This is a genomic window from Pseudomonas sp. 20P_3.2_Bac5 (assembly GCF_025466035.1).
Classification (GTDB): domain Bacteria; phylum Pseudomonadota; class Gammaproteobacteria; order Pseudomonadales; family Pseudomonadaceae; genus Aquipseudomonas.
This window is the reverse complement of sequence record NZ_JANLOA010000133.1, coordinates 54,313-111,983: the sequence shown is the minus strand read 5'-3', so window position 1 is coordinate 111,983 and position 57,671 is coordinate 54,313. Positions and strand designations below refer to the sequence as shown.

Sequence of the window (57,671 nt, the reverse complement as noted above, 5' to 3'; positions counted from 1 at the left end):
AATTATCCGGAAGCAAGCCATGGGAGCTGACGGTGTTCTCTTCGATTCGCACAAGGACAGCCTTCACATAATCGGACAAACCAGGCTTACGGCTTTCCGTCGCAGCTGCGGTCGTAGGGTCATTGGCCACGACCTCTGCGTTCTCGGCATCCAACCCAATAGCTTCAACGAGCAAGCTCAGGGTTGGCCAGTAGTCGAGACCGTAGTTGTAACGCAGCGAATCCAGCTCTTCCTTAACGTGGAATTCGTGAAGGTGGTTATGCTCTGAAGCCTGGCTAATGAGGTCGAGCACATGATGGCTAGTCCCCGAGCTGAAAACCGCCCTTTCATCAAGCTCGGCGCGCCGCGCCAATAACCCCGCCAGATGCTCGGCTGCCACGACAATTTGGTCATTCAGCTCTACAAGCTCGTCACGATCCTGCCGCGCCGCCCGGATGCGCTCCGGACTCCAGGCCACAGGCGTGTGAACGAAGATGTCCCAGAACGCAGTCAAAGCCCGAGGTCGGCGAGCAAGCGAGGAATAAATCTCCTCGTAAGCATCCATCAGCTCAACACGACGAGCCAGCATCCGCTCGACAATGCGGTTCACGCTGGGCCAAATCTTGTGAGCGATGTTGTACTCCATCTCCTTTCGAAGGATGGCCTCACAGCCTTGAATTGCCTGGGCCCGGACATCAACAGAAACATCGACAGCAGAAGCATCAGCAGAAACGTTGGGCACTTGAACCTACCTGTATTGAGAAAGTGCGCGCAGGTTATCGACCCGTCGCAGCCCAGTCGGTACCTATCCGAAGATTTTTCGCCACGGCTTAGGTACCTGCCCAACTAGGTAACACCAACGACGCCTCACGACGCCTGCCAAGACCCTCCAGTGTCAGCGGCACTCCATCGCGAAGAGGCATTTCGCTCACGACTATGCCGGGCAGCTTCGGGGCCGAGCAGCAACAGCGTCTTGTGCTGGTTCTCCTCGCTAGGGCGCCGACCACTGTCTTCCTTCCAATAAATCCAGGCGTTGAAGTAAGGCTTCTCGCGCTCCTCAATAATATCGGGGCGTAGTCGGACAATTTCGGACGGTTTAGGGTTGGCCCGGATAGTGGCCTGAGTCGGGATAGCCTGGTTCAGTTGCGCCAAGAAATCCTTGGGTTTCAGATGTTCACCACTTGTTCCATCTGACCGGAGCACAGCGACCAAGTCGCCATACATGTCACCCAGGTAGTCCCGGATTCGGTAGCCGGGGAGCACATCAAATCGGAAAAAGCCCCTCGTTTCGCCACGGGCGGTGAGCGTCAGTACAAAGTCGCCACGGGTTGAGAAAAGGCAATCAAAGCTCGCGGCCCCGGTTGTCACCAGGAACTGCTGCATGTCGCTGCCGATTGAAATCATGCTGCGATGAAGCAGCCTGAGAGACGTCATTTCCATCCAGCTCTAACCTCGCAAAAAAACCAGCGAAAACAAGCGAAAAGCTTGAGCTAGAGATAATGGCGAGGTCGAACGGGGTGGACAAGCAAAGTGCCACCACCCCTCCCCTAGACCTTCGTAGTAGAGCGACCGCAACCCAGCCAAGTGAGGCCTATCGACTAACCGATTTTCACACTACCCCCAGTGCCCGCCTCACGAAGCTCTGGTCGACGAACCCCATGAACTCCCAGGCCTGCTCGTTCTGCCGCAGGTGATCAGCCAACTCATCCACACCGGCACCTTCCGGGAACTCCAGCAACTCAGAGATGCGGTGCAATGTCTGGATTGGGATACCGATCTCTTCTAGCGCATTCACCCCAGGCGGAAGATGAAGGTTCTCAAAGCCCATCCTGACGTAGCTGTAGTCAATCTTGTTGCGGATACCCTTCTTGGTCGCGTGCAAGCGAACCACGTCTTCCAGCAGTCCCAGCACCTTAGGAATGGTGTAGCCGAAGGTGTTGCTCACCAGCTTCAGGTCGTTGTTGAGCCCACTGGAAAGGGTCAGCTTCTCATCAGCTTTATTCCGTTTTTGCCCCGTCCTGACCCGTTTTTCATCATCCTTGATCCGTTGTTTGGTGTATTCGATCTGGCCTTTCAGGTATTCCGAGTAGCTCTCTGCTATCTGATAGTTCGTCAGCTTGGCCAATATGTTATCGGGGGTTTTGGTCTGCAGCCCATTTGTGGAAAACGCCCTAGGCACGAGCTTGCTGCAGATCGTGGCCAAGGTGGTCAGAAAGCCTGGCGCTGGCGACCAATGGAACACGAGGGACTCGAAGTCGTCCTCGCTGAGCATCTCTACCATGCTGTAGAGCTGCTCGAACTGTTCCATCCTGAAGTATGAGTGCTTCTTGACCAGGTCGATGGAAAAACGATCCTGCGCGAATGCAGCTTCAAACCTGTCCTGGGAGTATTCGAACAAATGATCAGGCTGTGCGCTGGCAAGCAGGTTGAGTGGAGTGTCCTCATCCTGAACTCCCAGAGGCACATCGACCTCCTGATTCAGGTTGTCCTCTGGAACATCTTCCAGGCAGAAGACCTTGCCTACGAAATGGATGCCCATCCGGCCCGCACGGCCCTTGATGTTGCCATGGGTAAATTTGTCGATCCCACGGGTGCCGTTACGGTTGTCGAAGATGACAACGTTCTTCGCAACTGTGTTCACCCCCTCAATGATGGTGGCGGTGCACAGTAAAAACCGAAGGTCGCCGGCATTGAAGCGGTCTGCCGTGTACTGCTGCAGCGCCCTAGGGAGACCGCCAAAATGCAGGCCAATGCCGTTCCTGAGGGCATAGGTGTAGTCCCACTCTGGATCAAACTCCTCGGCAACCCAGTCAATGTGCTCACTCTGGAATGGCTGACCATACCCAAGCCGGACGAGTTCGCGCGCGACCTTACCGGCCACGCTGGATGACTTGCAGTAGATGATCGTGGCACCTTTGCACTGGGGCGCAATAGTCGCCAGCATTTCCAGCTTGCCTTCCTCGTCATTGGCATCCACACCGAACGTCTGCACATCGACAGCCACGGTGTTGAAGTCGGCGGAAATGAACGTGTGTTCGTACCCCAGCTCCGTCAGACCCCGAATGCTGTTGATGAAGGGCCCGGTGAGGTAGAACTGCTTGGACACCTTCAGCAACTTGCTAAGTGCAATATTCAGCTCAATGACCCGCTCGTCCTTGTAGTCGGTGGTGCCATTTTTAAGCTGCTGGAAGGCCAGCTTGTAGAATTCGTCGATAACGAACAGGTCGATGTCCTTGATGTCATCCCGCTCGTTGACCCGCTCCTGGGTCAGTACGTACACGACCCTCTCGCTGCGGCACTCTTGCGAGCTATGGTGGATGATCTGATACACCTCACCGAAGCGCTCCTGAAGACGTCTTCGCGTTTCGTCAGCCAAAGCAACCGTGGGTACCACTAAGACGACCCGATTGAAGCGACCTAACCCTAGCAGTGAGTCGACGATGGCACTCTTGCCCATGCTGGTGGGCGCACTGAGCACTACGTTACGACCCGCCTTGAGCAGGTCGAAGATCCGGAACTGCATCGAATGGAAAACGAAATCATCCGAGAACGGCGTTCGGTACACATCGAGTGCAAACCGGTCACCTTGGGACAGCTCAGAAAACTCTTTCTTCAGGTAAGGGAAAAGCCCAGCCTTCCTGACCATGTTGCGCAGGATGCCAGCGTGGCCAGCAAATTTGTCTCGGGCATCGAGGGCCCGTATCGTCAGGTCTCTACCCAAAGAGGTGGAGACTGGGTTGGACAGGAGGGAGTTGACCGCTGACAGGTAGCGGAATGCTGAGAATCCATCACTGCCCAAGCTCAGCTTTGCTGCATCGTAAATTTCGGTCACACGGCCTCCCTGACCTTCTTGTCGACCAACTGGGTCAACGTCTCCAAACTCGGAGCTGGGTAGATAAACACATCGATTGTGAGCTCTGCGAACGTCGGGTCGTGTTCCAGGTCATCAACAAAAGCTTCGAAGAGGGCTGCCGTTTCTTGCTCCAGGTCATCCTCATGCCCCGATGTCTCGGGGTCAGTGAGTAGCGTCGAGTCGTACCCAATGAACAGCACGAACCGGAATCGATCCAAATGGGCGTCGAATGGGTTGCTCTCGTCCAGGATGGCATCAATGTCGTGGGACAGTAGGTAGTCGTCATCCTTGATGTCGAGGATTTTGCCCCGAGCATCGCCGAAACAATTGCCGATCTCCTCATAGAGCTGTGCGCGGATCTCAGTCAGCCGTTTGGTGATGTTGGATGCCGTCACAAGCTCACTGAAACCGACCCACAGCTGATCGCCCTCCGGGTCTCGCCGAACGATATGGACGTTTTCAAGGATCTTTTCTTCATCCTCGCCCTGGAGGTAAAGCAAGCATGGGATTGGCTGGCTGGCATGCATCTGCCGAATCGTGGCATGCAAAAGCACCCGCCCGAGGAAGGAACGGACGTCTGCCATGGAGGCGAACACCATTTTCTTAAGGCGCTGCCCCTGCTCGACCATGGACAGCTTGTGGATGTCTGCCAGCTCATTGGGACGGAGGAAGACTTCATCCAGCCATTTGCATACGTTGTCGACGATGTGCTTGTAGCGGTAACGCCTCAGACTGTACTGCTGGTGCAGGACGCGGCCATTGCGCTTGGCGCATGGAGTGGACAGCGGGTTTCGAAACGGAACCAGGATATGAGGCAGGGGCCGTTTGACGTAGACCTTACGACCCGCACGCTTCTGATCCTCCTCAACATACCCCAGGAACCAGGCGTTCAAGTCGGAACGAAGGTAAGATTTTCTATCCACGGAGTGAATTCTGCGGGACAGAGCACCTTTACGGGTGACCGTGTGCAGGATCCCGCACCAGATCTCTTCCGCCGATGCCTCGGTACTCAACATAACTCCGTGAAGCTCATAGGAAGCCAACCGAATATTCCGGATGCCCAGCAGCTCAATCTCGCGCATGGTTCGGAAGACTTCCCAGCACGCAGCGTCAACCCAGGTCGCCACGTCCACCCCACTGGCAGCAACGTAATTCGATGTTTTCGAGTTGAGGTAGTCGACCAGGTCATCGCGCCCGGATTTTCCGTCGCGCTCGTCACGGTTGATGAGCAGGTATTCGAGGGTGACATTGGTCGGGTGCTCCGTGACGATCCTGAATCTCCTCGGCACGGTGAGTACTGGCTCGCAATCCATGGACTTATGCAGGATCGAGCTGCAGGGGATCTTTTTGCTGCCACCACCTGTACCGAGGACGACGAGATCGCTCCTAGCCCAGTGGGCTTTCGTGGTGGTTTTGACCTGCACGAATTCGACGAAATCATCGCAAACGACATCGATGTCGTCGGTGACTTCACAGCGGACGCGTTGAATTGTCTTGTCACGAAGCATCTGTGTGACGTAATAGGCGGCAACGCAATCCTGAAAATTGAAGCCGTGTTTGGCAGCAACTCCGCCGGCATCGTTAGGTTCCATCTCGACATCCATGGCAGCTTTGGCCATGGAATTTATGGCAATCCCCCTCGTCAGTCCAGATTATTGATGGCATTTTGACGCATGCTGCGCGGGCCAGGCAGCCTACCGACGCGTCCACCCAAGCTCGCCGATCCTGCCAGCGGGCCCATCTAGCCCCTTGGATTCGACCATTCCAGAGCGAAGGCTACGCCGGCTGATCAGAGCTGGCGCATCAGCTCCCGCACCAACCGCTCGAACTCCTCTACTGACGAGGCTTTGGCGTCCAGAGGCCGGATGCGTATGAGCTTGGTATTGGCTGCGCGGAAGATGGCGTCCTTGAGCTGGTCATTGACCTGGGCCTGGGGATCATCATGGAAGCTGCTGTCCAACTCGATGAAGTACACCGGCACGTAGCCGGCACCCACATCAAATAGGACGTTGTCGACGATGCCTTTGAAGAAGTAGGACTTGGCTTGTTCCGACAACTGACCCTTGATGGCCTGGTAATCCAGGACGCAGCTCAAGGCGACGTTAGGATAAGGGTGGTGTGTGGGGAATACCCGCCGCACCGCCTCGTAAAAGTTTTCTTCCTGCTTGGACTTGAACAAGCGGATGGTCTTTGGCTTGCCGGGCATCACGTCGGTGGCCCGAACAGTCATGTTTCCCCGAAGGCTCGCTGCCACTGCTTCCGGCTTGGCCTGAAGGAAAGACTGGATGATGTCCTTGGCCAGCGGGCGATGCTGATGGGTTTGGGCATAGTTGAGCAGTGCGGAGTGGTTGGTCTCTTGCATCAGCTTCAATCGCTCATCAACGAAGCGATCCACAAAGCCCTGGCTGAAGCCGTGCTGGTTCAACTCGATGATCAAGTTGGTGTACTCAAACTGCCTGGAGCGCTCAGCGGCGGGGAGTGGCTCGGCGAAGGCGAAGAACTCGGACTCGAAGAAGCCAGTCATCTGAGTCAGATAGGGATCTTGTACCTTGGCCTTCTTCTTCTGGTAGATGATCTTACCAATGGCCTCCCAGTCTTTCTGCGCCAACAACGTAAACCAATGCTCTCTGTCTTCCATGGCCGCGCTCCACGCTTGATGCCGAACGTCGGGCTAGGATATGGCCGTGGCTGAAGCGCGAGCAAGGTCAGGTAAGGTGAAGGTTTCGAGTACCCTGGGCAACACGCTTAACGCTGGGCTGTAGGCCACCGGAGCGCCGTGCCAGTGGCTCCCAGCGTCAACAACCCCAGAGGACAGTGCTCAATCGCCTTCCTCCTCCTCGTCCTCGTCCTCTTCCGGCTGGGGCAAGATGAAGTACCCTCCTCCCCAAATCTTGCCAGCGTAGGCAGGGTCATCATTGGGCGAATACGACTCCCAGACACTGAAGTAAGTGCTCCGCAGCCCATACTTCTCTTCCAATTTCTTGGATAACGCCAACGCGATGTCCTGGCGATTACGAAGATCGCGAAGCTCAAGAAGATCGCGACGTTCATGAACCATGCTCAGCTCCCACAAAGAAGCAAGATAACGCCCTTTGAGGTTAGGTTTGACTCGCCCAGCCTTAATCAGGGCTCTGACATAGGGCTGGTCGTTGTCTTGGAACCAGAGCCAGCAGCCACCATGTTCTCGCTCCACCTGTTTAGGCGTCGAGGCGTCGAGCATTGCTAAACGATTGCGAAAGTCATCTTGAGCAGCCGCCGCCGCCTCGCTAGAGACCTCCATACAGGATTTGAAATCAAAGCATGCCTTTGAGAAAGCCATCTGCAACTGTTCCTCGCTCAGGCCCTCCAGGCTCACCGGCAGTTGATCGCAGACTAGGATGTGATCGAAGTGACTTTCGGAAACCAGTCCCTGATCGATCAAGGTCAAGATGTCGTACTGGAGCAACCGAGCCGTCGGCATGTCGGGAACCACAATGCCAATGCCCGACCATTTTGTGTCAGTCACATTAAGGCCCGGAATCACTCCGCCTTCGAAACCATCCTCTTCGATAATCCTGATGATTCGACGGTAGCTTCTGGGATAACGCCATCGCCATTCAGGATATCCGGTAGGCGGCCAGGATGTGCCTGGGTCATCGCTGACATACCGATATTGATTATCGGCGTCATCTTCGGCCATCCCTTCAAGTGAAGCCCCATCCAGCAGGCTGGCCTTCCCGCTTGACCATTGAATTACCGGTTGGATACCGCCCTCCAACGCAACCTTCAAGGGGAAGGTGATCGCGTATTGGGTGACCACACCATCTTGGGGGCTGAAACCATCGCGCACAGCAATCAGGTCGGCCAGGTTGAAGTTCGCGAAACAGACTGCTGGGTGTTCCCCTTGAATGGTTCTCCTGCCGTCGCGGATGCCGTATGTGGGCCAAAGATGTTTCATACGCAATGCGATCCTGAGCAGCAGCCCTGCCGACCATGACTCGTCATCAGGCTGGCAATAAGAGGGGAAGGACTCAGGCACGAACTCCGGACAAGCATTACCAAAGAGATCAACATCTCGAAAATAATGAACGATTCGAGGAGCGGTACGATCATTAAAATCTTTGTCCATATTCAGCTCCTCTAGTCCGCCCACCTGAAATCTGCACAACCTCCAACCTTCTCACCACAACAGATTAACTATAACGAAATACAAAAACCTTAGACAGGGGGAAACCATACCGCAAGCATGACCATGAAATTTTTTACGCACCCAATAAATAACAGTTATGCCATAAATTGACATTCAGTCAATTTTGAAAACACCCCTCAAACACTGACTAAAGCTTGAAAAATAATTACAACCTCCAATATACCCCTTACAAGACCATGAACCTCCGCATGGATAGGAGCAGCCTCCACCTGCTCAACCTCTCAACTATCGCCCCAACTCATACATCATGGCGTATCAGCGCGTAGGCAGCACAAACTCGCCACATGCACATAATTTCGCTATCAATCCGCCACAGTTACAGGAATATTGGATTTGAGTATGATGTCTACAACCGCCCAACACCCCCAAATGGGTATCCGGCACTTATCAAATCAGAGGACACAAATGCACTCAAAAACATGCGAGTGGTTCGGACACAAATACGTATTCATCAATAATTCAACAAATGAGGCAGGCATCTACCCTGAGGAGTGCGAGAGGTGCGGGCATGGACGAACCCGTTTCGATGGGCAAACGCCAGAAAATCTACGACGTATTACTCGTGTATTGATGGCAGTTGGTGTGGTTGCTGCGCTGATGGCGTGCGGCGCTTTCGTTTACGCACGGAGCATGTAGAATCGAGGGGCTTTGACGGACGGCACTGAACGAGCTCTAACTTGATGCCTGGCGGTAGGACGAGAAGCGAATGCTCCGCCGCCAGGCCGAGCAAGCACCAAGATAGGGATAGGCATTTGCCCATCCCGATTTGACCATCCATACAATGAGCCTGACCGCTTATGCATCTTTCCGACGCGATACTCATCCTGCTGCTTGCTGAGCGCATCCACGGAACTGATCTAGGCGTACGCAACGCTGACAAAAACGTAGTCAAACGATTGCCTAGGCTCTGTATGAAAAGCCTTGATACTCGGTGATGCTGCGTTGAAAACAGCCTCGGAATGCTCATTTACAACCCGTAAACGTCGAGCGCGACCCCGGCCGTTACTCGGCTGTTTTCGCCTTGCCTGACCTTCGTCTCAAGGCTTTTCATACAGAGCCTAGAGCCAAGCGGGACGTAATCTACAACATCATTGCACACCCCAAGCCAAGGGACTTGCTCCGGCACATTGCCCAGCACCTTGACGACTGAATGAAACCGAACGGCAGCATTCCGCACTAGGGTTACTGCTCGAAGGGATCAGGATAACTTAATTATTCGCAAGTTAACCTACTGCTTTTCCTCACCAAGACCTGTTTGCCCTCAACACTCCACGCTCACCGCCCAAATCAATTCATCAAATAATACTCGCACTCCAAAGCTAATTCACACCTATTGAAAATAGCCCAATTAACCAAATAATACTGCTTCAATCGACAACCCGAACCACCCAACTAAAAAAACACTTAGGGCACCTTGACATACCCAACCAACTGGACTTCATTTAATAGGCACCCAGCCATTCCATGGTACAACCATGATCTACTCACGAGTCCTTCAGGTAGAACACGAGCAGCCAAAGAACGAATATGGCCAGGGCTCCTATACCGTTTTCAACTTAATCCAGCCATACAAGATAGATCTCAAGAAAGCGCGGGACGTTCAAATTCAGACCATCGCAGTCCTGTGGAATGACCAAATCGATACGCGTATCATTGCAATGATTGAGCGTGGACTGATCGAAGGTGTACTTTCTCCCGTCATCCTTCTTCAAACCACCCAAGGGATTCTGAATGTTGTGCACAGCAGCCAAATGAACCCGGATGTTCAACCTCGCTTTGAGCAGGCGTGGAATGAAATCGCCGGAAGTGCTTGGCATGACGAATGGACTACGGATTTCATCCGAGACTCGGAAGCAAATTCTACTTATGAAGGTGGTCGAATATTCCGTGCTTATGCCCATGACATCTTGACCAACCATGAATTGGGCGTCCGCAAATTCACAAGTGAAATGTTTCTACACTATGAAGATTGGACACCTGAAAAAGTTTTTGGATCATTTCCGCAAGAGGCTGGGATCGGAGAGCGTAAAGATGGAGACTTAGACTTCTTTGATGATGACATTATTTTCTAGGAGCTCACATGAACACCTCTCCCTTTCACGCCTATGAAGACATTCTGATTCACGGCAAATATGGGACTGCTTATCGCCTGCAGGATGCTGTGATCTCGCTATACAACCCCCACAAGTACAGCTTCAACAGGGACAACCACTGGGGCGGTTTCGACACCCATCATCGCGAAATCTACGAAAAGCTGATCAGCTGGTTCCATGAGCATGGTCGTAGCGAGCCCACCGTCGAGGCCATTTGCAGCTCAATCATTGCTCAACGTGAGAAGGATGCCTCCAAGTGCTTAGCAGAGCTAAAGGCAATCCAGGCAATGAACCCCGAAAGCTACCCTGCGGAAGATGGCCTCTCCGGCGAGGATAATTATCGAGGCCAGCTCGCACTCCTTGAATACCACGTGGGCAAGTATCGCCACGAAGGCTTTCTTGGCTAAACAGTCACCCTAAGGGCAAGCGGAGACACTGTCATGACCGATAAATACAAGCCAACCCCCGCCGAGCTTGCAGCGTTGGAAAAAATGCTTGGCCACAAACCCACCAGTCACACCCTTCAATACATCAAAGGCCTCATCAAAGCTCCCGCCGAGAAGAAAGTGACCCTCCATTAGCGGCGGATCCTCACTGCGATCCGCCGGCATGCTCTTTTTGCCAAGGCCATCCAACCGCTGAATCAGCGATTTCTGACCTACATGAGGCACCTCCGTGGCACCGGTTTTGGCTGGGGTGGTGGCAACTACCTCCAGTTGAGTTGCGAGGCATAGGCTATTCGCTCGAAGCTTGAAGGCCATAGCACAGAATACGAACCGGGAAACACCGTAGCACACAGCGGCCTAGCAACAGTATTCGATGAGCAGCTGAGAACTTAGGAGATCGTAATGATCAAACATAGCTCGTATGTGACCGACGCTGTTTCTTTGCTAAATGAACTTGGCGTTTACAGAACGCCTGCAGGCACTTGGGCATTCACCGACGTTCAAACGGCAAGCTCATGCTACATACACCACTCTCAAACGCCCGTAGCCGTGGCCGCCTATGCATCTGTTGACCCCATCTTTGCGGCAGGTCGCATCCCGGACTACGCACTTGTTGACCTGGTCGATAAAACGCCATGCATGGATGGAGTTGAATACACTGCCCTAGCCATGATCTGTGGTGCTGAGCCTCCAATCCTCCCATCGGCAGACTTACGAGGCGAGATTTTTGGCAATACCGCGTGGCGGATCGTCGATGAGTACCAACTGGAAAGTTGCTTCATCCAGGTCACCCCCTATGGCTCCCAAGGCCGCCATTTCACCATGCGGCCACAGGGATACGATTATCAGCACTCACTACCAATACCCTCTCTGCTGAAGGCAATGCGCAAGTCCTACAGATCGATGGAGCCCGTTCAACAGATCATGGTTCTGACATTACTGCATCTGTATCTCTCAGGGCCGGACAAAATTTTCCTAACGGGCGGGTGTCCGACCCGAATCCTTGCTGCGAGGGCTTTTGAAGTCCTTCGTAGAGACGACCAGGCATTGAAGACCTGGGCACAACTCGTGTGCCATTACGCCGGCTGGTGATCTCCCTGGATTGGATAGTGAGGCGGGAACGCATGCTGCTTAGGGTATGTGAGATCCGGCTGTGAACGCTGACCAAAAACATCGACGGACTGTTGGTGCTCCACAATCCGTTTGCTCGCCATTCACTGCCCCATGAGCTGCTCAGCCACCCTCGACTGAATTACCAGTTAGCCTGATTCTCAACACCGCCCCTTGTTGCACTCAGGGGCGGGTGTGATCTCCGGACGCTTACGCTGATGCTCACTGCGATCCGCCGGCATGCTCTTTCTTGCCAAGACCACCCAACCGCTGAGTCAGCGATTTCTGACCTACATGAGGCACCTCCGTGGCACCGGTTTTGGCTGGGGGGGTAGCAACTACCTCCAGTTGAGTTGCGAGGCATAGGCCGTTCGCCGGAAGCTTGACGGTGTCTTGGGCTCCCGCCCAGGACACCCTCATTTCAGGAGCTTCTATGAGTCGTATTCGATCCACGTTCGCCCGGCTGTTTGCCTACCCGTCCAGGAACCAAGCATTGTTTGCGATCGCTGCATGGCCCGTGATGTATGCACTGGGTTGCTGGCAAACCCCACAAATCGCTGAATTCCTGAAGTCCCTGGGACTTGAGGTCAGCATGTGGCAGGTGTTCCAGGCGGGTTTCGGCGCTTACACGCTGCTTTTGATTCACCATCGCAAATTCAACCGTCGCCACTTCGAGCGTAACGCTGCTGACATCGATCGCTATCAACGGTTGAAGGTGCTCAAGCAGCGATTGGCGACTACGGGCCTGGCGGGTACAGGGATGCACGCCATGGTGCTCCACGAGATGTCCGCACTGAGTAAGCGATTGGGCTACTTGGTCGAGGCTGATGATTTCTATCGCAAGCTTCGAAACCTGAATGGCGTGTTTCGCCGCGTGCACAGCGAACTCAAGCAGCGCTGAGACCTAGGGTGAAGGGGGAAAGGACTCCCCCGCCACTTCACGCTGCGTCAGGGTCATTGACTCGCTCCAGCCTACCCTTGATTGCAACCACCAGGTCGACGCAACCTCTGGCCCTAGTCGCGCTAGAATCGTGGATTGATCCTCCGGTGGCAGAGCTTACGCCGGGGGATGCCAACTGCTTTGAACATCACAGGGTGAACAAATGGAAGCGGACAACTCGATGGTTGGATCAGTCGAAGCAGGCATCAGGGAAATCATAGATCGGCTGGAGAACGCCGAAGGCGATCACGAGTTGCGTAGCCTGCTGCAAACCGCTGGAAAGGATGATTTCGCCCTGATCGGTGAGCTCGTTCAGACGTATTGCGTTGCGGATGCTCTGTGTCGCGGGGTGACTGCCATGCTTCAAGAGCATCGGCTGGGCACCCCAAGCCCTACCGCGTATTCGCTCAACGATACTGATGTGCTGCGACACCTCAAAACAGAGGCCGAGCTTACAGGGGCCGCAGTCAACAAGGCTGGGATCATCTCAGCGGTTGAAACCATCGAACTGCACAGGGTGTTCCGGCATACCTTTTCTCATTGGGTCGTCCAACGGTACGTGGATGGGCGCCACTTCGTGGCACTCTCAAAGAGCGCACGGGATGCAAAGAAGCGCGACGATATCGCTCTGCAGTACGGCGAGGCAAAGCTGATGGTGTTCCCTATCGATGATCTCAAGAGCGAGCTGGCCAAGATCAAGCACCAGTGCAAATTTTTAACGGAAGTTCACGCCTACCTTGAAGGCACTTCAGCCACTTCCGCATGAACCTATGCTCGGTGAGGCTGAGTGACCTGGTTGCCCCGCCACCTCTGGACAGGGTCATCCCTTGGAGCTAGTCAGAGGTCGGACAGGAGCGCCTTGAATCGCCCTGGCACTCATGACGTGGCTCCCCTGGCAATTTGATTGGACGTCAATAATGTCTCACCAGCCCTCATTTTGCCTCAGCCGAGGTGTGAAGCAGTTTTGACTAGCAGCTTGAAGGACTTCACCCATGCCTATTGATCTTTTTGCTCACCAAATCGATGTCGATGCTCAGCATCCCATCTTCAAGATGATGAACGAAGCCCCCTATGCGCCCGAGCGCAATGTCTTGGCTCAATGGGCTGAGGGCTTCGAAGACCGTGACGGTAAGTTTGTGACAGAACTGCAAACGACCTTCGAGTCGTCATTCTGGGAGCTTTACCTGTTTGCCGCGCTCAAGGAATTGGGCTTACCAATCGACCTTAGTCATCATGCGCCCGACTTCGCGGTGGAGGGGGAAGTGCCCTTCTGCCTGGAAGCGACGATTGCAAAACCGCCGGCTGGCGGAGAGCCTGCATATGGCTTTCCTATGGCCGCGCCGCCTAAGGACTTTACCGATTTCAACATCGAGTCGACCCTGCGGATCTGCAACAGCTTCGATGCCAAGGTCAAAAAATATCGGAAAAGCTACCTCAGCCATGCCCACGTTGAAGACAAACCCTTCGTCATTGGCATCGCGTCGTTCGACAGACCGCATTCCCATTTCGCATCCGGACGTCCGATCCTTGCAGCGTTGTATGGGCTTTACCACGACGAGGCGGCGACCAAACCGGGCGATACCCACGTCGCGTCATACAACGTCACAGCAGCCCCTAAAAATGCCAACACCAACATCGAGGTTGGACTGTTTTGCGACGATTCATACGCGGAGGTATCAGCGGTTGTATATAGCTGCCTCGCCACCTGGGGGAAGCTGAGAGCTCTGGCTGATAATCCTGAAGCACCGTCCGTGTACACCACCTTGCACCCTAATCCTGGAAGCCTGATTCCAGTGGTGCGGACTACCCCGAAACGAGACTACACAGAGCACCTCATGGACGGACTGATGGTGCTCCACAATCCGTTTGCTCGCCACCCCCTGCCCCATGGGCTGCTCAGCCATCCTCGACTGTGCGAAGTAAGGGTTGCTGATGATGGAGAGCTCATCATGGATTCCCCAGATGACTTTCTGCTCTTGAGGATGTTGCAAAGCATCAAGCTCACTTAAGGGCTGACCAGCCACATACGGCTGGTCGCTTCAAGTGCCTGCCCTTCAGATCCCCGGTATCCTCCCAGACCAGATGAAGCGGGCTTCGATCCGCTGTTGTTAAAGGCAATCCAGATGTCCGTCAAATTCATTCTCTTCGACGCCTTCGGCACCTTGCTTTGAATTCCGCAGGGCAGGCACCCCTATCGCATGATTTTGAAAGAAGGCATCCGACAAGGGCGTAGACCTTAACCGAACGATTTACACCAGGCCATGACACGCAGCCTGAGCCTGGAGGAAGCGGCGGAGCTTTTCGGGATTAGGATTCGGCCTGATCTCATGACCGAAATCCAAGGTGCGCTGGACGCTGATCTAAATAGTATCGAGCCGTTTGATGATGGGTTGCGGGCAGTGGAAATGCTGTAGGCCGAAGGTATCAAGATCGCCGCTGCCTCCAATCTCGCTGCACCGTATGGAGAACCTGTACGGCGACTGCAGCCGACAAAACATAGGCGGAATATCAGGGCCAGACCAGCGCTGATTAAATCAGAATCATTACTCCTCAAATTGGAAATTCAACTTTTAGCTCGCCTATCAAGCCGCAGTGATAGTCGCGCCGCTTCATAGAAGCATACTTCCCTTTTTCCATCAGCAACTGATACCAACCATGGTTTGGTATCGCACTCAGGTGGATTACCAAACTTCTTTTGAGCCTCGCAAGCTCCACGATAAGGACAAGCCGACACTTCGAGATCTCCGGTATTTGCTAGCTGTCCGCTTTTACGGAAGTGCTGCTGGAGATAATGAATTGCCGCCTGCAATACTGCAAGTTGATGATGATCTCCAGGCTCAAGGTCAGCAACGCTTCCCAAGGCACCAATCCACTCGATGTTCGCACTCCCGTCAGACTTTTCTTGACAAATTTGGCGCTCTAGGAGATTCACCGTAACGTTTCTAAACTCTTCAGGTGATAAATGCTTCTGAGCAAACAAATGCTCCATCAAGGGTTTCGACAACCGAAGTTGCAGGCCTTTTTCTATCAGTCTTCCATAAAGCTCAACAGCAGGATACAAGTCAGCCGACCCCGCCAGAATTGACTTAATTTCATCTGCATGAGAGCCATTCGATCTGGTTGCGTTTTCACGAAACTTTTCTAGCACTCTCCCCGCAACACTTATAGTTTCAGCTATCTGAGCATCACCCTTTAGTTTGTCACTCTTCAGCGCAGAGCAGAGTTCAAAAAACGTGTCAGCAACATGATGACTCAACAAAGAGAAGTTACCCAATAAAACTCTTTCGTAAATCGTTGTCTCATGACCCACGAAATGCTCAATCAACGGCCTATAGGCCAAATAAGGGTAGCTAGGAGTATGTGCATCTAACACCTGTACAGGTATGCCAGCAAGTCGACGCTGTTCCCGTTCGATTTCGTAAGCTACACCTTCAGATATAAAGTCCAACCCTGGGCGAAGTGTCAGATCAAACTTAGAGCTCTTTGATTTTGCCGTTATCGATAAGGATTTGACATTCAAGGTACCTATATGTCCTTCGAACGCATGAGAGAGCGGAACGGTTTCTGACCGCAAATCACCAAAAGTCCACTCTTCAATAACTGGCCACTTGAAAGTTTCATCAGCAGGAATTCCGTCAACTGAACCCCGCGCATTGATCATGACCTTGAATGCTAACGCGAGATTCTCGCTTTCAGCAGTCTGAGAATCTAATGAAGCACTATACCACCCTCGCTCGTCAGTATTATTCACAAAAGGAACGACCAACCAAAAGCATGCCAGCATCGCCTCTAGGCCAGCAGTAGTCGAAAGATTGTGTAGGTAGTGAGTGTATTCGTGAGCATGAAGCGAAACGGCACCTGGAAAAGGATCTTCCCCGTCCGGCTCCATATCCCCATCGCTGCTTATACGTGTAAGGAGCGAATGAACTCGATAAGTACCCAACTTTCCTGCGTTCAGAACTTCTCTGTCATGATATTCGGACATCTACGCCTCCCGCGTTATCTGGGCTCAAATCCATGCGCGCCGAATATACATCAGCTTGATGCCACCTGATAAGCGAAAACTACAAAATGCTCTGCACTCAAAATTGATAATTATTTGCAAATAGCCAATAATCCCGGCGCAATTCCTTAGTTTTTTTTGTAAGGCATTAGAAACAAATGAGCCGCACTTCGGCGGCTCTAGAAACTATATGAAACCAACCTTCTGGATGCAGATCTAGGCCCCCGCCACGCCAGAAAAGATAGAGGGGCTTGAGCCAGGAGCGCTGCGATGAAACCCGCCCAAGGCGTGAGCCCCATCTCCCCATGCGCAACAAGTGCACTGCCCGAAACCTCACCCTGGGAATTCCCAAGGTTGAACACCGAAATGTTGAGCGCTGAGGCGAAGTCGACGGCGTTCGGTGTGAACCGCTCTGCAGTAGCAAGCATTCCGCTTTGCACAGCCGGCGAAATGCCCAATGCGAGCCCATCCCACACGAACAACAACAGGATGGTCGGGATCTGGATATGCATCACCTAGCCTAGAATCGCAAGCACCACCGCCAACGAGACCAAAAGTCAGCGCAGAGCCGCTCTCCATCCGAACCTTGAAGCGATCCGCCCACCCAGGAGATTACCAACTAGGGTTGCGCCACCGAACACGATCAATAGCAAACTCGCGGTTGGCCCCGAGAAAAACGCGTCGGAACTCCTCTTTGAAACCTCTGAGCGAGCAGGCGGGGCGCGTCACAATCGGTAGATCCCGCCTATCTCAACGCCGGTGATGGATACCCAGCATCTGACCAGCGTTCGAGCCGCAGCTACTTGCGCCCAAATGCAGGATCTGAAGAGTCAGGGATTCAAGCAAGTCGATGTCGCGAAAGAACTGGGCATTCCAAGGACTACAGTGCAACGGCACTGGCACTGAAGCCCCTCGACCTTCTGGATCACGTGTAGAAAGCCAACTGATCTAAGGTCAGGATGACTTGGAGCGCCTTGACCAGCGTGTAGCTTTCACTTCCTGCATCTCCGTGGCCCACCAGATGCCGAGAGACTGCGCCTTCTGTGAGGTTGTCCGGGTCGTAGTTGGCGAACATGTAATTGAGCAGGTAGCGGTTAAATTCCGTTGTGAGAAACAGGGTACCAGGGCCCCCGGTACGCTTTTCTGCGCTCTCAATTGCAAAGGCTAAAAGCGCCTTGGTCTTGCCGGCCTTGCCGGTGTGAGCACGATACGCCACGTTCAAAATCCCTTCGATCTCAGTCACTAGGATTTTGATGGCCGTGATCGGTCTGCCCTGAAGAAACGCATCGACACCTTCCTTCAGCAAAGCTTCTTTGACTGCGAAATGCGGTTTGGCCAACCAACGGGAGAGCATGTGATCAAGCCGCGCTCGGTCAAACTGGGCGACAATCGATAACTCGACTTCGTCCAGGCCAAGACCGCCAGCGTGGAGAACAAGGATGTCGGTAAATTCTCGATGGAGAATCTCTGCAAAGGGAAACCATCCCTGGGCCATCAGCCGATCCAAGCTGTCAGCATTGCCAACAGCTTGGTAGAGGTGCCGGAAACTGAGCTGCCTATAGAGCCGCCCCAATTCTCGGCCCAAGACCTCCATGTCTAACTCACCTGAGGGGTTCATATCGAAAACCAGTCCGAACCCCCAAGCCTCCCGCATTAAGCAAATCACCTTGTCCTGGCTACCAAACGCAACGCATGGAAATTCCAGCGCAAGCAGGTCAGCAATTTCATGCTGAAAGACAGCGGCACCAGCGACAACGTTACGCGAGACGATGCATTTCAATGCTACCGCTGCCGTATCAAGCCACAACTCGGCAGTCTGATCCGGTTTGAGCACGAGCAGGACGAACTTGAAAGCACTGATATCAGCAGTTGCGGGCGATCCAGCACCCCAGGCTCGGATCATGCCTGCAATCGACTCAGCTAGACGGTGAAAGCCAGGTTCATCGGAAGTGATGGCCAGGCGCGTGAAGATCTTGACCTCCTGCCCCTTACCTGCGGTTTCAGCAGAAAAACCACAGAGCTCTTCTACCCGTGCAAACCTGATAGGTTCGCCGACATTTTCAATGCTCACCTCTGGCAGAGGCTGGTCATCGTATCGCACGCCTGATGTCATCGTGACTTCCCCCGTCGGACATGGTCGGCTAGCAACCGAGTAGTTCAGAAAGGCGTCGCTGAGCGACCTTGGGCGCCTACTGAAGGTCAGAAGCGCCCCATGCCCTCACCGTCCACGCTACCTACTTCAACATGACCGTCGTAGTCATCGATCGCATTACGATTCTGTGCCGCCTGCTGCCCTGTAGCATCCGCACTGGACTGCTTGAAAGCGCCGGAGCTCGAAGCTGCACGCTTTAATGCCAGCTGCTCACGCATCCATTTACTTGATGAATCAAACTCTTTCATCATCGCTGCGAACTCATCATCACCACGAGCCAGGTCTATGCGGTCTTGCTTCATGGCACCTCCCCGGTGGCCTGGGTAGATCGGGTCTGCTGCTTCACTGCCCCAAATCTACCCCAAAAAGGGCATCACGCAGAATCGGCGGCGCGGCATGTTTAGTGACGAGCCGGCGCAGCAAGTACTGAATCAGGTGTGAACGAAGTCGAGAACGCATTTCGACGCACAGCTCCGACTGTCCGAAGTCGCCGTCAGGCCAGCATCTCAGCAACGCCTCCCGCAAAATCGGCAGCACCTGATGCCCAGCAGTGTTGGGATATAGGCGAGTCAAATCGTCGAAGCCAGAACTGCGCTTGTAGCCCGCCAACGCCAGGCTCAGAATCTCGCCCAGAGGATCTCCGTAGATCTGCCAGGCTATCTCCCACATCCGCTTCTCGACATCACTGTTCAAATCAAAACCCCACAACCACTTCGTCACCGCACCATGCTGCTTTCAACCGCAGCCCAACCATTATTCCAGTCCAAGGACGATCAATCATGCATGTGGAATTCGATCTTAACGGAAACGATCTAGAAGCCCTTCTACGGCACTGTGAAGCGTTTAGACCTGGCAGCGGCGACCCTCGGGAGGATCAACGATTGGCAGACGCCCTAGAGGCTCTGGAAGAAGCCCTGAGGGAGGCTAATGCATCACGATGATGCTCCGGGCTGACACAGCAGATCAATTTATCGATAACCAGGGCTAACGGTACAACCCCCTGGCTGAAAAGGCCGGGGGGATCTCAGCGAACATAGCCGGATTGGATGAGACGGGTGCAATTCCAGGCGCAGCGATTCACTCAAAAAAAATATGGAAATCTCGGTCGTTTGTATTCAAAGCGTAAGCAGAGCCTACGGCCCTAAAAACCGATCTCCCTGAACACCCCCACCTCGCCATGCGGCAAGGCAACCTAAAGGCGAAAAACCGAAGAGCAAAAGCCGGTGAGACAGGCCATTACATAGGCGTTGATCCTATATCGGGCAGTGGTGCCAACACCGTTAAAATTCTTTTGCTCTCAAATAATAAAGCTCCGTCTCGCAAAAAATTTTCAAGATGGGGTCATTTCAGGATTGTGATGGCCATCGTAAAAACCGAGAATTATTTGCGTTTTCCGGGCCGTTTCCGGCATCCGCCCGACCTAGGGGCCGCCTACACCTTTACCAATCGGAGTGCGGTTGTACGTCATCGATATGAGACGGTTGAATGGCCGCAGTCGCCCGGCTCGCTGCGCGTACCATCCACGATCAAAGTCATTCCAGCAGGCGTTCATTCGCGCCCCGGAGCCCATGTAGATGGACATGATGCGGTTCAACGATTTTTACCTTCGCCTGTACCAGGCCAACCTTGAGCAGGACGGCCAGGCCTTGTTGGAAGAGTTCTATGCACTGTGGCGCGAAGCGGAAAAATCTGGGGTCGACGCTGAGACGCTCCGCGACGAAGCAGACGGTTGCCTTCGCCGGATCGCCACCACCGACTTGTTTCTGCTGGCCGCCTGCGATTGGATCGGTAACAAGGGGTATTACAGGCTGAGCAGCGCTCTGGCCCATGAGGTCAGCGTTCATTACCTGCAACACCCCAAGCTGGTGCGATTCGCGCTAACCGGCGTAACTGAGCAATGCGCCACCACCGTTGCGCGCAGGCTGTGTGCTTTGGATGTTCCCGTAGCCGTGTCCTTGGGCTGGGTGCTGAGCTTGAACGAAGACCTCCCACCAAGTCCGCTGATTTCAAGCAACACGGCCACGGTCGTAGGGTTCCTTGCGGTCGAGCACCCGTCGACTTGCAAACGGCTTCTGGAAGAAGACTCTTCACCGCTGGCTGAATCGCCACTCGCCCAACACCTGGCCGAGATGCTTGCCTCCGAACTCCGTGAGCTGGAGGCCCTGCCCCAGTTGCCCGAGCTTCAGATGCCTTCGGAAATGCGCCGAAGCTTCCACTACCTACGCCGGAGTGAGAGTCGAGCGGTGGCCCAGCATGCCCGGGGGGACTCGTTCCTGGCCGATATGTTCATGACATCGAAGCATTTCAAGTACGCCAACCAGGTGGCCGTTGAGTACCAGAATGACCAGGAAAGCGTCGATGCGATGATCCCCATGTTCAGCCACGAGATGAGCGTGGAGCTTCCTCAGACCTGGACTGCTGATCCGCTCCTTTACGTACGTAAGGTGAACACCCTTTGGGAGGAAGCTGGCCAATGAGTATCCAGCTGGTTCTTTCGCATTACCTCACAGGACTGCGCGAACGCGACGAACTGGATGCACTCCTTCCGGATCTTCTCCAGGCAATGGGTCACTCGGTGCAGAGTCGTGCCCAGGTTGGTGTGAACCAGGGTGGCGTTGACGTCATGTCTACGAAAGCGAATGACCAAGGCGAAACCGAAGTTTTCCTGTTCGTTATCAAATTCGGGAATGTAAGCCGAAATGACTTTTACAGCAGTCAGCAAGCGATCCTACCCTCCGTACTCCAGGCTTCGACCGAGTACATCCGGAATCGGTTGCCCGAAGCTTTGCGCGGCCTGAAAAAGCGGATCGTCCTAGTTTCCAACGGCGTCTTGAAACAGGATGCCCAGTCGGACTATTCCTCACTGACGAGCCAGGTGAAGGAGATGGCTCCTCTGTGCTCGCTGGATTTCTGGGGCATGGATCAGTTGAGCCCGCTCATTGAGCAGTACCTGTTTGACGACGCGCTGCTGCTTGAAAAAGGGAAGTCTGACCTGAGGGCCGCACTCGCCGGCTTGGACGACACGCAAGCCTCATTCTCTCGATTCGTGCGTTTCGTCGACGACTGCTTGAGCGCAGTAGAGGACGCCCCGGACGCGTCCGACAACACGCGCCGGAACCGCTTTCATAAACGTGCTGCAGCGGCAGCAATGGGATGGGCGGTTCTGCTTGTTTGGGGTGAAAGCGAAGGCAACCAAAAGCCAGGCGTACTCGCAGGTGAATACCTCTTGCTGCGCCTTTGGGGCGAATCGATTACGCAGGGCCTTCAAGACGACGCTCAATTCCTCAAACGCTTCGAAACGCTTGCCCAGCTTCATTCCGATGCCCTGGGCCGGTACTACGATCGCGTGATGCCATCGCTTCTCAACCGTCGCAATGTCCTACGGTACCGCCCAGATCAGGTGCTCTACATCGACTTGATCTGCGATGAGCTTGGCCGCCTGGGCACCGCGCTTCTGCTGCTACTTGTCACAAAGTCTGATCAGGCAAAGGTGTCGGCCATGCACAGGAACCTGGTGTCTTTCATCAATGTCCACAACGGCTGCTTGTCCCCGGTATATGACGGTCAAACAATCGACATTTCGCTCGCCATGGCGGCGATTATGGCTATGGGAGATATCACTAGCACCCAGCTCATGGTGCGCGAGTGCATTGACCGTTTTGAGGCGGCGCTGGAGCAGAACAGGATCATGCCGGTGGACACCGATGATCTCGAAGACGCCATGGCCCTGCACTACGGAAAGGAAACCCGACGGGAAGGGTTCTTCCAAACCACCACGTTTGTGCCAATGCTGGGAACCATGGCCGCGCTGCTGGGGGATCAGGAAGCTCTTGATCAACTGTCAGATGGGATTGTGCCGAAGCTGGAGCGCGTGACTCTGGAGCGATGGTTTCCACAGCAAGCATTGCAGACGCTGACGAACTCTGGAGCCTATGTGAATGCCGTTGGTGTATCTCGCAGCGTGCCTAGCTTCAGGCAGACGCCGGCAGAGGAAGTCAAAGCTTCGCTGAAAATTCTGAGCCACGCCGCAGCCCCAGAGGACTTCGTTTGGCACAACACATCTTGGGAAGTGCTGATGGCCCTTTCGGCGAGGCTGCACCGCCACCCACTGCCCACGTGGTACCTCGCAAAGCTCGCAGGTGTGCAGCAGACTGCCGCAACTGCCTCCTGATCGACCTTGCCTGCCCTCGTTTCAGAGGACGAGAGCAGGCCCATCTTGGAGCTCCATGACATAGACAACGCGCAAGAAATTGGTACATTCCGGCTGGTGGTTTGTGTGTCTCAACCCCGCTCACGAAGAGCCTAACCTCACTTCCAAGGAATGATTCGGATGTCGGTCGATAAAAACGCTTTAAATACCCTTGCACAAAAGCTCCTCGCAAACATCGAAGCAGCTGACCGCAACCCCCACGCCCTCCCCACGCGTCTTGACTCAGAAGAGTTCATCGTCCGTGTTCAGCTCAGCCACGAACGTCACTACCCCCAAGTCCACCAGTTGCTGGAGGAGGCGAGGTTCACCCGGACACTCACGACTCAAGACGGTGTTCAGCGTGATCTTCCCCATGCGATGTTTTACCTACGTACTGATTCACAGGTCACCAGCAAAGCGGTGTTCAAAACCGTAGTACACATACTTCAGGAACACGCCGAGCTCCATCATTTGCACGACCTCAATCCGCAGATCATGGTGATGAATGCAAAGAATGTTTACCTGGATCTCGACCCGAGCAAGCGCCCATGATTGGTCATACCCATGGCTTTGCGGATTCTGACTGGGCTCAAGCCAAAACCGCTGCGCGAAACCTGCTGGTTAGGCGGGCACGCCTTAAGAACCGAGAACTGGTGACATATGGTGAGCTCGTTGCTCAGCTTCCGTTGGCCATCTCACATGACGATCATCGGCTCAGCTATCTGCTCGATGAGATATCGACCGAGGAGTACACCGAGGGTCGAGGCTTTCTGACTGCCCTCGTCGTTCACCAAGACAACCGGAGGCCAGGAGCCGGCTTCTTCACTATGGCCCGCCGATGCGGCGCGGAAGTCCATAACGAAGATGCGTTCTACATGGGCGCGTTCAACCAGGTGGTCGAGTACTGGCGATCACACCTGGACTGAATGGCAATGGCGCTAGCTTTGAGCCTTGAGCTTAGAGCGTCCTTTCTTGGCGGCATCTAGGAGTTATCCCTTGACCACCCAGTCGATAGCCTCATCAAAATCGTGCATCTACTGCGAAGAGCCAGGCCCCTTCTCTAAGGAGCATGTCATCACTGCGGGGCTTGGCGGGGATGACAAACGCTTCATGCTGGTAGATATGGTGTGCAAGCGATGCAACACAGACATCTTAGGCAAGCTGGAGCTGGAGATGCTGCGGAGTTCTCCGATTGGCATCGCTCGCGCCTTTTTTCAGCCGCATGGCCGTGACCGTGGTAAGCACACCACTGCGCCAGGTATCCAGGCTCGACGCAAACAGATGGCCAATGAATCGGGATACCCCGATGAAGTTGACTTCGGGCCCCACGCCAAGCCGATAGTCCTACCCCAGTTGAAGATAACTGGTGAGAAGTCTTTTACGTCTACCGCCGCAGGGCCGGATGAGCTGCGCAGCTTTGTCACGACTCTATCGGCCCTATTCCAAAGCCATCAAATTACCTGCATTCGCAAGCGAGGCCCGGAGCATCAGCTCAGGTATGAAGCCATCATCATGCTTCGCCCAGATAAGACATTCATCCAGACGGAATCAAGCTTCCAAGCCAAGCCTCCTCGCGGGGGCATATGGTTGGAGCGTTACGACGAAACTGACGCAGAAGACGTAACCCCAGCCGCGACGATCCTCCAGAAACTGGATGGGGGGTTAGTGCTCAAGACTTCAAGTGCGACGGTCGAGGACGCCCTGGATTTCTTTGCCCAGGCAGTCGAGCAGTTTTCATACGATTTACAAGTCACAAGGGACATTGAGGGCCCGCTCATATCGGTAGGGATGACGACGACCGTCGGCGTGATGGAGCGGGTAATTGCGAAGAACGGCATCAATCTGCTGGCCCACTACCTAGGCCGGGATTACGTGACCGACCCCGGATTCCGGCAGATCAAGGACGGCATACTAACGGGCACTCCTTCCGTGCCTGCAGATCTCGTCGAGAATGATCGGATAAAACAAGTACTCAATGCTGCCCCCGAGCATCATCACGTGTTCTATCTCACCAGAACCAGGCAACCTGGAGGGCGAGCAGCGATCACGATGATTGCGCACCTGTATGGCGTTCCCCTGTTGATACGCTTGACTCTGGATGCCCCAGAGCCTCACCTGCCGTTCCCGGTGTTCTTTCTGGTCGACTACGTCAACCATGAGGTGAAACTGCAATCGGAAGCTGAATACGCCGAGGCCCTTCCTGCAATGTGGGCTAAATGAGATTGTTCCATCGAGTGCCAGGCGCGAATACCGGTCTGAAGACCGCCCTGCGGAAGATCCAACGCCCCCCCAAGCCGAGACCGTCCGATGTCCCTTATTCATGACATACAAGCCGCCTCAATAGCCAAGGATCATGACGTCCCCACCCTGCTCCGGATGTGCAAGCTACTGGCCGCTCGCATCTCCCATCAAGCATTCGCGGATTGGGTCGACCATGAGTTGAACGGCTACCCGAGCATTGATGACCTACCTGATTACCGCATAGTCCGGGTCGATTCGTACGGGTCATTCGCCGGGCCTTTCCACCAGGCAAACAGGCTACAAATCTCTGTTGCTATTCTGCCGGAGGAGTTCCGAGAACAGTACCGCCATGCCTACATGGGCAGCAGTATCAGTGCCTATACAGCGCTGCTTTCGGAAGGTACGTTAGGCAGTGTCCAAGAACCATGGCCCTTGGCACTCGCCCTCAAGTACGCATCTCAGCTCACCCCTGACATGCAGTGTGTCGAAGCGTGGAAGGAAATTCCCATTGGAGCCATTGTGCGGCTGATGGACTCGGTCAAAACCCGAGTGCTCGGCTTTGTAATCGACCTTGAGCGAGAGGCGCCAAACGCTGGAGAGCTTCCAGTCGGTAGCCAGCCACCACTGAGCGTTGAGAAAATGACCCAGATATTCAACACAAACATCACTGGTAACGTGGGCAACGTCGCAAACGCGAGCTCCAATTTCAGTCAGTCGTCAGCCACTGTCATGGAGACTGGCAATTGGCAGACGCTACAGTCTCGACTCTCCGAACTAGGGCTGACCGCTGCAGATACACAAGGCCTTCAAGAGGACATCAAGCGGGCACTCGCTACAGGTAGCGAGGAAGAAAAACGGAAAACTGCCGGCAGCTGGATTGGGCAGCTCGCCGGTAAGGCCGCGTCAGGCGTTGCAGGGGTAGGCATCGAAGCAGCGGCCAGTGGCATCGCAAAAGCGATCGCTGCATACCTCGGCATTGCCGGGTAACTGCCAGGCTCACTCGACTCAAATCTACGCAGCGCAAAGGGCACCCGATAAAGCTGCGCCGGTTAACCACTTATGCCGTGATCAATTCGCATGAGCACAGCGTGGGCATCTGAGTACCCTGTGGATGTAGACAGCACTGCGCAGGGTGCCTGGTGCCCCAGTTCGAACACCGGCTTTCTGAGCCAACGCTGTGCTTTGTGACGATCCCCAAACACTTCCTCCGCGACCGAAAGCATTTCCTCGTATCGACCCAAAAAGCACCGATGCTCAGCGCTCCAACCCCCAATTCGTGAGCACGTGCATGGGGCAACAATCCTTGCATCATTCATGATTGAGCCTCATGCCTCCTCTAGGCCATCTGAGCGTTGCATGGATGCACACGGAACGAAGCTCTTTGGTGAGAATCTTTCAAAACACCCTTAGCACCGTGGACAGCTTCATCTGCCGACGCTGCCCGTCCCCGATCAGCACGTAGACGGTGTGCGCCGTAACAAAAAACTTCGAGTCACTGAATTCAACCATGGGCTGCGTGCGCACCCAGGACTCACTGATATCTTGGTCGAGGCTGTCATAAAGCACGTTGAACGCAAGGATCATCACTGGTTGCTTCCCCTGCTCCCGAATGCCTTGCAGCACTTCCTCAGGTGCACCGAGATCGAGCCAAACCCAATCACTGACAACGCAGTGACTGCGGCCTGGATAACGCTCCTTCACCTGCGCAATTGCATCCTCAACGTCGAGCTGAACACCTGGCATATGCAACGCTGGCCCAGCCAACCTCGCTTTTACTTCACCCATCCTGGAGCTCCGATTTGACGTGATTTGGGATTGTCGAGCTTGAGCTCGTTCAACCTAGGCTCGTCTTGGTCTGGGTGTTCTTAGACCGAGCAGGCGAAAAGCTCAAGGAGTCATTGATATCAAATAGACACCATATTCGTCGAATCGAATCCAGCCGCCCCCTCTTTCAGACGTCCAGGGCTTCCGTTGCCAAAACCGAGAATGGAGTGACGACCACGTAATGGTCGGCACCTGAAATGCTGCGAAGAAGCGTCATGCCATGCTTCTGGGATAGGCGAACCACCCTTGGTGTTATCACTGTCATCCCGTTCAACGATGCCCCTGAACGATCGCAGTAGACGGAGCCTGTGAACTGAGAGCCCACTTGGGCAGCGTGCATCAGAAACGCGTCGATCCTCACACCCCAGTCGACGGACTTAGCAGCCTCCACCTCTGGAGGAACATCAAAAATTAGTGTTTGAGTCATTTGTCTACTGGCCACCGCGCACTGCCTTCATCAAAATTTCACTACTTTCCCAGGATCGAAACCGCACCTTTCTCCTGGGTAGCCTCTCTGATTACTGATCAATCTGCAGCCCGAGAGCACAGTATCGATCGAATGATGGGTATGACCAAAAATCCATCCGTCAGCTCGGTCGACCAGGTCGTACCATGAATTGCAGTAAGCCGCGTTCAGATGGCCCTCATGCTCGCTGTCACTCACTTCGAGGATAGGCGCATGATGCGTGATAACAACAGTCTTGCCAGAGAATGGCTTTTCTAGCTCGCCAGCGAGCCATATTTTCGCTCGTTGATTCCTAATGGCGACGTCGACAGGGCGCAGCCGGCGATAGTTTTGATCTGCCCGTATCATCCGGTAGTCGTTCATCGTCGAACGCGCCATGGACATTGCAGCACTCACATCGCCGGTCGACCCGAAATCCGTCCAGCCGGTTGTTCCCAAGAACCGAATCCCGCCTGCTACGTACGACTCATTTTCGAGCACATGGACATGGCTTTGAGCAGCGCTGCGCGCTTTCTCAAGCGTCCGATCAAAATGGCCTGAGTAAAACTCGTGATTGCCCAGCACATAGAGCACGTCGCAGCTAAACGTCTCATTGGCCCAGCGCACGCCTTTGTCCAGCTTGTGAATGTCACCGGCAAGCACCACCAGATCCAGGCTTCCTGGGGCGAATGATGGAAGCTGGAGATCGGTGAACTCCAAGTGCAGGTCGGAGAGGATGTACACCCTCATAGGGCCTCTCTTAATTCGATTTAAGCGTAAATTGACAATCCCACTCGTCTCCAACAGAGACGGTGGGATGTATGGCGATCGTCATATATCTCCACCCGAGCACGCCGTCAGAATGAACATCATAGCGATCAGTTCTCATAAGCACAACCTACGCTATTTATCAGAACCAGCGGCGTGTGGCTCTATCTTGACTTTTTTCGGACGATCATGACGCTGAAAAACGAGATAGGTGCAGCGCTTAGGGCAGTTCGGCAGCAACGCGGGCTGAGCTACGAAGAGCTCAACGATTCGACTTTTCGCACGACCGTAAGCTCGATCGAGCGCGGGAAATCCAAGCTCACCATCGAGAAGCTTTCTTCCCTAGCGAAGGCTTTGGATTTTGACCTCCTTGCGTTCATGGCGATGTGCATAGCGCTTGAGCGCGGCCAGACACCTGATGACGCCATCGTCGCAGCCCAGAGTGAACTGGATCGTTTCAAGGCCGCTGGTGGCCTGGCGCTGCTGCAAGAGCAGATCGTAGAAGGAGAGCTTGTCTCTCGATCCCAAGGCAAGCCGGCGAATTCCGAAAACAAAAATGCGGTGCTGCAGCTGAAGGCTGAGGGGAAGACCCAGGCCGAGATCCGGCGGTTGCTTGGGCTCTCGAAATCGACTGTGAGTCAGTACTGGCATTCAAAGTCGTGAGCTGAACTTGCTTAGAGTTACGGTCGATCACCACTTCACGAAACGGAGATCGAGATAACGGTGCCAATGCTATTTAGGCCGGATGCTACTCAGTATCTATACCGCTGCGCATTAGCAAATTCGCAGGGAACGCTTATCTACAGCCCCATAGTTGCCAGATGCAGGGGGTAGCGTACGTCTCAGAGCTTCCATTTAACTGAGAAAAAGCAATCAATAGCCTTCACCATCGACACTTGCGTCACCTGCCGATGAAGAAGGCATGGGATTTCTCGAAATCAACGTATAGCTTTTTTGCTGGTTATCAATAGTTTCTGACAAGACATCATAATAGTAGTGAGTTATTTCATACCTATCAAACGCCTCCTCCGGAAGCCTGTATTCCGCATAAGGATTATGATGAACCTGCAATCCATCAAGGTGCGTCTCGAAGTGAGTCGCATTGTCTTTTAATTCGAGTATGAGCCCACGTTGCTCATGATACCTACTACACCTTATATCCCTGGGCAATGATGTCTGCGTGATCACTTTCCCTATCGTGGCTGTGGTAGAAAAAATCAACGCACTTACTTCCTTGTACTTACTACTTGTAAAAATGCCGAGATCGAGGGGTATGCTTCCATTTTTTAACGCAACAGGAGTTCTGACCTCAGCGAAGCCATTGTTCTTGTCGATACCCTGTCCATACAGAACCCTAATAATCGCTTCATTATTCTGCATGAAAAATTTTGGCTGCTCAAAAGGAGCCAGCGCGACTACAAATGGCCTCCCCTTAACGTGCTCCAGCTTAGAGTAAGATTTTAAGAATTTCTTATGCTTAGCATCAATTGCATTTAAAATTCTCACACAAGAAAAATTCAAAAAATCGACATCAGTTTTTAAATCCTCGGCAATCCACTCAGGAGACGAATCATGAGCGTGGTTTGCAGTTACAGCTTCTATAACCAGTGACTCTCCAGCCGGAGTCGCCACTGTAAAATCAGGACTAGACTTAGAAAAATCAACAGGCATATTTAAATCTTTAAAGCATTGGAACAGGTAAATCTCCCAAAACGATGAATTGAACGTAGTCTGAAACTCGTAGTTAAACTTATTATCCCTATCTTCAAATCCACCTGCCCAGCGAGCTATGACATCCCTAAGAGGCGCGTTTTCGGCTTTCAACAAATATTGATAATGAGGATGGAGAAGGCTTTCTTCGCAAGCCAGAGCCTCAAATAGTTTCAATGGCTTTGACGCCACTCTAACTTCCTGATCAATGTAAAACCGACCAAATCGATAGTGATGAATTATGTACTCTACGATAGAGATCCTCACTGCTGCGGCGACATCACCCCCTACCGCATGGAAAAGCTCTGTGGTGATTCTAACCAAGAACTGCTGAGGCCCAGAATCTCCATCGACATCTGCCCAACTACGTTCCATTGCACCGACGTAATCGCTCTCCTTGAAATAAAAACTTTTAATTCTATCTCGAACAAATTCAGTTCCGTGTCGCGCCGCATCAAGCTCTTCAAGGACAAATTGCAAAGCAACTTTCTGACTAGAGACCTTAGAGTCAATTATTTCTATTAGCCTTTTTACGGCCTGGTTAATTAATTCCTGCATCAACACCTCCAATCAAGCTAAATAATATCCGCAATATGATGCAGGGCAATGAAATCTTCCACTCCGAGCTCAACCGGCGAGTACTCGTCGATCACGCGCTCATCATTACAGGTGGCGAGGCGGTGGGCTCGCGCTAGAACGGCAGTGGCTCAGCTGGTAGGGACTCGTATCGCATCACAGCACGAGCCCAAACGTCGCCCTTGATCGCTGCCTTCTTGATCGAAGAAGGCGACGTCACTAACCACTTCCCAAGTTTCGGCTTGACCAGAGGCTGCGCCATTCTGGCGTGGCAGGCTGATAGGAACGGCTCCATCTTCTCGGCAATATGCGGTTCGAGATGCACCACCTGTGGTGAGTCATACATGGCTTGAGGAGCGTATCTCAGCCCCTTGGGCATGCGGTAACCCTTGTCCCAGACCATGGCTGGCATTTCGGAGGCAGAGAACCTTGAGCCCACCGGCAAGTAGTACGTGCCTAGATCAAGGATCAAGCCGTCCAGCTCAATCCAATAGTGCGAGTGTTCCCCGGACTCTGATCCATACCCTTGCATCGACCCCTGGCGCTGATCCCGCGACACGACGAAGGCCAAGAAATTTCCGCCCACTATCGCCGGGCTGTGGCCCATGGCTCGAAGCAGACTGTGCACCCCAAAGGACGCGTATAAGCATCGCTTGTAGAAGTCGTCGGGGAACTGGGCCCTCAGGCACCTATCCACCACGCAGAAAACGCGCTCAACAACCGCAGCATCAACCAAAGCAAGCTCCTTCTCGGAAACGATCACTACCAATCGGTGTAGTGGCCATTACATGGCAAAGGCTTGGGAAAATCTACTCCTAGCGCTTTACTACGGTCGCTTCCGGGTCAGACGTCCAGGGTAGAATGCACTCACTGTGGCGGCATCGGGCACGCCAACGTCATCGAGGGGAGATTCAGCATGCAGGACTCGGAAGAATTCATGTCGGAGCAAGCCTTCACTGACATGATGCATGGCCAGGTTCACCCCGTAATTCTAAGCAGCGAGCACCTGGGCTGGGATCAGACCCATGGCGGGGCTGGCACAGCATTCGTGCTGGAGTACGGAGGCGAACTCTTCATCGTGACTGCCTTACACGTACTCAACAACCAGTGCGCAGCTCACGACGATTTGCGGATTCTGCTGCGCAACGCCCCGATCTCGATCCTGTTCGACCAACGTGCAGTATTCCAAGATGAGTCTGACCCAGATCCGGATGGTGACCTGGCCATCCTGAGGATCGTGAAATCGCAGCACACCGCTTTGTACGCTGCAGGACTTACGAGCCTGGATGCGGCCAACTGTGCTGAAACCGATGATTTCTGTCGCGCTGAAGGCTTCCACGTCTTTGGCTATCCGGAAGCAGACCGCGAGTATGACCACCAAGATAAGATCTTGGGAGCAAAGTTGCATTGGCTACGAGGGGAGCTTGCAGAGCCAGGGGTTAAGGGCCTTTCCACCGTAAAAGTCGTGGGTCAGCGCCCACGACAGTTCAACGGCATGAGCGGCTCGGTGGTGATTGCGGATGTCGACGGGCTGTATAAATTCGCTGGAATGACCACCCTAGCCAGCGACCCGAAGGGACTGCTTAATTTCATTCCAGCAGAGAAGATCACGTACTACTTGCACAAAATGATGCTGATGGAAATGATGGGAGCGGTATTGCCAGAGGATGCGGGCGTTCGAAATTAAGCGGAAGGCGTTCGATTATATGAGTGCTACTCAGGCACCCCCGCGAGTCGGAAGATCCTAGAGCAATTTAGGGGACTCCAAATACTCTTCGATGGTCTCGGATGGTTTACTGACAAGTTCTTGGACAAAGCCTTCGTGGGCCAACATAACCACCCTAGCAAGATCCAGGTAATGGTTATACGTCGTGATCAGATGGGTATGCCCCATCTGGTTTTTGAGCACCTGCATTGCCGCAGCGTCGCGCACCTCACTCATCTGGCCCAGCAATGCTTTGTCGAAACGCTTTATGAGGAAGATGGTGGGCCACCAGTGACGAGCATCATAGAATCGCACCGACGCCCTTATAGACGAATCTTTATCCCTAGCTCGTTTCCTCGCATCAACGGTACGGCGAGATACCATCTTGGATGTTACGGGTATACCCCGAGACGTCAGAAACAATATTGACGGCGGACAAGGCTTACCGAAGCGTTTCTCGTACAGTCCAGTACGATGTCCGTAGCATTTTTGGATGTAATGATCATCAAGGGCCTTCAGGTCAAGCACGTTTATGACGATCTTACGTGACTTTTCACCTTTGCCAACCATATGGTACTCAACCGTACCATCCTGCTTCTGCATGCTCTCAAATGGCAAGATGTGGGAATTCTTACCACTGCCAATATAAGGAAATTCACAGAGTTCCATAGGCCTCATCGCTGTCCCAAGCGAGAGCTTGAACATGGCGGCGTAGACCGGATCATGGTAGCCCAAAATCAGACTTTTCATTTCGTGATTAGTAGGCAACGTGTAGGATTTACCTTGATTATTCTCCCTGTCGAGAGCACGCACCCCTCGACCATCGAGCGTTTTCAATGCTCTAGTTTTGATATGTGCCAGCAGCTGTTCATCTTTAAAATTTGGCCGCCATGTAGTATATTGAAAATTAACACAACTTTTATACCCTTTCTTGCTCAGCCACTCAAAGAACTTATACACAATCTTCGCATCATCCAATATGGTTGCAGTACTCGGACTTGATGCCTGCTTGGCAACACGATCAGTCTCCCTCTGTATCTGCCAACTCTTTATATCCTGATTATCTACGAGAGAGTGATAGCCAGACACTGGCACATCGCAATATTTATCCAGGCAAGAAAGGTAGCGGTAAAACATTGAAATGATATTAGAATATTTATTCGACGTGGGGATCGACGAACCAATATCCTGAAGATAAAGATTAGGATGACTGAGCATGGTCATCTTCTTTTTTATTTTGGCAATTAGCACATAATGAGTTCTGCTCTTCCCAACATTAAATACATCTTTATATGTGAGCAGCCTTCTCATTATGGAAATTATTTTAATCTCCCTGAACGACCCTGAAGATCGTCACTTTGTCATATCCATCCTGGATGGTGGGTAAAGACTCCCGACTCAGCGCCTTGAATTCAAACTCAGGGATACCTTGGAACAGGAACGCACGCTGCGCATTGATCGTAGCTTCACTATCACAATGGGACGTATAAAGCTCCAGGGGCACCGCGCCTTTCAGGACTTGGACAAACTCTCTGACGTCCATCCGAGAGCTTAACGGTAAGTTAACTACCGCTACCGGCTCATCGTTCTTTGAAAAGTTTCGTTCGATAAACTTTTCAAACGAACAAAGGTATCGCTCTTGGAACACAACGACCCTAATGGTGCCCTGCCTCAATAATTTTAGCACTTTTTGCTGCATGGCGTTGATAGCTTTAACTTTCAGGGCCAGATACGCTTCTTGATCGCTTTCAGCCGAAAAGCTGGCTATGGAGGTCGTTAGATCTGGCTTGAAAATATGAATATCTGAATTTTTAGCGCGCTTAGATGGCGGTGGCGGTTCGTGGTGAGCGTGCGCCAGAGCTAACTCGACATCTTTCGCATCCAGCTCACGCTTCAGTAATTCAACATGCAGGGCTTTCTTTCGGAGCTCCACAGTCAACTGCTTGGCACGATGCGTAAGCACATCGCTGGTCATAAAGGAAGAAAAAACGTTATTTTCGAACTCAGCAAATCTAGCGGATTCTGAGGTACGCAACTCCTGGAGCTCAATTTCTAAATCACGCACCAATTTCTGCGACTGCACTATGACCTTCTGAGCATCCATATCTTGCCGGAGCAATAGCTCATCGACTTTCCGCTGACCTTTGATGAACGGCTTCAAGTGTTTATAATTCTTATTGAATGCCTGCCGGGATATAGATGCGCATTCACACACGGTGTTAATGGTAAGCTTTTCCTTCTGCCCGCTCAGAAAATACTCGCAAATTACTGATACGAGCCTCTCTTCAGTGTCAGCTGTACTCACAACAGGAAACCTCCTCGCTCACTCAAACATTTTGAGATTCATCTTCTTGGCGGCAGAAGTCAGCAATTCCTCCAGAAGCCTTTCGTTTAGTGAAATCTTACTTTCCAGTTCTTTGATTGCTCCTGGCTTCAGGTTATTAGCATTCGATAGAATTGTTCTATAAAATTTTAAATTATGCTCAATTGCATCCTTAGAATTTTCCAAGATCAGATTGTTTTCACAATGAATCTGACAATTGGAAAAATCAGGCCTAACCGGAAAAATCAAATCAGGGACGGATGCAAGACAAGGTGGAAGTTCACCTTGATCATGGTAAATATGGGACAAGCACATAGTACCAATTGATGTGCGTTGAATACGAAGCGAAGAACCTCCCTCAAATAAATGCGTCACGTATTGCATGACCGTGGTTTTTAGAACCGTGCCAGAAAAAAGCTCAGGCCGCTTGCCGACCTGCTCCGCGACTCTGTGAGCTGCTTCACCGGCATACACCCCGGTATGGATGGCACGTACTACGTCCACAAAATCTTCAGCGAAATGTTCTTTTAGCGTCTCCAAGACCGAGGCCACCAAAAATGGATTTCGAGCGATATAACGCAAAGTCATGACATAGGAGCTATGGCCGAATATCATACGAATGATATCGATATTGGCCTCTGACTCGTTGATTAACAACTCAGCAATGGTCTTGCGAAACCGATGAATATGTAAGTGCACTACTCCAGTTTCCCGACCCACGGCCCTGACTAAGCGCTCCATCATGCGGTCGGTTTTAGTGACTACAGTGTTGCCAGAAGTAGGCTGAAAAATGTAGCCCTTTAGATAATAGCCACCAAACTCCCTTAACTGCTTAAAGGATTGTATGGCCTCACCCAAGTATTTAGGAATTGAGATAAAGTCCGCATCCCCCAAGAAATTAGGGTCACTGCTCGTCTTATATCTTGAAAAATCCACCCTCCAAACTCCATCCTCCCCACATACTACATCATCAAATGTCAAGGTGGCCATTTCTCTCTTTCGCATGCCAGTCAAAAGAGAAAACAAAATAAATATGGCATTCCGAACCCGATCAACCGCGATGCGATACTTATATCTCCAAAAATAATTTACGCGCCGATATTCAAATATCCGCCCACCCGAGCCACGCTGGCGCTGAACGGAGATTGAACTTGTGAACCCCACAATTTCCACTCCATTCACTTGCTGACCCAACACCTTTTCGAGCGGCTGATCCACACGAGTAGAATTATAATTCTTACCATTCATAACACTTGGATAATCAGACAAATATTGCACTACATCCTTAATTACGGGAACGCCTTGGTCAATCCAAAAATATGCGTACCCTAGCAACTCACTCAACTCATTATCCGAAAAAGGCTTCCACCCAACAAAATTAGCGGCAATAAGCTCATATACATCCTTCCTCCTCTCTAGAGTATCAACTTCGCCAATCCCAACATCTAGGCAAAACTCATCAGGAATCAGACGCTGGGCAGACAACGCCAACCAAAAGTTAATATAGAAGAAAAGCATTAAATAAGAGTGGGGATATGCATTTGCCTTGCAGTCATCAAGAGCCTGATTTAACATCTCCCCACTAATTACAGATGCGAATTCATCCACACCAACTAGATGGTTCTCTTCGAGTACAAACCGCTGCACATAAGCAAAAGCCTCCGCATAATTCATAGAGGAAACAAAGCTTTTTATGGTGCCAAAGGGATTAGTAGCCGGCAAAAAATAGTAAGATATTGCTCGCTTCAACGGGCGAAGTTCGGATGGCACGTTTTCTATGAGGATTGCAGTTTCAGTGTATTCGGCATCCTTAATCAAGACCCAACGACCCTGATTATAGGAAGAATAAATTGATACGGGAAAATCACCAGACGGACAGGCGGCTAATTTGAATTTTAGGCCACCCTTTCTCTGAGGCTCAGCATCCAGTTCCGGAGGTGTATTTTCATCATTACCGATGTACTCATGAAGATCATCATCTAGTAACTGACTAGGATGCCCATGGGATGCTTCATAGAGATCCTCAAAATAGGCGCTGGCCGCTTGGCGAGCTTCGGCTTCAACCTCCGCCATTAAGCTTTCAAAGTCGTCCTCATTATCATCGACTTCCATCATCAGTCCTCGATATAAGCGACAAGCGATTTCAAATCTAAGGGTAAAAGCGCTTCAAAACTCCTCAGATACCGTTTTGCAACCTCCAGTGCATTCTTATTACCCCATGAGTCCAGCACATAACGAAGAACTGCGAGCTCGCTACCATAGGTAGTATGAGCTAAAGGATCTCTTTCAATAAGTAGTTCCAGAGTGCTTAATCTTTCCATGAGAAAAGGCAACGAATCCTCCAACACACACCATTGGTCACATCCATTACACATGTCAAAGCGCGTGCAACGCGTCCCTTCTGGTAACGGCTGGCTGCCTGGATAGGATGGATTATAAGAGTCCATACAAGCCCATAGCGCTCGATGATGCCCCAATATGGTGATTATCCTGAAACGAGGCGTCTTGACACTCTCAGCTCCGCGTTCTGCCAGAAACCCTTTGAACTGACCGCCTTGGCTTTTTTCGATGAAAGACTTTTGGAAGGCATAGAAGCGCTCCCTCCGATCTTTCATGGCATAAACAGACTGATCGTAGTGGGTATCAGTGGTTACAGGGTTAGAATGCCCGTATATCAAGGCCGTAAGGGCCGTCGGTTGCTTATGAAGCATTTTATTGGTCTGAAGCGATGTAACCCTCAGCCGATTCTGGAGATCCGCCCCGGTTAAAAGCGGAACTCCCTCATCTACGAGGGCTGCTCCAGCTAGAAATCCTTTGACACCCGCATTCCAATGCCCTTGCTCGTCCAAAGAACGGATCCGCTCCGACGGACTCCACGGTGCCTGTGGATATGTAATAAATAGAAATGGTGAACAAAGACGGCGATCATCCATTTCGACACTTGCATCTCTCATCAAGAGGTCGCGACAATGTCTAGATAACTCTCCAGCCAAGTTGATCAGATTATAGCCAGAATAAGGATATGAACGACTACTTGATGCGAATACAGGTTTTGGCTTCTCGTAAGGCATTCCTTGCCCTTGCGACTTAACTTTCTGCGACAACAGCAGCGCAGTGTCTTCCTTTGCAAGCTCTGAAATTGGATGCACAAAATTATTCACATCCAGAGCTAGTACTGCCTCTTTATTCCAACCTAGTTGTCTCTGAGTAAACATAGCCAAAGAAACTTGATCCTGCGAGGTCGGATACAATAGCCTAATTAATTCAGCCAGCTCGATAGAATTAGGTGCCCGATTCCTCAAAAAACCTTTATATATACAGCAGGACAACACAAATTGCAGAGGGTTTCTCCCCATCGAACTTAGGGTTGAAATCCTTGCATCTTCAGCATGCGCATCGTGATATACTCTACTTATGCTAAATGGATAGCCAGCGTACTGCAACGTAGCCGCAGCTCGCACTGGATCAATCATCCAACCAGAGCGTTTACCTTTCTTAACACTGTACAGCTCAGCACAAATATCTCGCACTTCCCACTTATCGTAGGGCTGAGCAGCTTCCACAGTCGCTTGAAACTTTAATTTCTCCTTCAGCCGATAAACTTCTCTATGCATTGCAGCAACGAAGTCTTTATCAGCGTCATCGCTCAAAGGCTCTGATGGGATACTGGGAGGTTGCTCGATCCTCCGCAGTTTTAGATGAGGCATCCCGTCGTCGTAAGATCGAGCGACTAGCTTGAATGCTGACCTCAACCGAATAGCTAGGTATATCCGACGCTCGTTCCGCCTGAGAAACTCCTCGAAAAAGGCGTACTCTTCAACACCCACCTCACTCAATGACTCTATGCGCAGGCCAGGCACCACAATGCCATTGTATTCCGAGGCGAAGTCTAAAAAGGCGTTGATCGCCATGCGGAGTTCGTAGCCCTTCGCGTACCTTGTCATACCTACACCACGCACAAATACGTAATGCAGTCCCGCATGGAGTGGCAGAGAGAAATCGAAATCCTCTCTTTCAAGGTAGTTCGATTGGATTACTATTTGATCGGTAGCGGTTGAGCTTCTTTCATCGCGATACAGAGTTAAGTATCGCATGCTCCAACCTACCCAAGCTTCGCCAGCAAGGCATCAACCACCGAGAGCACTTGGCTACTCACCGCTTCGAACGATTGAGACGCGTCAATCACTACAAACGTGTCGGGTGACTCCTCTGCTTGACGTAAGAAACCATCCCGAGCCCTTGCGAGGAACTCACGCTTCTGCATCTCCATGCGATCAAGCCCTTCACCTCGCGACGCTACCCTTCTCATGCCCACTTCCGGATCTACATCGAGAATGATGTTCAGATCAGGCACAAACCCCTCAAGCGCGAAGCTGTTGATGCTTTGAACCAAGTCCAGGGCAATGCCCCGGCCATAGTGTTGGAAAGCAATGGTGGCCGGGGTGAAGCGGTCACAGATGACAACCTTCCCAGCATCAATCGCAGGGATGATCTTCTCCTTCAGATGCTGAGCTCGTGCCGCTGCGAACAGCAACAGCTCAGTGGTATCGCAGAGCTCTGGGGTTTCTGGATCGAGTACGACCTCACGGATCTTTTCACCAATCCGCGTACCTCCAGGCTCACGAGTGACAACCACCTGGTGGTGCTGAGATTCGAGGTGCTCTGTGATCGTGCGGATGACCGAAGACTTGCCTGCTCCGTTGTTTCCATCGCACACGATCAGACAACCTTTTGCCATTTGCTTGTCCCGCTATCTGAGTCGAAGTGAAGGTGCTGGTTTACAGCGTGGAAGAAGAAAATCTATTCGTCAAGAAAGCCCTCGCCCTCCCATCGACCCACCTGACGGTCGGTTTTGATGGAATGGCGATTTGACCTGAGGGGAAGGATCGATGCTTTTTGGTTGACGTTTTCGCTAAGGAGCGTTTATGGAAAGCGGTTTACATTGAAGGCGAAGGGAATATAACGCGCCTTCCGGACCTTCCAGGGTAATAAACAAACCGCTCACAAGCCGTCCTCGTTAGTGTTCATTGCGAAGGAGATTCGCCAGTGGCAGGCGCCTCGTCCGGTGCCGCCGGGACATCCGCCGGCTCGGCAGGCGCGTCCTGTTGTTCAGTGGGCGCCGACTGCTCGTTGCCATTTGCCGGCTGAGGTGCCGGGCTGGAGCGATAGTCCGCGCGACGCTTGAGCTGATACTCGCGGACCGCCGAATTGTGCGCATCCAGATCATCGGAGAACACATGACTGCCATCGCCACGGGCAACAAAGTACAGGCTACTTCCCGACGCGGGGTTGAGTGCCGCATGAATCGCCTCGCGGCCGACCATGGCGATCGGCGTCGGCGGCAGCCCGGGAATCACATAAGTGTTGTAGGGCGTGGACTCACGCAGGTCGGCACGGGTGATCTTGCCGTTATAGCGCTCACCCATGCCGTAGATGACTGTCGGATCGGTCTGCAGCAGCATGCCGATGCGCATCCGCCGGACAAACACACCGGCAATCTGCCCGCGCTCCTGCGCAACGCCGGTTTCCTTCTCAACCAGCGATGCCATGATCAGCGCCTGATAAGGATCGCGATAAGGCAGATCAGCGGGACGCTCGGCCCACTCCTTCGCCAGGACTTCTTCCAGACGGGCGTAAGCCTGCTGCAGCAGCTCTTCGTCCGTCATGCCGCGAACGAATTTGTAGGTATCCGGGAAGAACCGGCCTTCAGGGAAAACAGCGGGATGCCCCAGGCGATCCATCACTTCACTGTCACTCAGGCCGTCGAGGGTGTGCTTGATCTTGTCATGCTTTGCCAGCGCGGAGCGCACCTGACGGAAGGTCCAGCCCTCGACCAGGGTCAGGTTGTATTGCACGACGTCGCCACGCCGCCAATCTTCGAAGAGGTCGCTGACAGTCATGCCGGGTGTCATCCGGTATTCACCGGTGTGCAGCGGCACGCCCGCCATGTTGAAGCGCCAGTAGAGGCGCAACCAGAACGCGTCATCGATCAGGCCGCTGTTTTCCATGCGATAGAACATGCGATTGGGGTTGGTGCCCGTGGGGACATCCAGCAACTGCTCGCCGGACAGGTGCAGCGGCTGCTTCACCGCTGAACTGACTTTCCAGGCGGAATACCCAAGCACCAGGCCGGCCAGGATCAGACCGATCTCCAGCAACAGCAACAATTTACGTCTCACGAATCAGGCATCCAGTAGCGTACGGGCAATGGCCTGCAGTTTACGGGTGAGAGGCCCCGGCGACCAGTTCAGCGATGCAAATGAACGCACCGGCCAGATGCCGTAGACACTGTTGCAGACGAACACTTCATCGGCCTGCTCAAGGTCTGCCATCGACAGGTCGGTGACGCTCACCGCGACGCTCTCCCCGGCCGCAGCCTCCAGCAAGGCCGCACGCATCACCCCGGCGACACCGCAGCGACTCAGGTCAGCGGTCAGCAGGGCATTGTTGCGCACCAGGAACAGGTTGCTGTAGACCCCTTCGATCACCCGACCCGACACATCAAGCATCAATCCTTCTGCGTACTCGGTGCCCTGCCATTCAGCACGAGCCAGGACCTGCTCCAGGCGATTGAGATGCTTGAGACCCGCCAACAAAGGCTGCTCGGCCAATCGGGTACGACAGGCAAAGAGGCGGACCCCCTGCTCGGCATGCTCGATGGGATATACGGGGGCAGGATTGCCCTGGAGGATACGGCGCGGAATCGCACCTGCGGCGGCGGCGTAGCCTCGCTGGTTATCACCCCGGGTGAGAATGAGCTTGAGCACGCCATTGCCAAGCAAGGCGGCGTATCGACACAGCTCATCACGAATCAGCGCGTGATCGGCCTCGATCGCCAGGCGCTGGCAACCCAGCGCCAGGCGGTCGAGGTGATACTCGAGCAGGGACGGTCGCCCTGCGATGACAGCGATGGTCTCGAACAGACCATCGCCGTAAGCCAGGCCGCGGTTGTGCAGCGCCAGGGAATCAGCACTGTGACCATCGACCCAGGCTTGCATCAGTCCGCGAACCGGCGGAACACCAGCGAACCGTTGGTACCGCCAAAGCCGAACGAGTTGGACAGCACCACATCGATGGGCATGTTGCGCGCCTCATGCGGAACGAAATCCAGGTCACAACCCACATCGGGCTCGTCCAGGTTGATGGTCGGTGGCGCCACCTGCCCATTGATCGCCAGGACACTGAAGATCGCCTCGACAGCACCCGCAGCACCCAGCAAGTGACCGGTCATCGACTTGGTCGAGCTGACTGCCAGCTTGTAGGCGTGCTCGCCGAACACCGACTTGACCGCAGCAACTTCCGCCAGGTCACCCGCCGGCGTCGACGTGCCGTGGGCGTTGATGTAATTGACCTGAGCCGGGTCGACACGTGCATCACGCAGGGCATTGGCCATGCAGCGAGCAGCGCCGGCGCCGTCTTCGGGCGGCGAAGTCATATGGTAGGCGTCACCGCTCATGCCGAAACCGACCAGCTCGGCGTAGATGGTTGCGCCTCGAGCCTTGGCGTGCTCCAGCTCTTCCAACACCAGGGCGCCGGCACCGTCGGACAGTACGAAACCGTCGCGGCCTTTGTCCCAAGGACGACTGGCGCGAGTCGGCTCGTCATTGCGGGTCGACAGTGCGCGCGAAGCACCAAAGCCGCCCATGCCGAGCCCGCAGGCAGCCATCTCGGCACCGCCGGCAATCATGACATCAGCTTCGCCGAAAGCGATGTTGCGCGCCGCCATGCCAATGCAATGAGTACCCGTGGTACAAGCCGTGGCAATGGCGTAGTTAGGCCCCTGCACACCCAGGTGGATGGACAGGAAACCGGAAATCATGTTGATGATCGAACCAGGCACGAAGAACGGCGAAATACGCCGCGGGCCCTGATCATGCAAGGTACGGCTGGTTTCTTCGATATTGGTCAGGCCACCGATGCCTGAACCCATGGCCACGCCGATACGCTCACGGTTTGCATCGGTAACTTCCAGGCCGGCGTTACGAACCGCCTGAAAACCGGCAGCCAGACCGTACTGAATGAACAAATCGAGCTTGCGAGCTTCCTTGAGCGACAGATACTGCTCAACCTCGAAGCCCTTTACCGAGCCGCCAAAACGGGTGGAGTAGGCAGAAAGGTCTGTATGCTCGATCAGACCAATGCCACTGCGGCCAGCCAGAATGCCCTGCCAACTGCTCGGTACATCGGTACCCAATGGCGACAGCATACCCATACCGGTGACCACGACGCGTCTACGCGACACAGCACTCTCCTTATTCTGGATGTCTACATTTCTCGCAAAGAAAAAACCGCACGCCAGCAAAGGCAGTGCGGTTTTTCCCTGACAAGAAGCAACGACTACAAAGTCTTAAGCCTGGTGGCTGTTGACGTAGTCGATAGCAGCTTGAACAGTAGTGATCTTTTCAGCTTCTTCGTCAGGAATCTCGGTCTCGAATTCCTCTTCCAGAGCCATCACCAGCTCAACGGTATCAAGGGAATCGGCACCCAGATCTTCTACGAAAGAAGATTCGTTTTTCACTTCTTCTTCTTTAACGCCCAGTTGCTCGGCGACGATTTTCTTGACGCGTTCTTCGATGGTGCTCATACCTTGTTTTCACTCCTAATGGACATATGTCAGGCAGCTGGCCGGTGTGTAAGTTTATAGAAAGACGCCTGCTTTTCAAGCGTAAAGCGCCCTTCGAACATGACACCTGCCGGCTGCCTAGAATTTGATTGCAGCTTTATAACGGATTTTAGTCAGCTCGTATGACATTTTTTTAAAGCAATCCGTCACATTTGACTACATGTACATCCCGCCGTTGACTGGAATGGTTGCGCCAGTCACGTATGCCGCGCCGTCGGATGCCAGGAACGAAACCACTTTCGCGATTTCATCAGCCTGCCCCAGACGACCCAGCGGAATTTGCGTCTGCAGCGCTTCGCGCTGAGCTTCCGGCAACTCACGGGTCATGTCGGTATCGATAAAGCCGGGAGCCACCGAGTTGACGGTGACGGCGCGGGAACCGACTTCGCGAGCCAGCGCACGGCTGAAGCCTTCCAGGCCGGCCTTGGCCGCAGCATAGTTCACCTGGCCAGCATTACCCATGGCACCTACCACCGAGCCGATGCTGATGATACGACCCCAACGTGCCTTGGTCATGCCACGCAGAACGCCCTTGGACAAACGGTAGAGGCTGTTGAGGTTGGTGTCGATGACATCGAACCACTCGTCGTCCTTCATCCGCATCATCAGGTTGTCGCGGGTGATACCGGCGTTGTTCACCAGGATGGTCGGCGCACCGAACTGCGCCTGAATGGCAGCCAGAACCGAGCTGACAGATTCATCGCTGGTGACATTCAGTTCCAGCCCGGTACCCGTGATGCCGTGCTCCTTCAGGGTGGCAGCAATGCGCTCTGCACCCGAAGCGGAAGTGGCGGTACCGATGACGGTTGCGCCCTGGCGCCCCAGCTCCAGTGCGATGGCTTGACCAATACCACGGCTGGCGCCGGTGACCAATGCAACTTTACCTTGCAGACTCATGCAAGCTCTCCTAATTCAGGCCAGCGCCGCACGGGCGGCGGCGACGGCATCCGGGGTATTGAGGTTGTAAGTGGTTACGCCATCGGCGCACCGCTTGTTCAGGCCGGCCAGAACCTTGCCCGGGCCACACTCGACCAATTGCACCGCGCCCTTGCCGGCCAGCGCCTGTACGCACTCGACCCAGCGGACCGGTTTGTAGAGTTGTTCCAGCAGATCACGCTTGAGGGTATCCAGATCGGTCGCCACGCCAGCACTAACGTTCTGGACAACCGGAATCTCGGGAGCTTTCCACTCGATGGCGTTGACCGATTCGGCAAAGCGCTCGGCAGCCGGACGCATCAGTTCACAGTGCGATGGAACGCTGACCGGAAGCGGCAGCGCACGCTTGGCACCGCGAGCCTTGCAGCCCTCGATGGCACGCTCGACCGCAGCCTTTGCACCGGCGATGACAACCTGGCCTGGCGAGTTGAAATTGACTGCGCTGACCACTTCGCCCTGGGCCGCTTCGGCACAAATGGCGACAACATCAGCATCGTCCAGACCAAGAATCGCCGCCATGGCGCCTTGCCCGGCCGGAACGGCCTCCTGCATCAGTTGACCGCGACGCTCGACCAGCCTGACCGCGTCAGCCAAAGTCAGGCTGCCGGCGGCGACCAGGGCACTGTATTCACCCAGGCTGTGGCCCGCGACAAAAGCAGGACGCGCACCACCTTCAGCCAGCCACAGACGCCACAGGGCGATAGAGGCGGTCAGGATGGCGGGCTGGGTTTTGTCGGTTTGATTGAGTTGCTCTTCCGGGCCGTTCTGGATCAAAGCCCAGAGATCGTAGCCCAGAGCCTCGGAGGCCTCACGGAAGGTGTCGATGACCAGCGGGTGCTGGGCGCCCAGCTCGGCAAGCATGCCGAGCGACTGCGAACCTTGACCAGGAAAGACGAATGCGAGGGATGCAGACATTGAACAAGCCCCTAGTGATCTTGTCGTCGAAAATTAAGTGTCCAGCCGTAGCTGGACACAAGAAACTGAACGTTGGATGGTAACGAGAACCAAGCGGTCACATTTAACCACTTCCTTGCGAATGCCTAAAGCAACAGATCCTCGAGACGCCCGTGCAAGCGTTGCGGCAGGTTCTCCTGGATTTCGATCAGCGCGCGCTGGATCGCACTTTGAAAGCCCTGGACGCCGGCCGAACCGTGGCTCTTGATGACGATACCCTGCAGCCCGAGAAAACTTGCGCCATTATGCCGCGCCGGAGCGAGGTCGGCCTGCAGGCGCTTGAGCAGTGGCATGGCCATCGCCCCCACCAACCGCGTGGCGATCCCGCCGCGAAACAAGGCCTCGATACGCGCGGCGATCATGGTCGCCAACCCTTCGCTGGACTTGAGCAGAATATTGCCCACAAAACCGTCACACACCACCACATCCGCCTCACCACGATACAGGCCGTCACCCTCGACAAAACCGATGTAGTTGAGGCCGCGCGCCTGCTGCAAAAGGCTCGCCGCAAGCTTGACCTGCTGGTTGCCCTTGATGTCTTCCGTACCGATATTGAGCAACGCCACGCGCGGTCGGCTGATACCCAACGCCTGAGCCGCCACCGAGCCCATTACCGCGAACTGATAAAGATGCTCGGCACTGCAGTCGACATTGGCCCCCAGATCGAGCAACTGGCAATAACCAGTCTGGGTCGGGATCGCCGCCACCATCGCCGGGCGATCAATACCCGGCAACGTTTTAAGCACGTACCGTGAAAGCGCCATCAGCGCACCGGTATTCCCGGCACTGACACAGGCCTGCACCTTGCCATCGCGCAATAATTCGAGGGCCACGCGCATTGATGAGTCGGGCTTGCCACGCAATGCCTGCGAGGGACGCTCGTCCATGCCGATCACTTCGCTTGCCGCAACGATTTGCAGACGCGCGCGATCCGCAGCCGGTTGGCCAACGATCAGGTCTTCAAGAAGAGAGGGTTGACCGACGAGGGTCAGGTGAAGCGAGGGTGTAGCAGAAAGGCAAGCAAGACTCGCCTGAACAATGCTGCGGGGACCGAAGTCCCCGCCCATTGCATCAACCGCAATGATCTGAGCGGACAAGGATTACTCGTCAGCGCCCTTGTCGATCACTTTACGACCACGGTATACGCCTTCTGGCGAAACGTGGTGGCGCAGGTGAACTTCACCGGTGGTTTTTTCTACGGACAGTGCGCTGGCCTCGAGGGCGTCGTGCGAACGGCGCATGTCACGGGCAGAGCGGGATTTTTTGTTCTGCTGAACAGCCATAATTGATTAACTCCTAAACGTTTGGGTCACGCTTTAACTGCGCCAATACACTGAACGGGTTGGACCGCGTTACCTCGTCCTCGCTCGATTCGGGCTCATCGGCGCCCGCCGGCTGCTGGCATTCTTCCGGATGATGAGCAGGCACAATGGGCAAGGCGAGCAGAAGCTCTTCCTCGATCAATGCCTGCAGATCCAAAGGATCCTCGCCCAGTTCCAGCACGTCATAACCTTTCGGCAACGACTGGGTATTCGCACCCTCCTTCACCACAACGTAAGTACATTCGCTGTGGATCGGCAGGGTGACCAGCTCAAGACAACGCTGGCAAACCATCTTGACCTCGACGTTCAAGTCGGTGTGTACAACCACCGAGTTCTGCTCGTCTCGTTCAAAATCGAATTTGGCCTGCACCGTACCGACATTGTCGGAAAGCGGGTCGCAGAGTCTCTCCAAACTGGCAAGCGTTACGTTTCCTTGGATGGAAACGCCACGATCGGCCAATTTGCGCGGGTCAACGTGAGGTGGAATCGGGTCATTCAACATAGGCGCAGCATTCTAGGGATGCCCCCCGCCCCTGTCAAAGGAAATTCAGCCCAGTTCAACATGTTAGGATCTGTACGAAATGCATTCGAGCGAAGGCCAGGCCTGTTTTCAACGCAGCATGGGGCGAGTTCGGATGCATTTCGTACAGAGCCCTGAATCGGCCAATCTGCACTGGAGTAACTCATGCTGCCCTTGATACTGGCTTCCAGCTCCCCTTACAGGCGCGAATTGCTGGCGCGCCTGCAACTGCCCTTCGACTGGGCCTCGCCAGACATCGACGAGCGCCGCCTGGACGAAGAACCTGCCGTTGAGCTGGTCAAGCGCCTCGCCCGGGAAAAGGCACACGCCCTGGCCCAGCGCTATCCCACACACCTGATCATCGGCTCCGATCAAGTGGCGGTCCTCGGCGAACAGATCCTCGGCAAGCCGCACACCTTCGACAAAGCCTGCGAACAACTGCTTGCTGCCAGCGGAAACCATGTCACCTTCCTGACTGGCGTCGCTCTACTCAACAGCGATAGCGGGGAATGCCAGGTCGACTGCGTGCCCTTCACCGTGCACATGCGTGAGCTTGACCTGGCGCGCATCGAGCGCTACCTGCACATCGAGACGCCCTACGATTGCGCAGGAAGCTTCAAGTGCGAAGGCCTGGGCGTGAGCCTGTTCCAGAGCACCCACGGCAGCGACGCCACCAGCCTGATCGGCCTGCCACTGATCCGCCTGGTGGACATGCTTATAAAAGAAGGCGTCAGCATCCCTTGACCCAATAAAAAGCCGGCCCCTCAGGACCGGCTTTTTCATCGCACCAACAATCAGCGCAGCGTCGGACCCTGGAAGCCCATCCACACGGCCAGGTGCTCAGCAACGCTGGCACCCAGACGCTTGGAAAAGCGATCAAACGGCGACTCCTTGACGGTAAAGTCCACCAGATCCTTTTCGCCCACGACATCCCGCGCCACATAGCCCGCACTACCCAAGGCATCTACCAGGCCCAGGCCTACGGCCTGCTCGCCAGACCAGATCAACCCGCTGAACAGCTCAGGGTGCTCCTTGTCTTTCAGGCGCTCGCCACGGCCCTGCTTCACGCTGGCGATGAACTGCTTGTGAGTGGTTTCCAGCACACTCTGCCAGAACGCCGTCTCTTCGGGCTTCTGCGGTTGGAACGGGTCAAGGAACGCCTTGTGCTCCCCTGCCGTGTAAGTCCGCCGCTCGACACCGAGCTTTTCCATGGTCCCGACAAATCCGTAACCGGCAGCCGTCACACCGATCGAACCGACGAGACTGGCCTTGTCGGCATAGATCTGATCAGCCGCACTGGCGATGTAGTAAGCACCGGAGGCGCCCAGGTCGGTGATGACCGCATAAAGCTTGATATCGGGATACTCGCCGCGCAGGCGACGAATCTCGTCGTAGACGTAACCGGACTGTACCGGGCTACCACCAGGACTGTTGATACGCATGACCACAGCTTTGGTCTTGGGATCCTTGAAGGCCGCGCGCAGGCTGGCAATGAGGTTGTCAGCACTGGCTTCTTCCTGATCGGCAATCACACCACGCAATTCCACCAGCGCGGTATGCCCGGAACCACCAACCGCCCCCTTCTCCATATCCATCAACGGCGTCAGCAGGAACAGGAGGCCGAACAGGTAGAGAAAGGTCAGCAGCTTGAAAAATATCCCCCAACGCCGCGCTCGGCGCTGCTCCTGCACACCGGCCAGCAGGGTTTTCTCCAGCAACTTCCAGCTTTTGCCATCTTCGCTCTGCTCTTCGCGAGGCGCCTTCCACTCATCGACCATGCTTACCTACCCTGGAGTTCCGGTGCAGCAACCCGACCAAGCCAGGCCTGCAACTGTGAGAAGTGTTCGATAGACAACTGCGGTTCATAAACGCTCAGCGCTTCCAGCGACATTGCCCCATAACCCACCGCCACCGAGTGCATCCCGGCGTTTTGCGCCATGAGCAGGTCGAACGAAGAGTCCCCGACCATCAAGGCACGGGACGCGGGGACTCGGCAATGATCGAGAATTTCCTGCAGCATCAACGGATCAGGCTTGCCCCGACTCTCATCGGCAGCGCGGGTGATATCGAAGAAATCCTCCCAGCCATTGGCCCGCAGCACTCGATCCAGCCCCCGCCGGGCCTTGCCGGTAGCCACTGCCAGACGGTAGCCCTCGGCGCGAAAAGCGTCCAGCGCCTCGATAACACCGGGAAACAGCGGCGAAGGCTGGTCATCCAGAGCCATGTAGATATCGGCGTAGTGCTGACGGAATGCCATGACTTCGGCCTCCACCAACTCGGGGTACAGCGTGCTGATCGCCTCAGGCAGCGCCAGACCAATGATGCCCTTGACCGCGTCGCCCTCGCACAATGGATAGCCCGCACGCTGCGCGGCAGCGTGCATCGCCTCGACAATGCGACCGATCGAGTCGGCCAGCGTGCCGTCCCAATCGAAAATCAGCAGATCGTAATCACGCTGCACTCAGTCGCTCCACGGTCTGGGACCACATTTCATCCACCGGCGCCTCAAGCTTCAGCTCACCACCATCCGGCAGCGGCACGGTAAGGGCATAAGCATGCAGGAACAGACGCTTGCCACCCAGCTCGCGGATTTCCCGCGTGAAGTCTTCGTCGCCGTATTTGCTGTCGCCAGCGATGCAGTGCCCGGCGTGCAAGGCATGCACCCGGATCTGGTGGGTCCGACCCGTGATGGGGCGAGCCTCGACCATGGTTGCGAAATCACCGAAACGGCGCAGGACGCGGAAGATCGTCAGCGCCTCCTTGCCTTCTTCATTGACCTCGACCATCCGCTCCCCGGAGCGCAGGTTGCTCTTGAGCAACGGAGCATTGACCTGCTTCTTGGCGGTCGCCCAGTGTCCGCGAACCAGAGCCATATACCGTTTGTCGATGCCGTCGCCGCGCAACGCAGTATGCAGATGGCGCAACATGCTGCGCTTCTTGGCGATCATCAACAGCCCGGAGGTGTCACGGTCCAGGCGATGGACCAGCTCCAGCTCCTTGGTGTCAGGACGCAACTGCCGGAATGCTTCGATCACGCCAAAGTTCAGGCCGCTACCACCATGCACGGCGATGCCGGCCGGCTTGTTGAGCACGATCAGCGCCTTGTCTTCGTAGACAATGGCGGCTTCCAGTCGCTGCAACAGGCCCTGAGCTACCGGAACCGGTGCGTCGCGCTCAGGCAGACGAACGGGCGGGACACGGACAACATCGCCGGCCTGCAGCTTGTATTCAGGCTTGATCCGACCTTTGTTAACCCGCACCTCGCCTTTACGCACAATGCGGTAAATCAAGGTCTTGGGAACGCCCTTGAGGACGTTGATGAGGAAATTATCGATGCGCTGGCCGGCAAGTTCCGGCGCGACTTCAATCAGTTGAACACTGGAAGCCGGGGGGGTATTGGTCGTCATTTGCGGGATCATAACAATTTTTTATGGATTTGAAGCACTTAATGATTGCTGCTATAGTCGCGAACGCCGCCAAAAGCGGCTGGCCAGCGGACCAATGGCTTCAAGCCTGCCCTGACCTACGCAATTCTTGAGGACGCGAGGCCGTCCGACGGGGCTTTCGCCAGTTTACAGAAATGCCTGGAATCGCCACCAGCACCGATGAGAGAAGACCGATAAAAAACAATAAGAGCGGTATTTGACCCTCCCACCCCGTTTTTTTTCGATGCCACTCCTTCAGTGCCAACGCTTCCACGCAGTCATGGCGAATACTTCGGAAATACCAGCCTTAGCCATGAAAATGCGCGGGCTCCCGAATTGAGCCGGCGATAAATGCAACCCGTTGCGGATTCAGCGCGCGGCAGCACCCGACTTTCAGGGATACGTGTAGGGTGGAGATGCACAACCGTCGGACCGTGTAGTACCGCGTCCAACCCGCGGGCCCCTGGCTCCGCGACAGGACCTGGTCTTGATCGAGATGCCCCCGGGCGTCCATGGCCGAAGGCTGATTCCTCCTCCTGACTGAGTGCATGACACCACAGCAAGCAGGAAGCGTCGTCGCGGTTTCGTGAGCACTGGATATCAGTCGACCGAATACCGCTGGACACGGGATGGTTCGCCACCCCTGACGCACCTGACACCGACCGTGAAGAAGTCGTGTGTGCCGAACGCCGTTTCCGGCAGCCCGGAAACCGACGGTATTACATGAAAAGAATGCTGATTAACGCGACTCAACCCGAAGAGTTGCGCGTTGCTCTGGTAGACGGCCAACGCCTCTACGACCTGGACATCGAGTCCGGTGCCCGCGAGCAGAAGAAGGCCAACATCTACAAAGGCCGGATTACCCGTATCGAACCCAGCCTCGAAGCCGCTTTCGTCGACTTCGGCTCCGAGCGTCATGGTTTCCTGCCCCTGAAAGAAATTTCCCGCGAGTACTTCAAGAAGTCGCCCGAAGGCCGGGTGAACATCAAGGAAGTGCTGAGCGAAGGCCAGGAAGTCATCGTCCAGGTCGAGAAAGAAGAGCGTGGCAACAAGGGCGCCGCCCTGACCACCTTCATCAGCCTCGCTGGCCGCTATCTGGTCCTGATGCCGAACAACCCGCGTGCCGGCGGTATCTCCCGCCGCATCGAAGGCGAAGAGCGCAATGAACTGCGCGAGGCCCTCAACGGCCTGGTAGCCCCTGCCGACATGGGCCTGATCGTTCGCACCGCCGGCCTTGGCCGCAGCAGCGAAGAGATGCAATGGGACCTGGATTACCTGCTGCAACTCTGGACCGCGATCAAGGAAGCTTCGCAAGACCGCTCCGCGCCATTCCTGATCTACCAGGAAAGCAACGTCATCATCCGCGCCATCCGCGACTACCTGCGCCAGGACATCGGCGAAGTGCTGATCGACAGCATCGATGCCCAGGAAGAAGCCCTGACCTTCATCCGCCAGGTCATGCCGCAGTACGCCAGCAAGATCAAGCTGTACGAAGACAGCGTTCCGCTGTTCAACCGCTTCCAGATCGAAAGCCAGATCGAAACCGCCTTCCAGCGCGTAGTCGACCTGCCGTCCGGTGGCTCGATCGTGATCGACCCGACCGAAGCCCTGGTTTCCATCGACATCAACTCGGCGCGCGCCACCAAGGGCAGCGACATCGAGGAAACCGCGCTGCAGACCAACCTGGAGGCGGCCGAGGAAATCGCCCGCCAACTGCGTCTGCGTGACATCGGCGGCCTGATCGTCATCGACTTCATCGACATGACGCCGGCCAAGAACCAGCGTGCCGTCGAAGAAAAAGTCCGCGAATGCCTCGAAGCCGACCGCGCTCGCGTTCAGGTCGGTCGCATCTCGCGCTTCGGCCTGCTGGAAATGTCCCGTCAGCGCCTGCGCCCTTCCCTCGGCGAGAGCAGCGGCATCGTTTGCCCACGTTGCAGTGGCACCGGCATCATCCGTGACGTCGAGTCCCTGTCGCTGGCCATCCTGCGCCTGATCGAAGAAGAAGCCCTGAAGGACCGCACCGCCGAAGTCCGCGCCCAGGTCCCGATTCCGGTCGCCGCCTTCCTGCTCAACGAAAAACGCAACTCGATCACCAAGATCGAACTGCGTACTCGCGCCCGCATCATCATCCTGCCGAACGATCACCTCGAGACGCCGCACTTCGAAGTCCAGCGTCTGCGCGATGACAACCCGGAAGCCCTGACTGGCCAGTCCAGCTACGAAATCGCCGCTGCCGAGGTTGAAGAAGTTCAGCCAGCCGCCGCGACCCGCACCCTGGTTCGCCAGGAAGCTGCGGTCAAGACTGCCCCGGCCCGCGCCAACGCCCCGGTACCGGCCGCTGACGAGCAACCTGCTCCGGCCCCTGTGCATGTCGCACCGGAACCAAGCCTGTTCAAGGGCCTGGTGAAATCGCTGGTCAGCCTGTTCGCCGGCAAAGATGAGCCTGTCAGCGCACCTGCTGCTGCCGAGAAGCCTGCCGCCGAGCGCCCGCAGCGCAACGAAGAGCGTCGCAACGGTCGCCAGCAGAGCCGCAACCGCAACGGTCGTCGCGACGAAGATCGCAAGCCACGCGAAGAGCGTGCGGAACGCGCCCCACGTGAAGAGCGTCAGCCTCGCGAGGAAGTGCAGAACCGCGAAGAGCGCGCACCTCGTGCCCCACGCGAAGAACGCCAGCCGCGTCCACCGCGTGAAGAGCGTCGTCCTCGCGAAGACCGTCCGGTCCGCGAACTGCGCGAGCCACTGGATGCCACCCCTGCCGTTCGTGAAGAACGTCCTGAGCGTGCGCCACGCGAAGAGCGCCAGCCGCGTGAAGAACGTGCACCACGTGAAGAGCGCGCACCGCGCGAAGAGCGTGCACCTCGTGAGGAACGCGCTCCACGTGAAGAGCGTGCACCTCGTGAAGAACGCGCCCCCCGCGAAGAACGTGCACCCCGCGAGGAGCGCCAGCCGCGTCCACCGCGTGAAGAGCGTCAGCCACGCCCTGCCGAGCAGGTAGAAGAGGCTGCTGAAGAGCAACTGCCAAACGAAGAACTGCTGCAGGACGATAACCAGGAAGGCGCCGAAGGCGAACGTCCACGTCGCCGCTCCCGCGGTCAGCGTCGTCGCAGCAATCGTCGTGAGCGCCAGCGCGATGCCAATGGCAACGTCGTGGAAGGCAGCGAAGATGGCACCGACGAAGACCTGGAGCCTACCGGCGCCGAACTGGCTGCCGGCCTGGCCGTAACGGCCGCGGTAGCGACCAGCAACATCAGCGCCAACGCCGAGGCGCAAGCCAACGAGCAAGCCGAGCGCGCTACTGCTGTAGTTGAAGAAGCGGTCAAGCCAGTCGAAGCAACCTCCCTGCAAACTGAAATCGCAGAAGTTGCCGAAGCGGTCCAGCCTGCTGCCGAAGCGGTCGAAACCAGCATCGCGCCGGTCGTCGAGCAACCCGTCGCCGTAGTCGAAGTTGTCGAGCCGACTGCCGCTCCGGTTGTTGAGGTCGTCGAAGCTGCACCACAGCCAGTCGAAGCCCCTGTCGAGGTGCCTGCACCTGTCGAGGCCGAGCCAGTCGCCGCTGTGCAACCTGAAGTTCAGGAGCCAGTAGTGGTGGTCGAGCCGGTTGCTGCTGAACCCGCTCCGGTAGAAACCCCAGCTCCGGCGGCCCCAGCCGTTGTTGCCGAGGAAGTGCCGGCAGAACAGCCAGCCGAAACCGAAGCACCGGTAGCAACCCTGGCGAATGGCCGTGCACCTAACGACCCTCGTGAAGTGCGTCGCCGCAAGCGTGAAGCCGAAGCAGCCGCTGCTGCTGCGGCCAGCGCCGCGGTCGCTGCCGAGGTAGTTGTTGCCGAGGCCGAACCGGTTGTCGAGGCTCCGACCCAGCAGGAAGAAACGCCTGCCGACGCGGTTGAAGCGCCAGCTCCGAAGACCCTGGAAACCACGGAAGAACAGAAGCCACTGTTCTAACGCCAAGGCAATAAAAAGCCCCGCCAGTGAAAGCTGGCGGGGCTTTTTTATTCAGCCTTGAAAAAAGCGCGGAGCATCAAGCCCTCCGCGCCCAAAAGCCTCAGTACAGATTCGGCTCCATCTCCAGCTCGACACCAAAGCGCTTGAAGATATCAGCCTGGATCTTCCGGGCCAGCTCATGCAACTGCGAGCCGCTGGCTTGACCATGATTGACCAGCACCAGCGCCTGCAACTGGTGCACACCAGCATCGCCATCGCGATACCCCTTCCAGCCCGCCGTTTCGATCAACCAGCCCGCAGCCAGCTTCACCTGGCCATCAGCCTGTGGATAAGCCACCAGGCTCGGTTGATCCAGACGAATACGCGCCGCCAGTTCAGCACTGATCACCGGGTTCTTGAAAAAGCTCCCGGCGTTGCCCAACTGCGCCGGATCCGGCAGTTTCTCCCGGCGAATGCTGCAGATGGCGTCGCTGACCTGCTGCGCGCTCGGCTGTTCGATGCCGTGCTCGCTGAGACGCTGACGTACAGGCCCGTAATCCAGATGCAGCGGCGCGTTGCGGCCCAGCGCGAAGCGCACCCGCAAAATCACCCAACGCCCCGGGTTACGCTTGAAGTAGCTGTCGCGATAAGCGAAGTCGCACTCTTCCAGGCTAAAGTCGCGCAACTCGCCGGTCTGGCGGTCCAGCGCGGTCAGGCCGGCGAAGACATCCTTGATTTCGACGCCATAGGCGCCAATGTTCTGCATCGGCGCCGCACCCACGGTCCCCGGAATCAGGCTCAAATTCTCCAGCCCGACCAGACCATGCGCCAGCGTCCACTGCACGAACGGATGCCAGGGCTCGCCCGCTTCCGCCTCAACCACCACCCGCCCGGCATCGTCGGACAGCAGCCGGATACCGGAACTGTCCATCCGCACCACCAGCGCCGGAATGTCCTGAGTCAGCAGCAGGTTACTGCCACCGCCAATCACCATCACGGGCAATTGGTGCTCGCCGGCATAGGCCAGCAAACCACGAACGTCGTCATCGCTGCGGGCTTGGGCGAAGTAACGCGCCTTCACCTCGATACCGAAGCTGTTGAACGGTTTGAGGGAGACCTGAGATTGCACGGCCGCGCTCATAGACGCCCCTTCAATTCGATAACCAGCCCTCGGCACGCCGTCTCGATCAGGTCGAGCACCTGCTCGAAGCCCTGTTCGCCGCCGTAGTAAGGATCCGGAACTTCATCGATAGCGCCGTCGTAACGACGCAGGAACAGGTCCAGCTCAGCACTCGCGTGCCCAGGCCGCAGGCTCTGCAGGTTGGCAAGATTGCTCTTGTCCATGGCCAGGATCAGGTCGTACTCGTTGAAGTGCTCGACGCGGACCTGCTGCGCACGCTGGCTGGACAGATCGTAACCGCGCAGTTGCGCGGCACGGCGGGTGCGGCTGTCGGGCTGCTTGCCGACATGCCAGTCACCGGTCCCGGCCGAGGCAACTTCGATCACATCGGCAAGCCCGGCTTCCGTCAATTGATGACGCAGTACACCTTCGGCGGTCGGCGAGCGGCAGATATTGCCGAGGCAAACGAACAGAACGCGCATCAAGCCTCCAGCAAGCGCCGCACGCGCTCCAGGTCTTCCGGGGTATCAACGCCAACAGGCGGCGCTTCCAGGGCATCGGCCACATGAATCCGCACGCCATGCCAAAGCGCTCGCAGTTGTTCCAGTGCCTCGGCCTTCTCCAGCCAGCACGGGCCCCAACCCACGAAGTCCTGCAAGAAACCCGCGCGGTAGGCGTACATGCCGATGTGGCGACGATAAGGCACGCCTTCAGGCAAGCGGTCACGGCTCTTGGCGAAGGCATCGCGAGCCCAGGGCAACGGCGCCCGACTGAAAGTCAGGGCCAGGCCGTTGCAGTCGGCGACCACCTTGACCACGTTGGGGTTGAACAGCGACTCGACGTCTTCGATAGGCTCGCCGAGGGTGGCGATGCCTGCCTCCGGATGCTCGGCCAGGTTGGCCGCCACCTGGTCGATGATCGAGGGCGGGATCAGCGGCTCGTCACCCTGAACGTTGACCACGATGGCATCGGCCGGCAGGCCCAGGGCGGCGGCCACTTCGGCCAGGCGGTCGGTGCCGGACTCATGGTCTTCACGGGTCAGCAGCACCTCGGCACCGAAGGCCTTGCAGGCCTCGACAATGCCGGGATCGTCGGTGGCGATGACCACCCGGGCGGCACTGCTTTTACGCGCCTGCTCCCAGACATGCTGGACCATCGGCTTGCCGGCGATGGGCAGCAACGGCTTGCCTGGCAGGCGTGTCGAGCGCAGGCGGGCCGGGATAACGACAGTGAAGGCAACGCTCATTTGTCCAGGCGCTCGTCATCAGTAAGGGTACGGGCTTCGCTTTCTAGCATCACCGGAATGCCGTCCCGAACCGGATAGGCCAGGCCGGCGCCCTTGCTGATCAGCTCGGTCTTGTCGGCGCTGAGCTTGAGGGGGCCTTTGGTGATCGGGCAAGCGAGGATATCGAGCAGTTTGGTGTCCATGGAAAGTCCTCAGGCGTGTGGCCGGAAACAGAAAAGAATCAGGGCTGCCGGGCCGGCAGCAGGCGCGCCAGTTGCTCATCGAGCCAACGCACGAAAGCCGGCGACGGCTGTGCGTCGACGGCAAGGTACCACCAGTCCGGCGCGGCGAAACTGCGGCATTTCACAGCATCCTTCTCGGTCATCACCACCGGCAGCGTCGGACTGAAGCTCAGGGCTTCCGGGCTGAAGGCGGCGTGATCGGCGAAGGGATGCGGCACAGGCTGCCAGTTTAGTCCCTGCAAGGTATTGAAGAAACGTTGCGGGTTACCGATGCCAGCCACGGCATGCAACGCCTGGCCAGCGGGGAAGTGATCCAGCGGGCGGCGCTCGCCGCTGCTCAGGTTGACCAGCGCGGTGGGCTGGAGAGTGAACGCGAAACCGTCTTCGCGATCTGCCGCAGCCCCGTTGTAGAGCAGCGCATCGACCTCTTGCAGACGCTCGACCGGTTCACGCAATGGTCCCGCAGGCAGACAACGGCGATTACCGAGACCGCGGGCAGCATCGATCAGCACCAGTTCCAGGTCGCGAGCCAGGCGATAGTGCTGCAGGCCGTCGTCGCAGAGAATCAGGTCCAGCGGCTCGGCCTCAAGCAGCGCACGCACCGCTTGCGAACGGTCCGGGTCGATCATCAGCGGTACGCCGCTGCGCTGGACGATCAACAGCGGCTCGTCACCGGCCTGACTGGCCGGCTGGTCGGCGCGTACCCGCCAGGGCAACTGTGGCGGCGTGGCGCCGTAGCCACGGCTGACGACGCCAACGCGCAGGCCGCGCTGGCGACAATGCTCGATCAGAAAGAGAATCAGCGGGGTCTTGCCGGTGCCGCCTACGGTGATGTTG

Annotated in this window: 54 protein-coding genes (2 of these 54 only partly in view); 17 read left to right on the top strand and 37 right to left on the bottom strand. The window is 55.3% G+C overall.

The genetic code is table 11. The features are described from left to right. From NTD88_RS26875 to NTD88_RS26850, 6 genes are all read right to left on the bottom strand, one after another. Positions 1-721 carry the 5' portion of a hypothetical protein gene (locus NTD88_RS26875; RefSeq protein ID WP_262155384.1) on the bottom strand. It extends 128 nt beyond the left edge of the window, so the window shows 721 of its 849 coding nt (coding positions 1-721); it begins with the start codon at positions 719-721; its stop codon lies off the left edge, out of view. A gap of 125 nt (positions 722-846) precedes the next feature. Next, positions 847-1,419: a DUF6037 family protein gene (locus tag NTD88_RS26870; RefSeq protein WP_262155385.1), complete on the bottom strand. Its 573-nt coding sequence runs from the start codon at positions 1,417-1,419 to the stop codon at positions 847-849. Between the two features lie 169 nt (positions 1,420-1,588). After that, positions 1,589-3,811: a DEAD/DEAH box helicase gene (locus NTD88_RS26865; protein WP_262155386.1), complete on the bottom strand. Its 2,223-nt coding sequence runs from the start codon at positions 3,809-3,811 to the stop codon at positions 1,589-1,591. After that, the gene (locus NTD88_RS26860; RefSeq protein WP_315975177.1) at positions 3,808-5,451 is read right to left on the bottom strand and encodes a dsDNA nuclease domain-containing protein; all 1,644 of its coding nucleotides are present in this window, start codon (positions 5,449-5,451) and stop codon (positions 3,808-3,810) included. Before NTD88_RS26860 ends, NTD88_RS26865 begins: the two co-directional genes overlap by 4 nt. A 170-nt stretch (positions 5,452-5,621) precedes the next feature. Beyond that, on the bottom strand, positions 5,622-6,470 hold the full coding sequence (locus NTD88_RS26855; protein WP_262155387.1) for a DUF2726 domain-containing protein: 849 nt from the start codon (positions 6,468-6,470) through the stop codon (positions 5,622-5,624). Between the two features lie 180 nt (positions 6,471-6,650). Beyond that, positions 6,651-7,940, bottom strand: coding sequence for a DUF4427 domain-containing protein (locus NTD88_RS26850; RefSeq protein ID WP_262155388.1), 1,290 nt, complete (start codon positions 7,938-7,940; stop codon positions 6,651-6,653). A gap of 1,556 nt (positions 7,941-9,496) precedes the next feature. Here NTD88_RS26850 and NTD88_RS26845 point away from each other — a divergent pair. The 7 genes from NTD88_RS26845 to NTD88_RS26815 all read left to right on the top strand — a co-directional run bounded on the left by NTD88_RS26845 (position 9,497) and on the right by NTD88_RS26815 (position 14,619). Next, positions 9,497-10,093, top strand: coding sequence for a hypothetical protein (locus tag NTD88_RS26845; RefSeq protein WP_262155389.1), 597 nt, complete (start codon positions 9,497-9,499; stop codon positions 10,091-10,093). 8 nt (positions 10,094-10,101) lie between these two features. Beyond that, entirely contained in the window at positions 10,102-10,521 is a 420-nt protein-coding gene (locus NTD88_RS26840; protein ID WP_262155390.1) for a hypothetical protein, read from the top strand. A gap of 33 nt (positions 10,522-10,554) precedes the next feature. Next, on the top strand, positions 10,555-10,695 hold the full coding sequence (locus NTD88_RS26835) for a hypothetical protein (protein ID WP_262155391.1): 141 nt from the start codon (positions 10,555-10,557) through the stop codon (positions 10,693-10,695). A gap of 267 nt (positions 10,696-10,962) precedes the next feature. Further along, entirely contained in the window at positions 10,963-11,652 is a 690-nt protein-coding gene (locus tag NTD88_RS26830) for a hypothetical protein (RefSeq protein WP_262155392.1), read from the top strand. A gap of 451 nt (positions 11,653-12,103) precedes the next feature. Then, on the top strand, positions 12,104-12,571 hold the full coding sequence (locus NTD88_RS26825; protein WP_262155393.1) for a hypothetical protein: 468 nt from the start codon (positions 12,104-12,106) through the stop codon (positions 12,569-12,571). Between the two features lie 202 nt (positions 12,572-12,773). Next, positions 12,774-13,376 (top strand): hypothetical protein, encoded by a 603-nt coding sequence (locus NTD88_RS26820; protein ID WP_262155394.1) that lies wholly within the window; start codon positions 12,774-12,776, stop codon positions 13,374-13,376. 226 nt (positions 13,377-13,602) lie between these two features. Next, on the top strand, positions 13,603-14,619 hold the full coding sequence (locus tag NTD88_RS26815; protein ID WP_262155395.1) for a glycosaminoglycan attachment site: 1,017 nt from the start codon (positions 13,603-13,605) through the stop codon (positions 14,617-14,619). A gap of 554 nt (positions 14,620-15,173) precedes the next feature. Here the strand turns inward: NTD88_RS26815 and NTD88_RS26810 are convergent. From NTD88_RS26810 to NTD88_RS26795, 4 genes are all read right to left on the bottom strand, one after another. Continuing rightward, on the bottom strand, positions 15,174-16,595 hold the full coding sequence (locus NTD88_RS26810) for a hypothetical protein (protein WP_262155397.1): 1,422 nt from the start codon (positions 16,593-16,595) through the stop codon (positions 15,174-15,176). A gap of 943 nt (positions 16,596-17,538) precedes the next feature. Next, entirely contained in the window at positions 17,539-18,726 is a 1,188-nt protein-coding gene (locus tag NTD88_RS26805; protein ID WP_262155398.1) for a hypothetical protein, read from the bottom strand. Between the two features lie 86 nt (positions 18,727-18,812). Next, positions 18,813-19,067, bottom strand: coding sequence for a hypothetical protein (locus NTD88_RS26800; RefSeq protein WP_262155399.1), 255 nt, complete (start codon positions 19,065-19,067; stop codon positions 18,813-18,815). A gap of 40 nt (positions 19,068-19,107) precedes the next feature. Further along, positions 19,108-19,485, bottom strand: coding sequence for a hypothetical protein (locus tag NTD88_RS26795; protein WP_262155400.1), 378 nt, complete (start codon positions 19,483-19,485; stop codon positions 19,108-19,110). Between the two features lie 854 nt (positions 19,486-20,339). Between NTD88_RS26795 and NTD88_RS26790 the strand changes: the two genes are divergently transcribed. The 6 genes from NTD88_RS26790 to NTD88_RS26765 all read left to right on the top strand — a co-directional run bounded on the left by NTD88_RS26790 (position 20,340) and on the right by NTD88_RS26765 (position 26,182). Further along, complete coding sequence (locus NTD88_RS26790; RefSeq protein WP_262155401.1) at positions 20,340-21,242, top strand: hypothetical protein; 903 nt, start codon at positions 20,340-20,342, stop codon at positions 21,240-21,242. Beyond that, positions 21,239-22,936, top strand: coding sequence for a hypothetical protein (locus tag NTD88_RS26785; protein ID WP_262155402.1), 1,698 nt, complete (start codon positions 21,239-21,241; stop codon positions 22,934-22,936). Before NTD88_RS26790 ends, NTD88_RS26785 begins: the two co-directional genes overlap by 4 nt. A 159-nt stretch (positions 22,937-23,095) precedes the next feature. Continuing rightward, the gene (locus NTD88_RS26780; RefSeq protein WP_169989606.1) at positions 23,096-23,506 is read left to right on the top strand and encodes a hypothetical protein; all 411 of its coding nucleotides are present in this window, start codon (positions 23,096-23,098) and stop codon (positions 23,504-23,506) included. Beyond that, positions 23,503-23,880 (top strand): hypothetical protein, encoded by a 378-nt coding sequence (locus NTD88_RS26775; protein ID WP_169989605.1) that lies wholly within the window; start codon positions 23,503-23,505, stop codon positions 23,878-23,880. Before NTD88_RS26780 ends, NTD88_RS26775 begins: the two co-directional genes overlap by 4 nt. Positions 23,881-23,950: 70 nt before the next feature. Next, on the top strand, positions 23,951-25,174 hold the full coding sequence (locus NTD88_RS26770) for a hypothetical protein (protein ID WP_169989604.1): 1,224 nt from the start codon (positions 23,951-23,953) through the stop codon (positions 25,172-25,174). 87 nt (positions 25,175-25,261) lie between these two features. Further along, positions 25,262-26,182 (top strand): hypothetical protein, encoded by a 921-nt coding sequence (locus NTD88_RS26765; protein ID WP_262155403.1) that lies wholly within the window; start codon positions 25,262-25,264, stop codon positions 26,180-26,182. Positions 26,183-26,244: 62 nt separating this feature from the next. Here the strand turns inward: NTD88_RS26765 and NTD88_RS26760 are convergent, their stop codons facing one another. From NTD88_RS26760 to NTD88_RS26750, 3 genes are all read right to left on the bottom strand, one after another. Continuing rightward, on the bottom strand, positions 26,245-26,418 hold the full coding sequence (locus NTD88_RS26760) for an MbcA/ParS/Xre antitoxin family protein (RefSeq protein WP_225806679.1): 174 nt from the start codon (positions 26,416-26,418) through the stop codon (positions 26,245-26,247). 172 nt (positions 26,419-26,590) lie between these two features. Continuing rightward, positions 26,591-26,980, bottom strand: coding sequence for a DUF6957 family protein (locus NTD88_RS26755; RefSeq protein ID WP_262155405.1), 390 nt, complete (start codon positions 26,978-26,980; stop codon positions 26,591-26,593). A 496-nt stretch (positions 26,981-27,476) separates the two neighbouring features. Beyond that, entirely contained in the window at positions 27,477-28,214 is a 738-nt protein-coding gene (locus NTD88_RS26750) for a metallophosphoesterase (RefSeq protein WP_262155406.1), read from the bottom strand. A 207-nt stretch (positions 28,215-28,421) separates the two neighbouring features. Between NTD88_RS26750 and NTD88_RS26745 the strand changes: the two genes are divergently transcribed. Beyond that, positions 28,422-28,895 carry a helix-turn-helix domain-containing protein gene (locus NTD88_RS26745; protein ID WP_262191772.1) on the top strand — a complete coding sequence of 158 codons (474 nt, stop codon included), beginning with the start codon at positions 28,422-28,424 and terminating at the stop codon, positions 28,893-28,895. A gap of 210 nt (positions 28,896-29,105) precedes the next feature. Here NTD88_RS26745 and NTD88_RS26740 read toward each other — a convergent pair whose 3' ends face one another. Beyond that, positions 29,106-30,500, bottom strand: a complete 1,395-nt coding sequence (locus NTD88_RS26740; RefSeq protein WP_262155408.1) for a hypothetical protein — start codon at positions 30,498-30,500, stop codon at positions 29,106-29,108. 133 nt (positions 30,501-30,633) lie between these two features. Continuing rightward, positions 30,634-31,281 (bottom strand): hypothetical protein, encoded by a 648-nt coding sequence (locus NTD88_RS26735; protein WP_262155409.1) that lies wholly within the window; start codon positions 31,279-31,281, stop codon positions 30,634-30,636. A gap of 153 nt (positions 31,282-31,434) precedes the next feature. Between NTD88_RS26735 and NTD88_RS26730 the strand changes: the two genes are divergently transcribed. Beyond that, positions 31,435-32,205 (top strand): serine protease, encoded by a 771-nt coding sequence (locus NTD88_RS26730; protein WP_262155410.1) that lies wholly within the window; start codon positions 31,435-31,437, stop codon positions 32,203-32,205. A 57-nt stretch (positions 32,206-32,262) separates the two neighbouring features. Here the strand turns inward: NTD88_RS26730 and NTD88_RS26725 are convergent, their stop codons facing one another. The 14 genes from NTD88_RS26725 to NTD88_RS26660 all read right to left on the bottom strand — a co-directional run bounded on the left by NTD88_RS26725 (position 32,263) and on the right by NTD88_RS26660 (position 46,883). After that, the gene (locus tag NTD88_RS26725; protein ID WP_262155411.1) at positions 32,263-33,441 is read right to left on the bottom strand and encodes a site-specific integrase; all 1,179 of its coding nucleotides are present in this window, start codon (positions 33,439-33,441) and stop codon (positions 32,263-32,265) included. Positions 33,442-33,547: 106 nt separating this feature from the next. Continuing rightward, complete coding sequence (locus tag NTD88_RS26720) at positions 33,548-34,528, bottom strand: hypothetical protein (protein WP_262155412.1); 981 nt, start codon at positions 34,526-34,528, stop codon at positions 33,548-33,550. An 18-nt stretch (positions 34,529-34,546) separates the two neighbouring features. Next, positions 34,547-36,658 carry a site-specific integrase gene (locus tag NTD88_RS26715; protein ID WP_262155413.1) on the bottom strand — a complete coding sequence of 704 codons (2,112 nt, stop codon included), beginning with the start codon at positions 36,656-36,658 and terminating at the stop codon, positions 34,547-34,549. A 2-nt stretch (positions 36,659-36,660) separates the two neighbouring features. Continuing rightward, complete coding sequence (locus NTD88_RS26710; RefSeq protein WP_262155414.1) at positions 36,661-38,457, bottom strand: hypothetical protein; 1,797 nt, start codon at positions 38,455-38,457, stop codon at positions 36,661-36,663. Between the two features lie 191 nt (positions 38,458-38,648). Continuing rightward, entirely contained in the window at positions 38,649-39,284 is a 636-nt protein-coding gene (gene tmk / locus NTD88_RS26705) for a dTMP kinase (protein ID WP_104925960.1), read from the bottom strand. A gap of 286 nt (positions 39,285-39,570) precedes the next feature. Next, entirely contained in the window at positions 39,571-40,725 is a 1,155-nt protein-coding gene (gene mltG, locus NTD88_RS26700) for an endolytic transglycosylase MltG (protein ID WP_262155415.1), read from the bottom strand. A 3-nt stretch (positions 40,726-40,728) separates the two neighbouring features. Next, positions 40,729-41,544: an aminodeoxychorismate lyase gene (gene pabC / locus NTD88_RS26695; RefSeq protein ID WP_262155416.1), complete on the bottom strand. Its 816-nt coding sequence runs from the start codon at positions 41,542-41,544 to the stop codon at positions 40,729-40,731. Next, a complete protein-coding gene (gene fabF, locus NTD88_RS26690; protein WP_095155616.1) occupies positions 41,544-42,788 on the bottom strand; it encodes a beta-ketoacyl-ACP synthase II in 1,245 nt (414 codons plus the stop codon). Before fabF ends, pabC begins: the two co-directional genes overlap by 1 nt. Before the next feature lie 105 nt (positions 42,789-42,893). Then, positions 42,894-43,130, bottom strand: a complete 237-nt coding sequence (gene acpP / locus NTD88_RS26685; protein WP_010223225.1) for an acyl carrier protein — start codon at positions 43,128-43,130, stop codon at positions 42,894-42,896. 195 nt (positions 43,131-43,325) lie between these two features. Next, positions 43,326-44,066, bottom strand: coding sequence for a 3-oxoacyl-ACP reductase FabG (gene fabG / locus NTD88_RS26680; protein WP_095155615.1), 741 nt, complete (start codon positions 44,064-44,066; stop codon positions 43,326-43,328). Between the two features lie 15 nt (positions 44,067-44,081). After that, positions 44,082-45,020, bottom strand: coding sequence for an ACP S-malonyltransferase (fabD, locus tag NTD88_RS26675; protein WP_095155614.1), 939 nt, complete (start codon positions 45,018-45,020; stop codon positions 44,082-44,084). 125 nt (positions 45,021-45,145) lie between these two features. Next, positions 45,146-46,156 carry a phosphate acyltransferase PlsX gene (gene plsX, locus NTD88_RS26670; RefSeq protein ID WP_095155613.1) on the bottom strand — a complete coding sequence of 337 codons (1,011 nt, stop codon included), beginning with the start codon at positions 46,154-46,156 and terminating at the stop codon, positions 45,146-45,148. Between the two features lie 3 nt (positions 46,157-46,159). Further along, positions 46,160-46,342, bottom strand: a complete 183-nt coding sequence (gene rpmF / locus NTD88_RS26665) for a 50S ribosomal protein L32 (RefSeq protein WP_010447173.1) — start codon at positions 46,340-46,342, stop codon at positions 46,160-46,162. Positions 46,343-46,355: 13 nt separating this feature from the next. Continuing rightward, a complete protein-coding gene (locus NTD88_RS26660; protein WP_095155612.1) occupies positions 46,356-46,883 on the bottom strand; it encodes a YceD family protein in 528 nt (175 codons plus the stop codon). 183 nt (positions 46,884-47,066) lie between these two features. On the opposite strand from NTD88_RS26660, the gene NTD88_RS26655 reads away from it, so the two are divergent. Continuing rightward, positions 47,067-47,645 (top strand): Maf family protein, encoded by a 579-nt coding sequence (locus NTD88_RS26655; RefSeq protein WP_095155611.1) that lies wholly within the window; start codon positions 47,067-47,069, stop codon positions 47,643-47,645. A 50-nt stretch (positions 47,646-47,695) separates the two neighbouring features. On the opposite strand, the gene NTD88_RS26650 is transcribed toward NTD88_RS26655, so the two are convergent. Genes NTD88_RS26650 through rluC form a run of 3 tightly spaced genes read right to left on the bottom strand, consistent with a single transcriptional unit; the run spans position 47,696 to position 50,308 of the window. Next, entirely contained in the window at positions 47,696-48,679 is a 984-nt protein-coding gene (locus NTD88_RS26650; protein ID WP_262155418.1) for a S49 family peptidase, read from the bottom strand. Positions 48,680-48,681: 2 nt separating this feature from the next. After that, complete coding sequence (locus NTD88_RS26645) at positions 48,682-49,362, bottom strand: HAD-IA family hydrolase (RefSeq protein WP_095155609.1); 681 nt, start codon at positions 49,360-49,362, stop codon at positions 48,682-48,684. After that, the gene (rluC, locus tag NTD88_RS26640; protein ID WP_095155725.1) at positions 49,352-50,308 is read right to left on the bottom strand and encodes a 23S rRNA pseudouridine(955/2504/2580) synthase RluC; all 957 of its coding nucleotides are present in this window, start codon (positions 50,306-50,308) and stop codon (positions 49,352-49,354) included. Before rluC ends, NTD88_RS26645 begins: the two co-directional genes overlap by 11 nt. Before the next feature lie 741 nt (positions 50,309-51,049). Between rluC and rne the strand changes: the two genes are divergently transcribed. After that, positions 51,050-54,268: a ribonuclease E gene (gene rne, locus NTD88_RS26635; protein WP_262128069.1), complete on the top strand. Its 3,219-nt coding sequence runs from the start codon at positions 51,050-51,052 to the stop codon at positions 54,266-54,268. Positions 54,269-54,368: 100 nt separating this feature from the next. Here rne and murB read toward each other — a convergent pair whose 3' ends face one another. The 5 genes in view from murB to lpxK are tightly spaced (at most 38 nt apart) and all read right to left on the bottom strand, a layout consistent with a single transcriptional unit that may run on beyond the window. Beyond that, positions 54,369-55,388, bottom strand: a complete 1,020-nt coding sequence (gene murB / locus NTD88_RS26630) for a UDP-N-acetylmuramate dehydrogenase (protein ID WP_095155607.1) — start codon at positions 55,386-55,388, stop codon at positions 54,369-54,371. After that, positions 55,385-55,849 (bottom strand): low molecular weight protein-tyrosine-phosphatase, encoded by a 465-nt coding sequence (locus tag NTD88_RS26625; RefSeq protein WP_262155419.1) that lies wholly within the window; start codon positions 55,847-55,849, stop codon positions 55,385-55,387. The genes murB and NTD88_RS26625 overlap by 4 nt, the downstream gene beginning before the upstream one ends. Continuing rightward, complete coding sequence (kdsB, locus tag NTD88_RS26620) at positions 55,849-56,613, bottom strand: 3-deoxy-manno-octulosonate cytidylyltransferase (RefSeq protein WP_262155420.1); 765 nt, start codon at positions 56,611-56,613, stop codon at positions 55,849-55,851. Before kdsB ends, NTD88_RS26625 begins: the two co-directional genes overlap by 1 nt. Next, the gene (locus tag NTD88_RS26615) at positions 56,610-56,795 is read right to left on the bottom strand and encodes a Trm112 family protein (protein WP_028633616.1); all 186 of its coding nucleotides are present in this window, start codon (positions 56,793-56,795) and stop codon (positions 56,610-56,612) included. The genes kdsB and NTD88_RS26615 overlap by 4 nt, the downstream gene beginning before the upstream one ends. Before the next feature lie 38 nt (positions 56,796-56,833). Continuing rightward, positions 56,834-57,671: the 3' portion of a tetraacyldisaccharide 4'-kinase gene (gene lpxK, locus NTD88_RS26610; RefSeq protein ID WP_262155422.1), read on the bottom strand. 170 nt of this gene lie beyond the right edge of the window; only the last 838 of its 1,008 coding nucleotides appear in the window; its start codon lies beyond the right edge, outside the window; it ends in the stop codon at positions 56,834-56,836.

What these genes read in the sequence shown, in the direction of transcription:
- NTD88_RS26845 (WP_262155389.1), top strand. Translation starts at nt 9,497, where the DNA reads ATGATCTACTCACGAGTCCTTCAGGTAGAACACGAGCAGCCAAAGAAC.
- NTD88_RS26780 (WP_169989606.1), top strand. Translation starts at nt 23,096, where the DNA reads ATGTCGGTCGATAAAAACGCTTTAAATACCCTTGCACAAAAGCTCCTC.
- NTD88_RS26830 (WP_262155392.1), top strand. Translation starts at nt 10,963, where the DNA reads ATGATCAAACATAGCTCGTATGTGACCGACGCTGTTTCTTTGCTAAAT.
- NTD88_RS26785 (WP_262155402.1), top strand. Translation starts at nt 21,239, where the DNA reads ATGAGTATCCAGCTGGTTCTTTCGCATTACCTCACAGGACTGCGCGAA.
- pabC (WP_262155416.1), bottom strand. Translation starts at nt 41,544, where the DNA reads ATGCAAGCCTGGGTCGATGGTCACAGTGCTGATTCCCTGGCGCTGCAC.
- rpmF (WP_010447173.1), bottom strand. Translation starts at nt 46,342, where the DNA reads ATGGCTGTTCAGCAGAACAAAAAATCCCGCTCTGCCCGTGACATGCGC.
- NTD88_RS26740 (WP_262155408.1), bottom strand. Translation starts at nt 30,500, where the DNA reads ATGCAGGAATTAATTAACCAGGCCGTAAAAAGGCTAATAGAAATAATT.
- NTD88_RS26765 (WP_262155403.1), top strand. Translation starts at nt 25,262, where the DNA reads ATGTCCCTTATTCATGACATACAAGCCGCCTCAATAGCCAAGGATCAT.
- NTD88_RS26850 (WP_262155388.1), bottom strand. Translation starts at nt 7,940, where the DNA reads ATGGACAAAGATTTTAATGATCGTACCGCTCCTCGAATCGTTCATTAT.
- NTD88_RS26820 (WP_262155394.1), top strand. Translation starts at nt 12,774, where the DNA reads ATGGAAGCGGACAACTCGATGGTTGGATCAGTCGAAGCAGGCATCAGG.
- NTD88_RS26855 (WP_262155387.1), bottom strand. Translation starts at nt 6,470, where the DNA reads ATGGAAGACAGAGAGCATTGGTTTACGTTGTTGGCGCAGAAAGACTGG.
- NTD88_RS26775 (WP_169989605.1), top strand. Translation starts at nt 23,503, where the DNA reads ATGATTGGTCATACCCATGGCTTTGCGGATTCTGACTGGGCTCAAGCC.
- fabG (WP_095155615.1), bottom strand. Translation starts at nt 44,066, where the DNA reads ATGAGTCTGCAAGGTAAAGTTGCATTGGTCACCGGCGCCAGCCGTGGT.
- NTD88_RS26860 (WP_315975177.1), bottom strand. Translation starts at nt 5,451, where the DNA reads ATGGCCAAAGCTGCCATGGATGTCGAGATGGAACCTAACGATGCCGGC.
- NTD88_RS26650 (WP_262155418.1), bottom strand. Translation starts at nt 48,679, where the DNA reads ATGGTCGATGAGTGGAAGGCGCCTCGCGAAGAGCAGAGCGAAGATGGC.
- NTD88_RS26800 (WP_262155399.1), bottom strand. Translation starts at nt 19,067, where the DNA reads ATGAAGCAAGACCGCATAGACCTGGCTCGTGGTGATGATGAGTTCGCA.
- NTD88_RS26660 (WP_095155612.1), bottom strand. Translation starts at nt 46,883, where the DNA reads ATGTTGAATGACCCGATTCCACCTCACGTTGACCCGCGCAAATTGGCC.
- rne (WP_262128069.1), top strand. Translation starts at nt 51,050, where the DNA reads ATGAAAAGAATGCTGATTAACGCGACTCAACCCGAAGAGTTGCGCGTT.
- NTD88_RS26835 (WP_262155391.1), top strand. Translation starts at nt 10,555, where the DNA reads ATGACCGATAAATACAAGCCAACCCCCGCCGAGCTTGCAGCGTTGGAA.
- NTD88_RS26730 (WP_262155410.1), top strand. Translation starts at nt 31,435, where the DNA reads ATGCAGGACTCGGAAGAATTCATGTCGGAGCAAGCCTTCACTGACATG.
- NTD88_RS26825 (WP_262155393.1), top strand. Translation starts at nt 12,104, where the DNA reads ATGAGTCGTATTCGATCCACGTTCGCCCGGCTGTTTGCCTACCCGTCC.
- rluC (WP_095155725.1), bottom strand. Translation starts at nt 50,308, where the DNA reads ATGACGACCAATACCCCCCCGGCTTCCAGTGTTCAACTGATTGAAGTC.
- NTD88_RS26615 (WP_028633616.1), bottom strand. Translation starts at nt 56,795, where the DNA reads ATGGACACCAAACTGCTCGATATCCTCGCTTGCCCGATCACCAAAGGC.
- NTD88_RS26625 (WP_262155419.1), bottom strand. Translation starts at nt 55,849, where the DNA reads ATGCGCGTTCTGTTCGTTTGCCTCGGCAATATCTGCCGCTCGCCGACC.
- NTD88_RS26790 (WP_262155401.1), top strand. Translation starts at nt 20,340, where the DNA reads ATGGACATGATGCGGTTCAACGATTTTTACCTTCGCCTGTACCAGGCC.
- kdsB (WP_262155420.1), bottom strand. Translation starts at nt 56,613, where the DNA reads ATGAGCGTTGCCTTCACTGTCGTTATCCCGGCCCGCCTGCGCTCGACA.
- NTD88_RS26805 (WP_262155398.1), bottom strand. Translation starts at nt 18,726, where the DNA reads ATGACATCAGGCGTGCGATACGATGACCAGCCTCTGCCAGAGGTGAGC.
- NTD88_RS26840 (WP_262155390.1), top strand. Translation starts at nt 10,102, where the DNA reads ATGAACACCTCTCCCTTTCACGCCTATGAAGACATTCTGATTCACGGC.
- NTD88_RS26745 (WP_262191772.1), top strand. Translation starts at nt 28,422, where the DNA reads ATGACGCTGAAAAACGAGATAGGTGCAGCGCTTAGGGCAGTTCGGCAG.
- fabD (WP_095155614.1), bottom strand. Translation starts at nt 45,020, where the DNA reads ATGTCTGCATCCCTCGCATTCGTCTTTCCTGGTCAAGGTTCGCAGTCG.
- NTD88_RS26815 (WP_262155395.1), top strand. Translation starts at nt 13,603, where the DNA reads ATGCCTATTGATCTTTTTGCTCACCAAATCGATGTCGATGCTCAGCAT.
- NTD88_RS26870 (WP_262155385.1), bottom strand. Translation starts at nt 1,419, where the DNA reads ATGGAAATGACGTCTCTCAGGCTGCTTCATCGCAGCATGATTTCAATC.
- NTD88_RS26715 (WP_262155413.1), bottom strand. Translation starts at nt 36,658, where the DNA reads ATGGAAGTCGATGATAATGAGGACGACTTTGAAAGCTTAATGGCGGAG.
- acpP (WP_010223225.1), bottom strand. Translation starts at nt 43,130, where the DNA reads ATGAGCACCATCGAAGAACGCGTCAAGAAAATCGTCGCCGAGCAACTG.
- NTD88_RS26810 (WP_262155397.1), bottom strand. Translation starts at nt 16,595, where the DNA reads ATGTCCGAATATCATGACAGAGAAGTTCTGAACGCAGGAAAGTTGGGT.
- murB (WP_095155607.1), bottom strand. Translation starts at nt 55,388, where the DNA reads ATGAGCGCGGCCGTGCAATCTCAGGTCTCCCTCAAACCGTTCAACAGC.
- NTD88_RS26710 (WP_262155414.1), bottom strand. Translation starts at nt 38,457, where the DNA reads ATGGCGATCAACGCCTTTTTAGACTTCGCCTCGGAATACAATGGCATT.
- tmk (WP_104925960.1), bottom strand. Translation starts at nt 39,284, where the DNA reads ATGGCAAAAGGTTGTCTGATCGTGTGCGATGGAAACAACGGAGCAGGC.
- NTD88_RS26760 (WP_225806679.1), bottom strand. Translation starts at nt 26,418, where the DNA reads ATGCTTTCGGTCGCGGAGGAAGTGTTTGGGGATCGTCACAAAGCACAG.
- NTD88_RS26725 (WP_262155411.1), bottom strand. Translation starts at nt 33,441, where the DNA reads ATGCTCAGTCATCCTAATCTTTATCTTCAGGATATTGGTTCGTCGATC.
- NTD88_RS26750 (WP_262155406.1), bottom strand. Translation starts at nt 28,214, where the DNA reads ATGAGGGTGTACATCCTCTCCGACCTGCACTTGGAGTTCACCGATCTC.
- NTD88_RS26755 (WP_262155405.1), bottom strand. Translation starts at nt 26,980, where the DNA reads ATGGGTGAAGTAAAAGCGAGGTTGGCTGGGCCAGCGTTGCATATGCCA.
- NTD88_RS26655 (WP_095155611.1), top strand. Translation starts at nt 47,067, where the DNA reads ATGCTGCCCTTGATACTGGCTTCCAGCTCCCCTTACAGGCGCGAATTG.